The sequence below is a fragment of the Chroococcidiopsis cubana SAG 39.79 genome (assembly GCF_003991895.1).
Lineage (GTDB): Bacteria > Cyanobacteriota > Cyanobacteriia > Cyanobacteriales > Chroococcidiopsidaceae > Chroococcidiopsis > Chroococcidiopsis thermalis.
Map to the genome: position 1 here is coordinate 91,533 of NZ_RSCK01000002.1, position 56,512 is coordinate 148,044.

The following is a 56,512-nucleotide window of genomic DNA, read 5'->3' on the forward strand; positions in this document are numbered from 1 at the left end:
GTATTAAATATCTTCCTCAACGTTCTACTAGATTTTATCCTCATCAAACCTTTTGGTGCCCCTGGAATTACACTGGCAACAGTAGGAGTCAATACGATCTCGATGCTGCTGTTTTTGGGTATCTTGCATCGTAAACTCCACGGTTTACCATTGCGACAATGGAGTTTACCAATTTTAGGTTTAATTGTCAGTGGTTTTACCGCAGGAGTCTCTAGCTGGGGGACTCTTTGGAGTTTGCAACATTTCTTCGGTAGTCAGGGATTAGTTTTACTACTGCTGCAAACGATCGCTTCCGGGTTAGTAGGCATGGGAGTTTTTGCCCTCCTTGCCACTCGGATGAAATTGCCAGAAATCGATTTTTTAGTGGCTCGGTTGACTAAAAGGGGAGCCGGGAGCCAGTAGGGGCGGGTTTCTAAACCCGCCCGTACGGGAGGGAAAGAGAGCTGAGGGGGCTGAGGAGGAAAAGGAGGACAAGGGGGACAAGGGGGACAAGGGAGCAACTACCAACTACCAACTACCCATTACCCATTACCCATTACATTTCATCTTGATACTTCTGCAAAATCTCCATTAAGTCAGCTTGACCTCGGGCTGGTATCAAGTCAATTAGGGGGATTTCTTTTTTCCCGCCCCCAAGTTTAACGGGAATATTTTGTAAAACTTGCTGGACTCGATCTTCTGAGAGCGATCGCGCCGTCAAAATGGGATAGAGTTGTTCGGCAAGCAGGGTATGAAGTTTGGCATCGGCAAGATAAAGATGCCATTTGGCAATATCTATATATACGTTTTCGCCGATTTCAGCTGCGATCGCTTCAATAACTTCTGAAGTACTTTGTTTAGCCATAAAACTGAACTTCCTTCTATTTGAAAAGGGTAATGGATAAGTCGCAAGTCAAAAGCCTGTTGCAAGAAAGCCTCTTTGCCTCACTCACCAATTACCCATTACCCATTACCACTCTTCACTGATAGCTGATAACTGACAACTGATAACTGACTCTCTAGGTAGATTTGGGCGGTGTATCTGGCGCAGCTGACTCAGAATAGTTGGCGATCGCGGCAATGTAAATTAAATGTCCTAATAATACAGTTGCCCATCCCCCTGTTAACCAAGGCAACCACTCCCAAGCTGTGGTTTTGAGAATGTGGACGAACCACAGACCGGAATTCATGGCAGCGAAAATCGCTACGTGGGTAGCAAAGTTCATGCGATCGTCTAAACGTCGATAGGCAGGATCGCGGCGGTCTGGTTTACGGGGCCAACGAGGAGGCATGTGTTTGCTGTTCACCGATTGAGTTGTCTATATTTTATCGACTTCTTGCTGCGGATAGTAAGTATCGATGCCAAACTGGGCAAACTAGACCTGAAGTAAGAAACTCTCTCAAAACCAAATTTAAGTTTTATGGAGACAGTCATTTATATAAAAATGCTCGTTTGCCGCTATTGACAATGAGCCAAATAGAAATTTGTTGAATTTAGACAATTTAGGCATGACCTATGAAAAAGATCTTAGTTATAGAAGACGAGCGTTTGGTTAGAGACAACATCCTAGACTGTTTGGAAGATGGCGGCTATGAGGTTGTTGGAGTTGATAACGGTCAAGTTGGTTTGGACTGGGCAAGCGAACACAAACCCGATCTGATTTTGTGCGATGTGATGCTGCCGGAGTTAGATGGCTACGAAGTATTGCGATCGCTGCGTCAAGAACCAACCACGGCACTGCTGCCGTTTGTTTTTCTCTCCGCCAAGGTGGAAAAAGCTGAGATCCGTCATGGCATGAACTTGGGAGCTGACGATTACATTACAAAACCCTTTACTCCCGACGAACTATTAGATACGGTGGCGGCGCGGCTGAAAAGACGGGATGCGATCGTCCAATATGCAGAACTTTTGCAGGCTTCCCTATTCAACAGCGATCGCATTTCGCTCGCACCTCAACCCATAATTAACGCGCCTTCCACGCCTGCACCAGCTCAATATCAAGACTTCAACGCATTTGCTCAGGAACTAGCAGCACTCCAATCGGCTCAATTTACTGGCAAATTAAATGTTAAAAGCGCCACGGATCAGTCTTGGGACTTTTACTTGCATCAGGGGCGCTTGTTGTACGCTACAGGAGGGATGCATTTAGCGCGGCGCTGGCAGCGGCATGTCTCGACTTACTGCCCCCAAATTCAACTGACTCAATTAAATTTACCAACCGAGCTTTTTACTCGACCTGCTTGGGAATATCAATTACTCGGCTTGTTACTGAAACAACAACAGATCGGTCGCGAACACATTGCCCCAATAGTGCGCGATTGTGTTGTCGAAGTCCTGTTTGACATGATGCAGGCAGGGCAAATCAATTACCAAAAATCGGAGCAAGCCTTGCCTTTACAACTTCTTGCTTTAGAGTGGGAGCAAGTCTTCACCCCAGCCCAAAAACTATGGCAAGCTTGGCAATCGAGCAATCTAACTTCGCTTCTACCCAACTATGCCCCCCTAGTCAAACAGCCAGAAGCTTTACAACAACAAACTTCACCAGCTGTCTACCGTCAACTGACAGCAGTACTCGATGGCAAGCGAGCGCTGCGCGAACTGGCAGTATTGATGAAGCGTCAAGCTGCCGAAGTTGCTGTGTCTCTCTTACCCTACTTCCAATCCAAGATCGTCGAACTCGTCCAACTCCCTGACCTACCACTACCGCACGCAGCCACCGCACAACCTGCAACACCACCGACATCAGCTACACCCGCCACATCAACAGCAGCCAAATCGCTACTGATTGCTTGTATCGATGACAGCCCTCTCGTCTGTCAAACTATGGATCAAATGCTGTCCAACGCAGGCTATCAGGTATTGACAATTCAAGATCCTCTACGAGCAATCTCAACTTTGTTGACGCGCAAGCCAGATTTAATTTTCTTAGATCTGGTTATGCCCAACTTGAATGGCTATGAAATTAGCTCGCGACTGCGTAAGATTGCAGCTTTCCGCGATACACCGATTGTCATTCTTAGTGGTAATGCGATCGACCGCGCCCAAGCGCAAGCAGCAGGAGTCTCGGATTACCTAGAAAAACCCGTACAAACAGAAAAGTTATTGCAAATGATTGGCAAACACATTTCTGTAGGAAGCTGAAGAGAAAAGTCGTAAGTCGGGAGTTGGAGACAAGGGAGAGGGGGGAGACAAGGGAGACAAGGGAGAGGGGGGAGACAAGGGAGAGGGGGGAGACAAGGGAGACAAGGGAGAGGGGGGAGACAAGGGAGAGGAGGGAGACAAGGGAGAAAACGACCAACTACCAACTACCAACTACCAATTCCCCACACCCTACACCCCACACCCTGTTCGCTGATAACTGATAACTGATAACTGATAACTGATAACTGAGACTGGCATGAGATCCGCAGGTAGAGCGAAATGACAAAGATTCTGGTCATCGAAGACGAGCAGGCAGTTAGAGAAAATATTACCGAGCTGCTAGCGACGGAGGGATACGAAATCGTTGCCGCAGAGAACGGTCACGTTGGCATTAACTGGGCTTGGGAACATAAACCCGATCTGATTTTGTGCGATGTGATGATGCCGGAATTAGATGGCTATGAAGTGTTGAAGTTGCTGCGCGAAGAACCAACTACAGCGCTGATGCCTTTCATTTTTCTCTCAGCCAAAGCAGATAAAACTCATTTGCGCCAAGGAATGGAATTAGGTGCTGATGATTACCTAACTAAACCGTTCTCAAAAAAAGATTTATTAGGGGCGATCGCCGCGCGGTTAAAAAAGCAAACAGCGTTACGCCAACCGGAACCATCCCACGACGAACATCATGGCGATCGCGACAACGCAAATATTTTTGTTGCCGAGTTTCTTTCGCTCAAGTCAGCTCAAGTGACTGGCAGACTATCTGTCACCAGTGCTTCGGGGCAAGAGTGGACTTTTTATCTGTACTCCGGTCGAGTTTTATATGCTACTGGAGGGATGCATCCCATCCGCAGGTGGCAAAGGCTTATAGTCACGCACTGCCCGCAAATTTCAATCGATCGACTGAAATTACCAACCGATCTAGCTGGCTCGGCATGGGAGTATCAAGTTCTGAGTTTATGGCTCAAACAGGAGCAAATTACCAGCAGGCAAGTCACGCAAATCGTGCGCGGTAGTATCACGGAAGTGCTATTTGATATTTTGCAAACTGGGCAAGTTATCAAATATCAGGTGCAGATCGAAAATTCTTCTGGGTTGCAATTATTACTCATGGACATCGAGCAAGCACTTGCGTCAGCTTATCAAATGTGGCGTAACTGGCAACACGCTAACTTAACAAATGTTTGTCCCAATCAAGCTCCGATCCTCAAAAATCCAGAATTATTGCAACGAAAAACTTCTCCTAATACTTACCGCCAGTTGACTACACTTCTAGACGGACGGCGGACGCTACGCGATTTAGCCGTACTGATGAAACGTCAGGTTTTAGAGCTATCCTACACTTTGTCACCCTACCTTCAAGACGACATGGTGGAACTAACAGACATTCCCGATCTGGCTATGCCCACGGCTGGAGAGGTTGCATTAGAACCACCAGTTACGCCAATAGCACTGAAACCAACGATCGCCTGCATTGATGATAGTCCATTAGTGTGCGAGGTGATGCGGAACATTATTACGGATGCAGGATATCAGTTTATAGACATTCAAGATCCTTTGCGGGCGCTCGCAATTTTGTTAAGTCAAAAACCAGACATGATCTTTTTAGATCTCATCATGCCAAAACTAAATGGCTATGAAATTTGCACGCGCATCCGTAAGATTAATGCGTTCCGCGATACACCGATCGTCATTTTTAGCGGCAATTTGATCGATCGCGTGCGGGCGATGGTTGTGGGTGCATCCGATTGTCTGGACAAACCCGTGCAAGCTGATGCAGTCGTGAAATTGATTCACAAGCATCTATCCGCGTCAGAGCGATCGACCTAGCTCGACTTTTGCTAGAATTTTGACAATTTAGGGTGAAATAACTTCTGCAACTTCGTCTTCTGCTAAACTCCAGTCTTCAAAATATTCGTAAACTTCAGACAAACTTTCCAAACCATCAACCGCGCTTTCCAAAGCTTGAAAATAAGCTGCTGTAGCTTCTGCGGATTCAGTTGAAGTATTCCAGCTCAAAATTTCATCAGTTTTGGTTTGCAGCTTGGTAATTAAATGAAGTTGTTGAATCAGGATTTGCTCTAATCGGTCATTCATAAATTCGATCTAACGCGAGCAGTGAATAGCAATTTCAATCTTACAAGTATGGAATTAATACAAAGTTAAGAACAGGCAATCCCGAATATATTACTGATTTAGATATAACCGCTTTCAAAAAGTATATATAGTAGCAGGGGCGCACGCTGTACGCCCCTACGATTGAAATGTATTGCAATTCTAATCAAAAGAAATGCTATGTTTTCTAAACGGTTGCTAACTCAGGTGCGGGACGCTTACTGTTACGAATGCCTGCGATCGCCTCAGCGTAATCTTTAGCTTTAAATACTGCCGAACCAGCAACGATCGCATTTGCGCCTGCTTCTAGCACCTGCCAGGTGTTGTTACCTTTTAAGCCACCATCAACCTCAATCCAAGGATCTAAACCGCGATCGTCGCACATTTGGCGCAGTTTGCGGATTTTGGGTACGACAGATGGAATAAAGCTTTGACCACCAAAACCTGGGTTAACGCTCATGATTAGCACTAAGTCGCAAAGTTCTAGTACGTACTCGATCAGTTCTAATGGTGTAGAAGGATTGAGTACGACCCCTGCTTGTTTCCCTAATTCTCTAATTTGACCGAGCGTGCGGTGGAGGTGAGGGGAAGCATTATGCTCGGCATGAACGGAGATAATATCGGCTCCTGCTTTGGCAAAATCTTCAACGTACTTCTCTGGCTCTACGATCATCAAGTGGACATCCAGAGGTTTTTGAGTCACTGGGCGAATTGCTTCGACAATCAGCGGACCAATAGTGATGTTAGGCACGAATCGACCGTCCATGACATCAACGTGAATCCAGTCAGCTCCAGCCTCATCGATCGCTTGAATCTCAGCTCCTAGACGGCTAAAATCTGCTGATAGTATGGATGGAGCAATAACAGTTTGCTTTTTGGATGGCGTTTGGGTCATGGTTGGAGATTCTCCTGCTTCCTCTGTTGTCAGCATTTTAACAAAATGTTTAGTTTTCCCCCAAGTGTCAATAAGAAAAAATTACTAGAAGAGTGGTGCGTGGCGTTTGCAAGTAGTAGGGTGGGCATTGCCCACCCTACTTGAATTTGACGAACTCGCGATCGCCAGCCAGGAAAGCCGTACTTCACCCCTCAACCTTTTACCGGATCGCCAACATAGAATAAATAGAGTAGCTTTCGTAAAGAATTGTAAGGTTTTCTCATGGCAGATCGGTTAATTCGTGCCACAGCCGCCGATGGGGGAATTCGCGCTGTCGGCGTTATCACCACCAAGCTGACTGAAGAGGCAAGAAAACGGCATGAACTTTCCTACGTGGCGACGGCAGCGCTAGGACGCACTATGTCCGCTGGGTTGTTATTTGCTTCTAGCATGAAACGCCCTGATTCGCGAGTCAATATTCGGGTCAAAGGTAATGGTCCGTTAGAGGGAATTTTAGTCGATGCAGGTTTAGACGGTACTGTAAGAGGTTACGTCGGCAATCCCGCGATCGAACTACCACCAAACGATCGCGGTAAATTGGATGTTGGCGGTGCTGTGGGTTCAGAGGGTTATCTCTACGTCGTACGCGATGTTGGCTATGGCTATCCCTACTCCAGCACGGTAGAGCTAATATCGGGAGAGATTGGCGACGACTTGTCTCACTACCTAGCTACGTCAGAACAAACACCGTCAGCGTTAGTATTAGGCGTATTTGTCGGCGCTACAGGAGTGACAGCAGCAGGAGGATTGCTGATTCAAGTTTTGCCCAAAGCAGCCCGCGATGAAGCTTTAGTACAAACATTAGAATCAAGAATTGCTCAGCTAGCAGGATTCACGCCCTTACTCCAAGCTGGAAAGACCTTACCGCAAATCTTCGAGCAACTGTTAGGAGATATGAATTTGGAGATTTTTCCAGAATCCCAGTTAGTGCGCTTTTACTGTGGTTGCTCTTTTGAGCGCGTTCTAGGAGCGCTGAAAATTCTAGGCGAAGCAGAATTACAAGACATGATTGCCAAAGATGACGGAGCCGAAGCCACATGTCATTTTTGCGGACAAGTTTACAAAGCCAGCAGCAATCAGTTAGAGCAGTTGATTTTGGATTTACGGGCAGAGTCTTAATCAGTGACCAGTGACCAGTGACCAGTGATCAGTAGAGAGCGATCGATTAATCTGAATTGCGTGCATGGCGCGAATTGCCCATTACCAATTACCCATTACCAATTACCCATTACCAACTACCAATGACAAATGACCAATGACCAATATAGGATGACAATGAATGTGCTTAGCAGGCAAAATCAAGCATAGTACTTAAGATATTGGGGCGAGTCATGAGCGATCGGAGTATGCCAGAGGATTGGTCTGTGAGTCAGCCGCCAGCAAAGGGGGACAATGGCAATCAGCCTCATACCCAACATTCTGTAGACTCTGCTTCTCAATATCCAACGGATCGCGAGCTGTCTCAATACCTGTCCCAGCAAAGGCACAATTCAGAAGTCATGCCACAATCACCATCGAACTCGTCCCAATCTGGTAGCGTTTCCCCTTCATCAGCTACAGACGGTAAGTTGTGGTCTAGCGTACCTCCGTCGGGAGAGCCGCCTAGTGTCGGACGCAAGCGGTGGTGGAAACACTGGATGCTTTGGGCAGCTCTGGCAGCGTTGGGGGCTAATGGAGTGGCGATCGTCGCCATGACGATGTTATTTAAGTTACCATCTGCACCTAATTGTCCGGCAATTTTTTGGCCTCTGGCTTCAGGGACGGTGCGGTTGCATTGCGCTCAAGTTGCAGCGGCAAAACGAACTGTACCAGATTTAATGGCAGCGATCGCCTTAGTAAAGCCTCTACCACAAAATCATCCTTTAAGTCAAGAAATCGAACGGGGTTTAGCAGAGTGGTCGCAAGATTTACTCGCCTTAGCAGAAGAAAAGTTTCAAGCCGGACAGCTATCGGAGGCGATCGCGATCGCCTCCGATATTCCGTCAGATGTCTCTACAGCCTCCACCGTCCCAACGCAAATTGAAAAGTGGAAATCGATTTGGGCGGAAGCAGAAAAAATTTATGCTGAAGCCGAGTCCCAGATCCCGAAAGAAAACTGGTATCGGGCTTCGATGGCAGCGGTACGTTTGCTCAATGTCGGTAACAACTATTGGGCAAATACCAAATACGAAGAATTAAAATATGCGATCGCCACCGCCAGAGAAGATGGCGGAAGATTGGAGAAAATTCAAAATTTGGTCAATCGAGGCAGAGCCGACGATTTTCTAGCTGCCATACAGCAAATTCAAGCAATTGAAGCAGGTAGCTATTTTTATCAGAAAGCTCAAGCAATGATTCCCGATATCGGGCGCAAAATGCTCGATTTAGCCCAGGAAACTTTAGATAAAAGAGATGTAGACAAAGCTGTCGAGATTGCCAATCAAATTCCTGCTGTTGCCAAATTAGAAACAGAAGTTCAAGATTTTACCGTCCTAGCTGAGGCACATCGGAGTGCTTTTGTCGGTACTGTTTCTAGCATAGAAGCGGCAATTGCCGAAGCGCAAAAAATTGGACTAGACCGACCGCTTTACTATAAAGCTCAAGATACGATCGCCCGTTGGCAACTAGAAATTGAAGACGTACAGCATCTAGCCAAAGCACGCAGCTTAGCTCAACCAGGGGCAGTTGCCGATTTAAATGCAGCGATCGCTGAAGCTTTGATGATTCCAGACTCGAATCCCCGTGCTGCTGAAGCCAAGCGAGAAATTGACGGCTGGCGGCGACGGATACAAACATTTGAAGACCAACCTTACCTTAACCGTGCCGACGAGATAGTGGTTGAAGGCGATGTCGTCGCTTTACAAGCAGCAGTTGATGAAGCGAGTAAAATTGGTGAAGGACGCGCGCTTTATGGCGAAGCCCGTAAGCGAATTCGCAACTGGACGCGCCAGATCCAAACGATTGAAGACCAGCCATTCTTAGACCAAGCGCGAGACTTGGCAAATAATGGCAATCTACCAGCGGCGATCGCTGCTGCTGGGCAAATTGGTGCGGGACGGGCGCTACATGCCACAGCGCAGGCAGAAGTTAAGGAATGGCAAACTCAACTTCAGGCGGAACAAGATTGGCGCGAAGCCCAGCAAGTTGCTTTGCAGAATACTCCCGATGCATTGGCACAAGCAATTCGGCTGGCGGATCGGGTTCCTAACAGCAATTCCTTACGATTGGATGTGAATCCAGCCATTAATAACTGGGGCGATCGCTTGTTGCGGTTGGCACAAGACCAAGGGACGTACAACCCACAAGCAGGGATCGATATAGCCCGCAAAATTCCGCGCAGCAGCAGCGCCTACGGAGCCGCTCAAGCGCAGATAGGCGAGTGGCAGAGGATTTTGAACCCTCCTCCTCCCGAACCGCTTCCCAGCCTCGATAACACCGCACCGAGTCCGATAAATTCCGAGCCTATTCCTAGTGCTAGTCCTGATGATAACTAATCCTGACGATTGTAAACTTTAACGGTTTTGATTAGGCATCATAAACATAGCAGCAAAACATTATTATCGCTCTTATGGATTACCCACAAAACCAAATAATTTAGCCAAACCACCAAGAATAGCTAAAATCAAACCGACTAAAAATCCTCGATTGATAAAATCTTGACTCTTGACTCGTTCATCTAGTCCATTTATTCTCTCACCCAGAGCTTTAATTTCTCCTTTAATTTCGGTTTGTCCTACTTTTAGATCGACAACATCTTTTTGTAGACCATCTAATTTCTGGTCAAGCTTAGCTAAAATTTCCTTTAAGTCTTGCTCTATTGTGACTGACATAGGTAAAATTCCTATTTGGGAGAAATTAGTATAGATTCTTTTAGCATAGTTGCGATCGCATTTCCCCTGGAATGTTAAAAGCGATTCCCTACAATCAAGTTTTTCTTACCTGATAAGGTATAGTTTATACCCTGTAATATATACCTGTAATATATAAATGGTGACTCAGCACAGAAGACAGTAGGGAAACTCAAGAGTCAACGCGATTCGTACTTTTTTCACCTAAAAATAGCTATGTCTCATTTGACAAACAAAGCACCCATTTCTACTAATGGTATAGTCACAACCCCTCACTACCTAGCTTCCCAAGCGGGTTTAGAAATACTTCAGCAAGGGGGAAATGCCGTTGATGCTGCGATCGCTGCTGCTGCTACCTTGACGGTGGTTTATCCCCATATGAATAGTTTGGGTGGCGATAATTTTTGGTTGATTTATAATATCAAAAAACGAGAATTAAAAGGTTTGAATGCTAGCGGTCGAGCGGGGGAAAAGGCAACAATCGATCTCTATCAATCTCAAGGTTATGACAGAATTCCTTTTAGAGGTTATTTAGCTGCAAATACCGTACCTGGAGCAGTATCCGGCTGGGATTTAGCATATAAATACGCTCAAGCAAGCATAAATAATTCTTTGCCTTGGCAGCAACTTTTTGCTTCTGCAATTAAGTTTTCTGAGAATGGTTTCCCAACTTCTCAAAATCAAGCAAGCTGGACTCAAATAAGTATTGATGTAGATAAAGAATTTTTTAATTTACAAAGATTTTCTGGTTTTCGTCAAATCTATTTGAAACCTGATGGAACAATTTATCAAACAGGTGAAATATTTAAACAATCGCACTTAGCTCAAAGTTTAGCAGCGATCGCCTCTCAAGGTGCAGCCGAGTTTTATCAAGGGGAAATTGCCCAAAATATCGTTGCAGATTTACAAGAGAACGGGGGAATTTTAACTCTGCGAGATTTTGCAGAACATACTGCTAACTGGGTAGAACCAATTTCAGTCAATTATCGCGATTATATTGCTTATAACTTACCACCCAACACTCAAGGAATTGCCTCTTTATCGATTTTAAATATCTTAAATAATTTCGATTTACGCAAACTCGGAGAAGGAACGGCAGATTACTATCATTTGATTGTAGAAGCAACCAAACAAGCATTTAGCGATCGCGATAAATATGTGAGCGATCCTGACTTTGTAAATATGCCTTTAGATTGGCTATTATCTTCAGAACGTGGTAAAGAACTAGCAGCACAGATTAACTTGCAGCAAGCCGCTAACCAAGTACAACCTCTCGATCCAAAAGGCGATACAATTTGGCTGGGAGTTGTAGATAAAGATGGTAACGCTGTCTCTTTAATTCAAAGTATTTACTACGAATTTGGTTCGGGTATAGTTGCAGGTGATACGGGGATTCTATTACAAAATCGAGGGTGTTTTTTCTCCTTAGATCCGCAACATGTAAATTGTTTGCAACCTAAAAAACGTACTTTTCACACGTTAAACCCTGCCATGTTATTTCAAAACGGCAAACCGTATTTAGTCTACGGTACGATGGGAGGAGAAGGACAACCTCAAACTCAAGCTGCGATCGCAACTCGAATTGTCGATTTTGGTTTTAATGTCGAAGATGCAATTTCTGCACCGCGATGGTTGCAAGGACGTACTTGGGGAGTCGCTACCAACGAACTTAAAATTGAAGGCAGAGTTTCAGCAGATATTGTTCGAGAATTAAGCGATCGCGGTCACTCTGTTAAAGTTGTTGAAGATTATACAGATGTGATGGGACACGCTGGGGCGATTTTAATCGACGCTGAAACTAATATAAAATACGGTGCTGCCGATCCAAGAAGTGATGGCGCTGCTGTAGGGTATTAATAAGTTGCCTGCAAGCGGCTAATCAAGTAATCTTTGGCAGAAATAGAAGGATACATTGCTACTCGATCCGTACAACAACCAGGAAGACAAGCAACCTCAGTATCATCGTTAGGATGGCAGAAAAAAGCTATTGAATAACGCGATCGCTTCATTTTTTCATCTGTTGGAATCGCTACCCGATGTTTGGTAGAACAAAAAACATGATTTGTCCATCGTTGCATTAAATCTCCAGTATTTACAATTATCGTATCAGGAATCGCTGGAGCTGCGATCCATTCTCCATTTTTCGTTTGTACTTCTAATCCGCCAATATCATCTTGAAATAACAAAGTAATACTACCGTAGTCGGAATGTTCCCCCGCCCTTACCTGTCCTTGTTTTGGAGGTTGTTCTAATGGGGGGTAGTGTAGTAATCTCAGAGTATGAGCTTGTGCATTATGATTGGCAATAAAAAAGTCTTCTGGAATTTGTAATGCCATCGCAAAAGTTTGTAGAATTATATCCGTTATTTGTACACAAGCTTCCCAGAAATTCAATACACAACTATGAAATTCAGTACTAAAGTCTGGGTTTTGAGCAATGGATTTTAAATTTAGATTTAATGCTTCTTTTAAATCTCCTGGCTGTTTTGGATCGAGGCGTTCCCTTTCTATACCTACATAACCACTGTTGTGAGATTCATTTAACCAAGCCATTTGGTTTTTTGCTTCCAACGGAAGATTAAAAAATTGCTGAGAGTGTGCAAATAGCTGTTGGATTAAATGAGAAGAAATACCTGAATTTTTGATATAAAAAAATCCAATTTCATGACAAGCTTGATAAACTTGCTCAACTAGAGTTTGTCTTTGTGAGTCATCTCCTGTTGCAAATGTTTGCAAATCAATAATTGGAATTTGCAATACTGGGTTAGTCATAGTTAGATTTGCACGTAAATGTTGGTAATTGATAATAAATAATTAGTATTAATCAACAACAGATGCAGCAATAACACCCTCAGCCTCCAACATTGCAGCCACCTGTAAAATTTTCCCCTCATTGTAAGGTGCGGCAATCAACTGCACCCCCAAAGGTAAACCATTCGATCGCGCGATTGGCACGGATAAAACAGGTAAACCAATAAAAGATAGCGGCTGAGTAAACAATCCCAAATGGGGACGAACTAAAATTTCCCGCCCATCTAACTGAATCGTTTGTTGTCCGATGAATGGTGCAACACATGGTGTTGTAGGGGCTAGAATCAAATCGACGTGTTGAAAAATTGCGCGGACGCGATCGCGAAACCACCGTCTAAATCTCTGCGCCTGAATATACCAACTCGCAGGAATCATCGCCCCAGCCAAAAAACGATCGCGGGTAGCCGGATCGAAGTCTTCAAGACGCGATCGCAAGTTTGCTAAATGCAGATTTGCCCCTTCACACGCTGTAATTATAAAAGCCGCTGCCCTAGCACGGTGCGCTTCTGGGATAGTAACGTATTGCGTCGCGCCTAAAACTTGGGCGACTCGTTCCACAACAGCTAAAGCTTCCGGTTCTGCACCTGTCCGAAAATAATCTTCAGCAATGGCAATGCGTAACCCATCAATATTGTCCGGTTGTAGAGACGTTACATGTAACGTCTCTACAGGGGAACGTTGCGTGCAAACCGGATCGCGACTGTCCCATCCTTGCAGCACGTCAAAGGCGATCGCTACATCTCTTACAGAACGGGTAAACGTGCCAATGTGGTCGAAACTACTGGCAAATAAAAACGCTCCCGCCCGCGATAATCTCCCATAGGTGGGTTTGAGTCCGTAGACACCGCATAAAGCCGCAGGGACGCGAATAGAACCGTTGGTATCGGAACCCAGCGTCAGGGGAACCATTCCCCCAGCTACCGCCGCCGCCGATCCTCCAGAAGAACCGCCAGCAATGCGATTTGTGTCATGCGGGTTGTGGGTTGCACCGTAGTGAGCATTTTCCGTGACAAAACCATAGGCGTATTCATCCATATTGAGCGCCCCGACTAAAATTGCTCCGGCTTGTTTCAGTTTGGCGATCGCCGTAGCATCTCGGCTAGCGGGAGGATTTTCCGCATTGATTTTCGAGCCAGCTAGGGTCGTTATCCCAGCAATATCAAATAAATTTTTGACCGCAAAGGGAACGCCAGCTAGAACGCCTGGATCTTGCCCAGAGGCGATCGCCCGGTCGATCTTCGCTGCATCTGCTAAGGCTGTTTCAGTTGTAACGGTGGTGAAACAATTCAGTGCTGGATTCCGTGCGGTAATTCTGTCGAGGGTGGCGATCGCCACTTCTACTGCGCTTACCTGTTGCGCGCGCACGGCTGTTGCTATGGTTACGGCATCAGCAAGGTTTAAATTCATGCTTTCATCTTAAGGCAGGATAATCTAACGCGATCGCCCTTGTTCGAGCCTCGTCTACTAATGAGTGCTTTTGTCAACTACCTCCATCTATAGACTTGTTTAGATAGTTGACTGGGATAAAAATTTATTCATAAACCTTTACAAAGTTTAGTAAAATGATTTGTAAGAAATAAGTATTTATTCTTAACGTCATGATGACGGAACAATTTCCCTGGCTAACCGCGATTGTCCTGCTACCCCTTGTTGCTTCCCTACTCATCCCCGTACTGCCTGATAAAGACGGCAAGCGCGTGCGGTGGTATGCCTCAGGCGTGGCGATCGCGGACTTGATTCTGATGTGCTACGTTTTTTGGCAACACTACGATGCAGGCATCGCAACTTTTCAATTAGCGGAAAAGTATGCCTGGGTTCCCCAGTTGGGTCTAAATTGGGCTGTCTCAGTTGATGGTTTATCTGTCCCGCTCGTACTGCTAGCAGGATTGGTGACGACACTTTCAATATTTGCGGCGTGGCAAGTCGATCGCAAGCCCCGCTTATTCTATTTCCTGATGCTGGTGCTGTATTCTGCCCAGATTGGGGTGTTTGTCGCCCAAGATATATTGCTGCTATTCATTATGTGGGAGATCGAGCTAGTCCCCGTTTACTTGCTCGTCTCGATTTGGGGTGGACCGAAACGACGCTACGCAGCGACAAAGTTTCTCCTCTATACCGCACTGGCTTCTATATTTATTCTCGTTGCAGGGCTAGCATTGGGTTTCTACGGTGGCAACCCTACCTTCGATATGGCAGCTCTGGCTGTGAAAAACTATCCGCTAGCGCTTGAATTGCCGATTTACGCCGGATTGCTGATTGCTTTTGGCGTGAAGCTAGCGATTTTCCCCATGCATACTTGGTTACCTGATGCCCACGGTGAAGCTTCTGCTCCCGTATCGATGGTTTTGGCGGGTGTACTGCTGAAAATGGGCGGATACGGGTTGATTCGCTTGAATTTGGAAATGTTACCTCACGCACACGTTTACTTTGCCCCAGTGCTGGCAACTGTAGGCGTGGTTAATATTATTTACGGTGCGTTGGCTTCCTTCGCTCAGTCCAACATGAAGCGCCGCCTTGCCTATTCATCTGTTTCCCACATGGGATTCGTCCTACTAGGTATTGCCTCTTTTACGGATGTTGGCATCAGCGGCGCACTCCTGCAAATGCTGTCTCACGGTTTGATTGCCGCAGTCCTGTTCTTCCTCGCAGGCGTAACTTACGATCGCACTCATACGTTATCAATGGAAGAAATGGGCGGTATCGCTCAGGTTATGCCCAAAGTCTTTGCTCTATTTACCATAGGTGCAATGGCATCGCTGGCACTTCCTGGGATGAGCGGCTTTGTCAGCGAGATTTCGGTCTTCGTTGGTGTGACTACCAGCGATATTTACAGCTCAACCTTCCGCACGGTGACGGTATTTTTAGCCGCCGTAGGGCTGATGCTCACTCCAGTCTATTTACTTTCGATGCTACGTCAGGTCTTCTACGGTTCTGGTATCGCCCCTGCGTGTGTTTTAACGAGTACTCAGTTGCGGACGGATTACCAGGATAGTCAAGAAGCTGTCTGCTTCGGGACTGATTGCGTGTTACCTGGCGAGGCAAGGTTTGGCGATGCTAGACCGCGTGAAGTGTTCATTGCTGTCTCGTTCCTGGTGCTGATTATTGGTATTGGGTTATATCCCAAGCTGGCGACGCAGATGTATGATGTCAAGACGGTTGCGGTTAACGCCCAGATCCGCGAATCTTACGTCCAAATTGCTCAGAGCAATCCTCGCATTTATGCTAGCGGCTTCTTAGCTCCTCGGATCGATAAGCCTGAACTCGCGACTGTGCCGACGGGTGTTTTAAAGTGATTTGATTTTGTACTCCTGTTTATAAGCGATCGCTTGTGAGGCGATCGCTTTTTCGTGTTGAGTTGTAGTTTATGATTATGTCACGCATCAGCCGTAGGCGAAGCGTAGCGTTAGACGCGAAGGCGCGAAGAAGAAAGGGCGCTAAGGGTTTTCCCGATTTTATTTGTGTTTGTCTGCGTTTCGATCGCTCATCCCGTAAACACCGATTTTACAGCTGACTGAATTGAGTTTTTGGCATCCTTGAGAGTCTCGGCGATGGGATGCTGTTCGTGTAAGAAAATTCTGGCGCAGTTGCGTCCCGGTAGTCCTGAGATGGAGCCGCCTGGATGGGTTCCTGCTCCTGTGAGATATAAGCCTTGAATTGGAGTTTTGTAGTTAGCTATTTCTGGTAAGGGACGGAAGCAAAGCATTTGTTCTAAGGTCATGTCTATGTGGTAGTAGTTGCCTTTGTAGCTTCCTAGCCGTTCTGCTAACTCGGCTGGGCTTTCGACGTGACGGGCAATAATTGAGTGCTTGAGATTGGGTGAGTATTGGGTTAGTTTATTGAGGACGCGATCGGCTACTTTATTTTTTAGTTCGTCTGTCCATCCCGTACCTTTTAAGCCTGTACCCTCTGCACCAGCAATTTGATAGGGGGCAAAAAATTCAATCCAGAGTGTATGTTTGCCTTCAGGAGCCATTGAAGGGTCGAGTCCTGTTGGCATGACTAGATACATTGAAGGGTCTGCATCGGGAATTTTGCCCAGAGTAATCTCGCTATGGGCTTGTTCTACATGGTTGACGGAATCGGCAATTAAGACCGAACCCATGAGATATTCGTCTCGGTGGTCGTGGTTTTCAAAGCGCAAGGGTTCTGATAAGGCGCAGTCAATTTTGAGAATTGTTTCGTTGTTGTTGACAATGCGGCGGTCTAGTCTTTCGCGTAAGTTAGGATCGGCACTATCGACATCGCTAGCATCCATCAGTTGCAGAAATAGCCGTTTGGCATCAATGCTAGAGATAACAGCTTGATGGGCGCGATATTCTTTGCTACCGCGAACCCGCACGCCCACAGCGCGATCGCGATCGATTAAAATTCGTTCTACACTTTGTTTTGTAAGGATTACGCCGCCTAAACTTTTGACCAACTTAACTAAAGCTTCGGTTAGCGCCCCCGTACCACCTCGCGGACGCGCCATTCCAGGTTCGTGACGCAACACTGCCATCATCGCTCCAAAAGACATGGCTTTTTGAGAGGGAGGCGAACTTAATTCTGCTGAGAGTCTAGCGAGGGGCGCTTTGACAAATTCAGCGTCAAAATATTCGTTAAGATTATCTACTGGACTTGTGAATAGGGTACGTAGAAGGTCTAAAGTCTCGTTGGGACCACCCAGCACTGAGAACAACTCTTGCAGGTTTTTCAAGTCGTAGTTACCGGAGATATCTACTAAAGATTTGGGTGGAGCGTTGAAAAATGGTGTGACACCACGCACAAAGCGCAGCCAGAAATCTGCATATTCAGCATATTTTTCTGCGTCGCGTTGGCTAAAACGGGCAATTTCCGCACAAGTTTTTTCTACCGATTTATGGGCGAGAAAGTATTTTCCGTCAGGATGGGGACAAAAGGCAACTGGATCGCACGTTAGATATTCTAAGCCGTATTTTTCTAGTTCTAATTCCTGAATCACCGATCCGAGGAAAATAAATAGGTGATTAATAGCACAGGGGTTAAACTTAAATCCAGGTGCTTCTTGGGGCATGAGTTCTTCTGTTGTAGCTCCACCCCCTGGAATTGGCTGTTTTTCTAGAAGCAAGACGCTATAGCCTGCTTTCAGTAAGTAAGCCGCACAGACTAGTCCGTTATGACCAGCACCAATAATAACAACATCGTAAGCTTGCATGGAAGAGAATTCGGAAACACGCTATCTTCTTTGATGCTAGAGAGCAGTTAACAATTCTCAATCTCTCAACGGTTATACCTTACGCATATTTTGACTGTTCGGATCGAAACCACGGGAAAAGCGGGTGCTATTGTCGTAGCAAGCGCCACTTAAGTTCGCTCCGTACAGTTTGGCGTAGTTGAGTTTAGCTTTGCGTAAATTTGCTTCAGTGAGTTTTGCACCGCAGAGGTTTGTGCGCGTCAGGTTAGCATTAATCAGGTTTGCGCCAGTTAAGTTTGCTCCCCACAATTTCGCTTTGGCTAAATTTGCTCCTTCTAAGTTGGCTCCCCACAGGTTAACTCCTACCAAATGAGCGTTAATCAGCTTAACGTTGGCTAAGTCAGCTTTAGTAAAGTCTCTTTCCCCTGCTGCATAGCGTTTCAGCAGTTCTTCAGCATTCATATTTCTTTACACTTATAGGCGATCGCATCCTACTTTAATCTTGCCTCATAACCAAAATTGGCGATCGCCTTCTAGCAAACCTGGATAAATGCCTTGCAACCGTCGATAAGCCATACGGTCAGAACCAAAAAGCGGTATTGGTAAGCGCGGCTCGTTCAGCGAACCATGATGTAGTAAGGTAAGTTTCAAAGTCGCCTCTACTAAACTTTCTAACGATATCTGATGTCCTGCTTCATGAATTCTCAAGCGTAGAGGCAGAGGCAAACCGATTTTCGCCGAATTTAGTTCTGTCGTGACTAAAATAACTTCCCGCGCCGATAAACGCAGTGCTAATCCTGGCGTTGGTGCTTTAATAACTTCTGCTTCCCAGTTGTAGAGCCGAGGAATCCCAGACTTGTAGCACTCGACTAGAATAAATTCCGAACCAATCGCTTTCGCTCGTTCTTTTAAATGTTGCACTTCATCACCACAAAAGCGTCCATCGCGGTAAATTAGTACGACTTTACCTTTCAGTTGAGCTGCGGGAAGAAAGCTTTCTAAAATTCTTTGGGGAATTTCTTCTCCTTCAATTAAAGCATCTTCTAATCGATAGCGAATAAATTCTCCTTTGCGACCGTATAGACGCACGCTAGCGCAAGCATTCATAGTTCCAGAACCTCTCTTCTTGGCGCTTCTGGAAATATCTAAGCCGATGAAATAGTCGGCAATTCCTAATGGTTCAGCTAACACAAAAGGCAAGTTGCCTAGCTTGGCTAGAATACCTGGAATTACCTGATTTAATAAATATTTAGCTTCAACGCTTTTCAAAGTATCTTCGTAAATAACTTGGCTGGCAATTCCACGTCTGAGCAAGCGCGAGTAAATCCAAGAATATAAGCTACCTCCTTCTGTATTATCGCTGTGGCGATCGCTGGTTGGTAAAAATGTCAAAACTATATCGGGATGATTTACCATCAATTCATCGACAGCTTCTTCAGCTTTGGCTCTCGCTTCAACTCCAGATAAATTATCTACCAATAATGCCTTTTTATTTTCAACAGGAAGAAGAGTTTCAAAACCATAGCGTTTGAGTCTCTGTCGCGTTTCTTGCAGAAAAGAATTTGCTGGATAATCGCAAAGTTTCAATGCAGCAATCCGAATTGGTCTTGACAAATCGCTAAAATCTTCATGACGGCGATACACGCCACCTTTGGATAAACCAGATAAAATTTGACCTTGAACGCCAATTTGATTTTTTCCAAATACCAGTTTTGTTTCTGATAATTTAACTGACGGAGAGAAGAATAATTCAGGATGTCTGCGGCTATTTATACTAATCTTCAGTTGAAATCCATAAGTAGCTAAACTTTGTCCAGCTTCTTTTTTGTACAATGCTAAAAGTTCTTTTCGCTCTACATAAGGAATTTTAGTTGCAGACAGTAATTTTCCATAATCTACATCGAATTTTTTAGCAGTTTCCGCTGTTATGCAAGGACGTAAAGCTGCCATTGCATAATAAAAAGGTTGTTGATTTTTACCAAACTGTACGGCAACGACTGGCTGTTCTTCCGGTGCTTCTATCAATGCTTGTTTACTAATTGCGCCAGTTGCATCCTCAAGTAGTTTTTGTCTGTGGTCGGCAATAGTACCTACAATATCAGTTATTGTTGCAAAGCTATTACGTTCGATATCTCGTACTTTTAAGCCAATTAACAGTTGCTCTGGATTCTGCCGATAGGGATGATTATTGTAAAATTCTTCTAGATGCCTTTGATAGAGGAAACTACTATGGACGGTAATTGTCAAAGCTGGCTGAATCTGAGTTTGAATTTCAATCGTTTCTGCCCAAAAATCAATCTCTCGTTTGACTTCTACTTGATTTACTGATATTACAGATGGAGATGAAAAACGGCAATTTATTTTTAATACTCTCACTGCTAACTGTGAAAGAATCTCAGGTGTAATCTGTGGCTGGCTTACCCATTGTATTGCATAAGTGCGATCGCCAATATCTTTATTTAATTCTTCGCAAATTTCTAGCAGTTTCTCTCGCCACTGTTCTTGACTTGGCACTTGTCGATTAGGTTTGGCTAAAACCCAGAAAAATTTATTGTGCCAAATAACAACTACATCAGGAAACTTTTGACTGAATCGCCAACTAAAGCTATTACCAATTTTTCGGTCAATTTCAGGAGTTAATCGAAAACAAATGAAATTTTTCGGAGTAATATCTAGAAGTGAAACTTCACTTAAAAAAGTTGGAACTGAAGCAACTGGAAATTCTTGCATAACATTATTCATGCAGCCGCCTCAGTCATGGCAAATTTACAAATAGAGTTAAAAGCACAATAGCGGCAACTTACGCCTGGATTAGGTGGAAAAATTCGATTAAAATCGTCAAAATTTCGACGATAGCGATACAAATCTTTTTGATGTCGTTGAGAGAGCGAAGATAGTTCTACTTGAAACGATTTGAGTATGCTAGATGACGCAGTAATTCGCTCTGACTGTTGGCAAGTTTCCAAGTTATAAAATGAAGCAACAGCTTTTTGCTGCGGATAGATATAGCTAGCGGCTAGTAAATAAATATATGCTTGTCGGCGATCGAAGCCAGATTTTCCAGTTTTAAAGTCTACTATATGTAATGTTCCGTCTTCTTCTTGTAAAACGCAGTCCATCGCGGCATATAGGTTAAACGTGTTATTTCCTTGCTGGATTAAAATCGGTTCTGGAAACCCCTCGTCGCCTCGACTGAGTTTAATAACTTTCTTACCAGCTAGAAACTGATTGTGATGATAATTTTCTAGGATTTGAAGAACTTTTATCCGAACTGAATCTACTTCTTGACTCAACTGCAAAATTTCTGCTGTTTGAGCGATCGCATCTTTTCCGTCTGCGATTAAAGAGGTTTGATAAAACTCATAAATTCCTCTTTGTGCCAAAATCCCAATTCGCTGATGTATATTATCTTTTTGTAATAGTTCTGCAACTTGCGGCTCCCACTTTCTTGCTTTAGTAAAACCCCTTTTCATATCGCAGTGTAGATGCTCTAAACCGACTGCTGGCGAAAATAAAGACAGCAGATTATAACTAGCAAATTTCCAAATTTTTGGCATAGTTTAATTCCTCATATTGCCATGAATAAGAGACACGCTTTTATATAGCTGAAATACTGTATACTGAAAGAAATTGATTGATATGACCATATTGACCATTTTAATCAACTTTGTCAAGATATATATATAAGGGAAGAAAAAAATGAGTCAAAGTTTTGGTAAAGTTATTCGTCAAGCTCGTAAGGCAAGAGAGTTTAGTCAGCGCGAGTTAGCCAAGTTAATCGGGGTAGATTACACTTACTTATCGAAACTAGAGAACGACCATGCTGGCTATCCTCCTAGCGAAGATGTCATTCACAAACTATCTTTGCATTTGGACTTGCCAGAAGCAGAACTGAGACATTTAGCTGGTCGCATTACACCAGATGACACAAAAGTTTTTGAAGAACTAGTTAGAAAGTACAAACAAATGCCTGTCTTGTTACGCCGAATGCGAGACGAACCTGAATTTGCTCAGAAACTATTGAGAAATACAACCAACCGAGATTAGGAGAAATCAAGTTGAAGGTTATTAAACCCTATCAGTCCATGTCCAAAAAGGAAATCGAGCATCGAGCATTGGATGTACTTCAGCGCGTGCAAGCAAAGCGTAAACGTCCTTTAAAATTTCCACTCGATGCAGGACACTTAGCTGAATCTCTTGGTTTAGACATGGATTGTGGGAAAATAGCACCAGATGAGCAAGGTACGATCGCGGCTATGATTTTACCTACAGAACGTAAAATTATAATGAATGAAAGTAGTCTAAATTTGCCTAAAGGATTTGAAGAATCTTCAATTGCTCACGAAATTGGACATTGGGAACTTCACATTGACAAAAATGCAATTTCTAAATTTGTAGAACTGCAAAATTCTGGTTTGGAAACCGCTGTTGAGCCTTTTCTCTGCCGTAATGTTAACGCGCAGCAAGGAATTGAAAAGCAAGCACAGTATTTTGCTAGTTGCTTGTTAATGCCTCAATTTAAGATAGAAGACGTAAAACGGGGACGCGATTTAACTAAATGGAAACATCTTTATGCGATGAAAGATGAGCTTGGTGTCACAATTTCTAATTTGACACATCGCCTACAAGACCTTGGTTTAATTTATATTCCCAAAGATTCCAAGCAAATTTATCTTGGTAAAGCTGGATCGTAATTTATTATTCATTTATTTTTATTAAAAAGCGAACTATTCTTGCTTATACTTAAGTTAAAGAATATGCTAGTTATTTCGTACATTGCTATTAATATCACGCGACTTGTTTAATCCAAATTGCTAATCCACCACCGCGACCGCGAGCTGCGATATAATCTTCAGTTATTAAGAAAAAGGCAAAAAAGGGCAGTTTAGAAATAGGTTGTTCCTCAAAAGTTCCGGCTCTTTTACCACTATTAAACTTGCCCTGATAAACTGTACGATTAAATAAACGCAGTTGCATTTGGGCGAAGTCAAAAGCAAGTAAATTTTTCTTACCTAAATACCGCGCTGGACCAGTCAGTTTAAATAGTAACGAACCGAATTGGACTTGATTGCCAATTTCTAGCCGTTCTCTTGAGTGAAAGGAAATCTGTGCTGGCGCAATTTGAGGAATGTAAAAGCCATTTCCTTGAGCCACACCATTTTGTAATTTGGCATTACGTGGTGCTGTGAAGTAAAGTCGCCAATCGCCCAAGAGAGATTCGAGGGGGTATACTAAGCGTTGCTGTTTGGCTGCTCTTTCTGCTTGTAATAGGGCGCTAACAACCACTTTAGCAGTAGGGCGATGGTTGCGAAGCAAACCGCCTTCGGCATCGCGATTTCCCGATCGAGCAGCGATCGCCACTTTTGACAGGATCTCAAGATAATCGGGTACAGTTGTAGAGAGTTCGCCCATCATGTGTTTTAAGCTTAGCTCTATTGGCTTGAAGATTACAATATACAATTTGAAAAATTATATCAATATTTATGAAAAATATTAAATGTAGGCGATCGCAAATGAAGATCAAATTTTACCAAAAGTCTCAAATATTAAAAACTTGTCTGTTATTGTCATTTCTTGGAATTGCGATCGATCTTTCTAATGGCGGAGTATATGCTAATAACTTGTCTGGCAATTTAACTGTAGAAATCAATGGTTTTAGAAACCGTGAAGGGCAAGCTTGCGTCAGTCTGTTTGCCAGCAGTCAAGGTTTTCCTAATAATAGAAAAAATGTCGTACAGCGTCAGTGTAATAAGATTACTTCTGTTCCCCTGATAGTCAATTTTAGGAATCTCAAAGCTGGAAATTACGCTGTTGCTATTATTCACGATACTAATGGAGATGGTACGCTCAACCGCAACGATTTAGGAATGCCAATTGAGGGATATGGATTTTCAAGAAATCCAGAAATTCGTACAGCCGCACCTAAGTTTAATGATGCAGCTGTTTTAATTGCTGGTCCAAATACAAGCGTGCAGGTTCAGTTGAAGTATTTGGATTGAACTAAATTGAATTATGCGATCGCAGCGACTCGTTCCAACAATCCCTGAAACAATTTCAAACCATCCGTTCCGCCTAAAATTGGGTCGGAAGCGCGTTCGGGATGCGGCATCATACCTAAGACGTTACCCTGACGGTTACAAATTCCCGCAATGTTGTTAACGGAGCCGTTAGGATTGTCGCCGGCATAGCGAAATAGGACTTGATTATTTGCCTCAATTTCCGCTAAAGTCTTTTTATCAGCATAGAATCGACCTTCTCCGTGCGCGATGGGAATAGTCACAACTTCCCCAACTGAGTAGGCTTGCGTCCAGGGTAAATCGGTACGCTCTACTTTTAATTCCACGCGATCGCAAATGAAATGTAAATCGCGGTTTCGGACTAAAGCACCAGGTAACAAACCCGCTTCAGTCAAAATCTGAAATCCATTACAAATTCCCAATACAAATTTACCTTGTTGAGCGCAATCGACCACTTGCTGCATGACAGGAGAAAACCTGGCGATCGCACCACAACGCAAATAATCCCCGTAGCTGAAACCTCCAGGTACGACGACAACATCGAGATCCGTTAAATGGGTGTCTTCATGCCAAACCATGCGCGTCGGCTGCTTGAGGATGTCGCGAGTCACGTAGGCAACATCGCGATCGCAATTCGAGCCAGGAAAAACTACAATCCCAAACTTCACATCGATGCTCCCATCTCTACAGCAACTTCTTTCAAATCGAAGCGATAATTTTCAATTGTCGGATTAGCCAGGAGGCGATCGCACATCCGATTCAGCTGTTCTGTGGCTGTTTTTTCATCTACTGCCGTCAGTTGCAACTCGATATACTTACCAATTCTGACATGTTCCACGTTATCGTAACCCATATGACTCAAACCAGACTGGACGGCTGTTCCTGCTGGGTCGAGGACAGAGGGTCGCAGGGTGACATATATGCGAGCTAAATACTTTCGTAACACTTGACTTGATTCCCAATCCCACAAAGGCTATAATAACTCCTTCTGGAGACAGCTTGACGGAATAAACAGTATTCGCTTTGAGCTAGTTTAGAAAGCAAGGGAAGTGCGATCGCCGCTTCAGTCATCAAACTCAGATACTGTCTATGAAAGCCGAGAAAGCTGAACGTACTCGCAGTCAAGAACGAATCTTGCATTTACTAAAAAACTCCAATAAAGCAATATCTGCCCAAGATATTTACGTAGAACTTCGCAATCGCAATCAAAGCATCGGTCTAGCTACAGTTTACCGTGCCTTAGAAGCATTGAAACTCGAAGGAGTCGTGCAGGTTAGAACGCTAGCTTCTGGCGAATCCCTCTACAGTTGCGTTCAGCAAGATAAACATCACCTAACATGCCTGCAATGTGGTAAATCGATTCCGATCCATCAATGTCCGGTCCACGAGTTAGAAAATCAGCTGAATAAATCGCACAAATTCAAAATTTTCTACCACACCCTAGAGTTTTTCGGCTTGTGCGATCGGTGTCAGGTTAGTTTGTAGAGACGTGACATGTAACGTTACCCCGTGTGCGACTTTTTGTTCCCCCCTTTCATAAGGGGGGCTAGGGGGGATCTTCCGATGAGGTAACTTGTTTTGTAGATCCCCCAACCCCCTTAAAAAGGGGGCAATAGATAAGTCGTACATCGCGTATATCTTTACAAAGTTTCACTCCCTATTCCCATCCGAGATCATAGAACGCATACCCTCGATCGTCCCAGGAATGCTACGCGGGTCCATGAACATGACTTTGCTGCTGTCGCTGCTGCCAATTTGCTTGCCCATGTCTAAATAATGTTGAGCAATTAAAAATTGTAAAGCTTCAGCGGCATGAGGTTCTGTTTGCAAAATTTTGGCAATAATTTGCAATGCTTCAGAGGTAGCTTGTGCCTGCAAAATTTGTTGTTGGCGTTCGGCTTGCGCCTGCATGATAATCGTCTTCTGTTGCGCCTCGGCTTGCAGAATTGTGGCTTTTTGTTGGGCTTCAGCTTCGAGTACCTGCGCTTCCGCTTTCCCTTTAGCACTGTTAACTGCCGATTCGCGATCGCCTTCAGAAGTCAAAATTGATGCCCGTTTGCGTCGTTCTGCTGCCATTTGCAGTTCCATCGACTCTTGCACCGCTTTGGAAGGAATGATGTCCCTCAATTCCACCCGCGTTACTTTCACGCCCCAAGGATCGGTAGCAATATCTAAATCCTGGAGCAAAATTTCGTTGATTTGCGTTCGCGCCGTAAAGGTTTGATCCAACTCCAGTTGTCCCATTTCCGCCCGAATTTGCGTCAGTACCAAATTCACCATTGCCGATTGGAGATTTTCTACCTTGTACCAGGCTTTTTCCATATCGACAATGCGCCAGTAAACCACAGCATCGACTTCAATTCCCACGTTGTCACGGGTGATGCATTTTTGCGGTGGAATATCTAAAACTTTTTCCCGAATTGTTTCGCGAAAGACAATGCGATCGAGAACGGGAACGACAATATTTAGCCCTGGTTGCAGTTTTTTATGATAACTACCAAATCTCTCTACCAAAGCTTCATTGCCTTGATTGATGATTTTGACGGAGCTAGCTAGGGTAGAACCACCACCTAGCGCTAGTACTATCAGTAAAAATAATTGTTCCATAGCAGTGAGTAGTGAGTAGTGAGTAGTGAGTAGTAGGGGCGCACAGCTGTGCGCCCGTACAAAAATTCAGATAGCGCGTCCGTACAAAAATTCAGATAGCGCGCCCGTACAAAAATTCAGATAGCGCGCCCGTACAAGCAGTATTGGTCTTAATGATGAATCAGGCTTTCTGGCATCACGATCAACGTAGTTCCCTCTCGACTGACAACATAGACTTTTTGTTGTGGCAGTATGCTGAGCTTTTCGTCAGCACATTTTGCCCGCCAAGAATTCCCTTCATATAACACCCGTCCCTCTTTACCCGCAGTAATTTCGGTTAAAGTCTCCGCTACTGTAGCATCTCGAATTTTTGAATGTCGTTGTGGTGCTGGGATTAAGCGTCGCGACAGAAAGACAAAAGCTGTAGATAAGGCAAGCCATACGACGACTTGCAAGCCTAGATGAGGCAAAATTGGCACTGCTATAGCTACGACAACGGCACTAACTCCCATTGCGAAGCTCACAAAGGCTGTAGGTAGCACGAGTTCGATCGCACAAAGAGCGATACCGATAAGCAACCACAGCCAGACAAGATTGATTGACATTTTTTACATTTTGCGCTTTCTATTTTAATTCTTACTCTTTTCTACCACTGACTGTCACTTAGAAGTCGTAAGTCGTAAGTCAGAATTAACTGGTCACTGGTTACTGGTTACTGGTCACTGCTCCCTACTCCCTGCTCCCTAATAACTGATAACTGACAACTGAAACTTAGGGGACGAAATTATGCAAAGATAAAAGATTGTGACAAGTAAGTACTGATATAGAGGACGAGCAGTGGTGCAAGTCTGTGGAGAGGAAACACTAGGTTCAAAGGTTATGAAAGTTGGCGATCGCGTTCGTGTTAAAGAATCCGTTATCGTATACCATCACCCAGAACACCGCAACCAACCCTTTGACATTAAAGGTTTGGAAGGAGATGTGCTGGGTATTGTCAATGAGTGGCATGGCAGACCTGTAAGTGCCAACTTACCTGTTTACGTGCAGTTTAGTAAAAAGTTCAAAGCACATTTACGGGAGAATGAAGTCGAACCTATATCGTAGAAAAGCACCAAATTGGTGCTTTTCTACAAATAATGGCTGCGGCGAAACCAACTTCTGAATGTTGAGTTCGCCCTGCATTTGTGAAAATTTTTGGCAATGTCTCGATATGACAGTGTTTGCGTCTTAAACGCTCGTGACTCCTCAGCTATTACTCATTCCTCTTTCAAAAATCAAAACAGCTATTCTTAAAAGGTTTTGGCTTTCCTGATAAGGCTGAGTTAGCAGCTTGTTCGGCGGCTTTGGCTAAAGCTGCTGCAACTTGTTCGGCGCGGTGACGAGTCAACGACCAAATCAGCGGAGATAGCCAGCCATCTAAAGTAACGGAATAAGAGACGCACGTACCGCAAACGGTAGATTCGACTTTGTAGGTAATATGTTCTTCTACTCCTGGGATAGCAAGCACGCGCACGCGCAATAATTCTCTAGGGCATACGCTTTCAACAAAGATCCGAATTGGGAAGGGTCCCATCCGGGTGACGGCTTCAAAGATTAATCCCGGCTTCGGAACTAAGCCGTAGGGTACGTTAGTTTTGGTCAGTAATGGGTGCCATGAAACGTCTGCTAAGTCAACTACCTTTTGCCATAATTCATCTACCGAAGCCGAACTAATTTGTCTATAAGTACGTACTAAAGAACACTGAACGCGACGACCCTTGCGCTGAATTAATTTTGATATGTAGCGTCGCATTTTCTTCTTCCTCCTTTTGCCTGTTGAGCTTAGCAGGCATTCTGACTTCGGCGGCAACCAAGGCAAGTATTGATGATTATTTTGGGCAAACTTTCTCTAGAATACTCAATTAGAGTTTAGTATTTCACTGAAGATTTTCGCTTCGCTGTATTATGGGGTGTTAATTTGAGGGACAATATGTTCAGTGGTCTATTATCTGTATTGACTCAACGGATAATGTTAAGTCATTTGCAATTGATGCGATCGCAGTTTGAAATATGACTCGATTGTGACTGAGTGATGTAAAGCATTTTTAAGTTTTGCCAGTTAAGTATTGCTTTCGCTGCTTAAAGCTTTCAGACTTACACAAAATTGTAGATGTTCCTTGCCACAAAATAAAAATTTAACAGAATTTTATTGACAACATGACGACTGCTTCTACAGCTCAACCAACTTCCTCCCAACCCCTACCCCCAACTGACGCGAAAGAACGAGTCAGCCAGTGGATGAAACAGATACAAGATAAGATTTGTCAAGCTCTCGAATCCGCTGATGGTGCGGGTAAATTTCAGCAAGACGAGTGGGAACGGGAAGAAGGCGGCGGCGGGCGATCGCGTGTCCTGCGCGAAGGTAATGTATTAGAACAAGGAGGAGTCAATTTCTCCGAGGTATGGGGTTCTCATTTACCGCCGTCGATTTTAACTCAACGCCCAGAGGCAGCAGGACATAAATTTTACGCCACGGGTACTTCAATGGTGTTACATCCCCGTAACCCTTACATCCCGACAGTTCACCTGAATTACCGCTATTTTGAGGCTGGTCCCGTTTGGTGGTTTGGAGGTGGGATAGATTTAACCCCCTATTATCCATTTGCTGAAGACGCAGCTCATTTACATAAAACACTGAAGCAGGCTTGCGATAATCATCATCCAGAATACTACCCAGTGTTTAAGCGCTGGTGCGACGAGTATTTCTATTTGAAACACCGTCAAGAGACTCGCGGTGTCGGCGGAATCTTTTTTGACTACCAAGATGGTAGGGAGGGACAGTTATATCGCGGACCCCATTCTAATAGTCCGGCGGCTGTTTATAGCAACCAACTAGGTAATCAACCCCCTCGTAATTGGGAAGAAATCTTTGCTTTCGTGTGCGACTGCGGCGAGGCATTTTTACCATCCTATTTACCCATTGTCGATCGCCGTAAGAATATAGAATATGGCGATCGCGAACGCAATTTTCAACTCTATCGACGCGGACGTTACGTAGAATTTAACTTAGTCTACGACCGAGGCACGATTTTCGGATTACAGACCAACGGACGCACGGAATCAATTTTGATGTCTCTCCCTCCCTTGGTACGTTGGGAATACGGTTACACGCCAGAACCCAACACCCCCGAAGCCGAGTTGTACGACACATTCCTCAAACCTCAAGATTGGGCGAATTGGAATCCTTAAGCAAATATGAGTTGTAGAGACATTACATGTAACGTCTCTACAACTCATCAAACATTTAGCAGAAAGCTTATGTCTGAGTCATTGCAATACATCACGAACCAAGAGGGCGAACAAGTCGGTGTACTTCTAGATATGGAAACTTACCGTAGACTAGTTTCTCTTCCATCTGATGCAGAAATTTTATCAGGATTAAGTCTAGATGAACTACCAGCCTTAGCAGATAGTATGCTAGCTCCTACTGCTCAAACTCAACTAAGTGAATTACTGGCTCGAAATGCCGAAAATCAGCTTTGTACTGAGGAAATAGCAGTTCTAAATCGTTTGTTAACGCAGGTTGACCAGCTTAACATTCTCAAAACACGAGCTAGATACACTCTAAATTTACATTCATAGTCAGGACAGAAAACTCTAAAAATTTACTTTTTGCGGAAACGATACGCACCCATAATCGCGCCCCACTTAGCCGCACCTGTATTCATATCTATGCCTTTGTCATAACTTAAAAACTCTTCTGGGGCGGCTTCAAAACCAAGATTGACTTGTTGAGTATTACCTTGATAAGTAAAGCAGCACTTTGCATCTGGTGGGATTGCGGCTTTGAAGTGATAACTATTGGAATCTAGTTGTTGCCAAGTCACAATTAATAAACAACCAGGTAATAACTCAAAATCGTCAGGAGTAAATTGTTGCAATCTCTCAGAATTTGCCCCAGCACCACGCACGGCAGTAAAGTCTTTAGGTATGTAGTACTGTACTTGAATTTGTCCATCCTCACGCGCCTGCATTCGCATCAATCGCGGACGATAGGGTTTATCTAAATACAAAGCATTGGCTTGTTCGGCAAATAGGGTAATACTGTCTTCTTGAAATAGGGGGACGGGTTTTTGCCACAGTCGTAAGTGAACGAACCAAGCAGGATCGGCGATCGCCTGGGCTTTATTCTCAAATTCACCTGCCATATAATCGGCGAGGGCAATTAATTCGGTTGGTATCATAAGAAATTCAAAAGTTAAAAGTCAAAAGTTAAAAATTACCAGATTGTTGAAAGTATTCCTGCTCCAAAATCGACATTACCACTTGAGAAGCATACTTATCTTGCTGCTTCACGACTTCTCTTAGCAATCCTTCCTCGCGAAAACCTACCGATTGATATACGTGTCTGGCGCGGTGGTTATCCTCAAACACATCTAACCAGAACCGATGAGCTTTGTATTCCTGAAAAACCCAATCTAAAAGCAAACGTAGTGCCTGCTTACCATAGCCTTGTCCTGGCTTTGCCATAACGATGCGTACCAAGCAAATATTGCCATGAAGTGATGTAAGACCAGATAAAATTGCGTACCCGATTGCATCTTCAATTTCATCATTTTGGAAGATGAAATATTGACAATCTTGTGAACTTATGTATTGCTGGTGTTGCTCTCGACTAGAGGAAAAAATAAAGTTTTGAAATTCTGCTCTAGCTTCCTGAGCCAGAAAAAAATCAATATCTTCAGAACGTGCAGTTCGCGATCGCATTATTCAGTTATCAAGTGACTAGTGGAACCAGTGGCTGGTGTAGAATGCTCCCTCTGCTCCTAGAACTTCCTTGTCTCTGTTGTCTTCCTTATCCCCATTGTTTCCATACCTTACATCCTATTTTCCCAGTAACTAAAGATTGTAAATCGTTGAGACCGATCGGCTTTGGCTTGGCAAAAGTCACGTTAAAGCGAGACAATAATCTAATAAGTCTTCCCGCTATGTTTAATTGTGAATAACCTGCGTACTGTCTCCGATACCAAGCGAAATTTCTACAATCAACACACCCGCCCGATTAACACGATCTATCGGCGGGTGGTAGAAGAACTAATGGTAGAAATGCATTTACTCTCAGTCAATGCTGATTTTCGCTATGACCCCATCTACGCTCTAGGTGTCGTTACGGCATTTGAGCGGTTTATGCAGGGCTACCAGCCAGAACGGGATAAAGAACCGATTTTTGAGGCGCTGTGTCAGTCCATCGAAGATAATCCCCAGAGATATCGCCAAGATGCCGATCGCCTGCGTCAACTCCTTCAAAACGTCTCGGCGCAACAACTGTTCGACTGGATCGACGGTAAAGCTTCCCTGCAAGGTGCAGAGGATTTGCAAGCACAAATGCAGGCGATCGCCCAGAACTCTAAGTTCAAATACAGTCGCCTATTTGCGATTGGTGTCTTTACCCTGTTAGAACTAGCAGATGCGGAACTTGTCAAAGATGAGAAGCAGCGAGTGGAAGCGCTCAAGCAAGTCGCAACTGCTCTGCACGTACCGGAAGATAAGCTGAACAAAGATTTAGAGCTATACCGCTCTAACCTCGATAAAATCGAGCAAGCGCTGATTACAATGGCAGATATCCTTTCAGCCGATCGCCGAAAGCGCCAACAACGCCTGCAAGAAAAAGAAGCTGGTGTTGCTACCAGCAACGGTGATAGCGGTTCTGCTTCTGGCTCGTCCCAGGATAAAACTCCGTCTGGTTCCTAGTCATGTAGTACAAACGTCTGTAGGGGCGCACGGACGTGCGCCCCTACAAATCAAATATGCAAACAAGGTCAATTCTAATAAGCTGGAGCTACAAAGGCATAAATCAGATGGCTGACAACGGAAAGCGCCAGCGCCCCCAGCAGAACGCTCCAAATTCCTGCTCGGAGGCGGAAACCTTGGACTACAGAAGCTGCAATCCCAAGGGCGATCGCCGAAATCGCAAAGGTGACAAATCCCGATAATAAACCGAACGTGAGCAAATTAGGGATAAAAAATAGCGCTCTTAAAATTGGATTAACAACAGCAGCGACTACCCCTAGTACAGCTGCCGAAAGATATGCTTTAGCGGGGCTATCTACTTCCACACCAACTGGAAGTTTGCTGACAATCAAAAGACTGGAAGCACTTACTAACCAAGCAATTAATAAGTCGATTAGCATACCTACAACTCCTTGAGTTTGAGATTGAGAATAACTCGCTTATAGGAGTAGGCTAGCGAATCGAACTACTAGAATTCATCTATAAATTGACAGAAAACAAGCTGTATCCTACTGCTTTTCTGTCTCCTTTGCGATCTACCGTTAGGAAATTGTCTTCGTACTACTTGGAGTTCATGGCGATTAGGGTGCGATCGGCGCAGTAGAATTCAAACGGGGGTCGGTGTTAGGATTAATTGGAGCCAAGGGCGTAAGATCTGGCGATGATAGATTAGAACCAGATGGTAAATCGGGGGAGCCAGGAGTCGTGGCTAAAGCAACGCGATCGCCTCCAATTTGCCGCATGACATCTAATAGCTGAATCACATCGTTGTAGCTCGACGATCGCGAAGCATTTAAAATAATTGTCCCGAGGGGATTAGCTTGAGTGTAAGCTTTGAGAGTTTGTGTCAGCTTATCTATTTGTACTGGCTCTTTCTCGACATAAAGCTGTCCGTCTTTGAGAGTTACAATCAACCGCGATTGGAACATTGGCGCTGTACCAGTACTCGCCTTGGGTAACTGAATTTCAATCGCCTGCTGGCGGGTAAATTGCAGTGCTGCCAAGAGAAAAAACGTCAAAATGCAAAAAATGACATCAATTAAAGGAATAATTTGAACTTGAACTTCTTCAATTGGTGAGTGCAGGTTGATTTTCATGAGATTACTAGCTTTAACAGATGAAAATTACGACACGAATTACTCTTGCTTTTGACTTTTGACTTTTCACTTTTGACTTCCTAGACTTCTGGTGCAGCAGAATCTTCTCGCTGACTGGGAGATTGCGGCGGAACGCCGTAACCAGGATTTATGTTTGTTTGCGGATTTATTGGTGGTTCGGGATTAACAGCCCTTCTATTACCTAAGTCAAAGCTAAAACGCCGATCGGAACCGCGTCCAGGGATAACTTCTGGTGTTGTCATGGCAGAAGCAGGAGGAGCAGTGGGAGAATCTTGCAGGTTAACCCAATACTGACGGTATAGTAATTCTAATTCGCTACCTGCACGGCGAAATACTTTAATTTGGTTTACAGCAAATCCTTGAAACAGGCGATAAAAAACCAAACTGACGATCGCCACAATCAATCCTGTTGCCGTACTGATCAAAGATTCACCAATACCTGTGGTCACGCCAGCAGAAGCAGCCGAACTGATTTGTCCTAACGTAATCGAACCCAACGATTGAATCAGTCCCAGTACTGTTCCCAACAATCCTAGCAGGGGCGAAAGCGCGATCGCTGCTTCTAAAATCTTTTCCCCTTGGCGCATGGAGGCAATTTCATCTTCTGCGGTTGACTCTAATGCCAGCCGAAATACTTCCGGATCGGGTGTAGACAAACGTAACGGTGCGTATAAGAACCTACCCGCAGGCTGATAGGAAAATTTTCTAGCTAATTCTGTAGCACTTTGCCAATTTTGTTGAGCCGCATCTAGAACGCGCTCGACAATTTCCCGTTCTTGAGAAAAAATCTTAAACCAAAACCCCAGCCGCTCGACGATCACGCTCAAAGCTAAAATAGACAGTGCTAGAAGGGGCCACATGGCGGGTCCGCCTTTGCGGAAAATATCTATAACATCCACTGTTGTTCCATTCCTCCTTTGATTCTTTCGGCACAGCATACCACTGGATCGGATTGCTGCCCACTGATAAGCAATTTAATTTTAAGCGTTTTAACTGTTAATCTCGTGTTTTGTCACCCATCGCGAGAGCGAAAAGATCGCGATCGCTTTATCGTATCTTCCCAACTTTTGAGCGACGGTTTTTCCCACCTCTATAAGCTAAGTTATTTGTCAAGATAAAAGAGAGCTGGAGGTACATAAATGAACTTTTCAATCCAATCTGTTTACGGCTGGTATCGTAACACTCTCCGCAATCCTAAATACCGTTGGTGGATAATTCTCGGTACGGCATTGTATTTCCTGATGCCATTTGATATTGCTCCCGACTTCTTGCCGATTGTTGGACAATTGGATGATGTCTTTTTATTGACGCTATTGGTATCAGAAGTTTCCCAAATGGCGATCGAAGGCTACAAAACCCGTAAAGGTAAAAGCACGGCTAACGCCACCGATACCACTGGTAGTACAGTCGATGTAGATGCAGTATCTGTAAAGTAACAGTAACAAAAATTTAATATAATCTAACCAATTGTCCTTCCTCTGTCGTACCTGACGGCTCTTTGAGGAAGGATATATTTTTGCTTGTTTAAAAAAGAAATATGCGATCGCCAAAGCCGAACATTAGCTTGATACCATAAAAAGAAAAACTTTCTATAAAGCTTTCTATGCAGGAGTTTTGGCACAATTTTTTTGGTTCGAGTTCATTTATCCCCCACGGACATTGTTATCTTTGGCAACCAGGGTTAGTTTGGCTGCACATCTTATCTGATGCGTGTATCGCATTTGCCTATTATTCAATTCCATTTACATTAGTTTATTTCGTCCAAAAGCGAAAAGACTTGCCATTTAACTGGATTTTTTGGCTATTTGGGGCTTTTATTATCGCTTGCGGCACGACTCACCTAATGGAGATATGGACTTTATGGCATCCTACCTATTGGCTCTCAGGCACGCTTAAAGCTATCACAGCATTAATTTCTCTCTATACTGCTCTAGAGCTAATGCCATTAGTGCCGCAGCTACTGGCTCTACCCAGCCCCGCACAGCTAGAAGTAGCAAACCAAGAATTACGCAGTCAAATTATCGAACGAGAACGCGCAGAATCACAAATTCGGGTTTTAAACGCCCAACTCGAACAACGAGTCACAGAGCGGACGGCAGAACTAGAAATAGCAAATAAATTAAAAGATGAATTGCTCGTCCGCGCTCAAACAGCACGGGCTGAGGCTGAGACAGCAAACCGGATGAAGGACAATTTTCTTGCTATCATTTCTCACGAGTTACGCACGCCACTCAATCCGATTCTCGGTTGGTGCAACTTGCTGATGAGCCGCAAATTCGATCGAAGTCGCATTGATAGCGCGATCGCCACGATCGATCGCAACGCTAGGCTCCAGGTACAACTCATTGACGATTTGCTAGATGTCTCCTCGATTCTGCAAGGGAAATTAAGCTTGAATGTCTCTCCAGTCAATTTAGCTTCCGTTATTACAGCAGCATTAGAAACTGTCCGCCTAGCAGCTGAAGCAAAATCAATTCAGGTGGAAACTCGGCTTGATGCGAATGTAGGAGAAGTCGAAGGCGATCCGACACGCTTGCAGCAAGTGATGTGGAATTTACTGTCTAACGCTATTAAGTTTACTCCTCAGGGAGGACGGGTAGAAATTTCGCTGCAACGAGTGGAAGAGGAAGCAACTACCAATTCAAAATTCAAAATTCAAAATTCAAAATTAGATCGCGCACCACGCACTAACTATGCCCAAATTCAGATCGCTGACACGGGAAAAGGTATTAGTGCCGATTTTATTCCTTACATATTCGATTACTTTCGACAGGAAAGCAGTGCCACAACCAGAAAGTTCGGTGGGTTGGGATTGGGATTGGCGATCGTGCGTAATATTGTCGAAATGCATGGTGGTAACGTCGCGGTAGCTAGTCTTGGTGAAGGACGGGGTTCTACATTTACTGTCAAGATTCCGCTGCTAGGAAAAACTGAGGAAACTGCCACGCCTGTAGCAGCTACAAGAGAATTTCCGGTTCTCGACTCCGGTGTAACGGCGTACTGCCGATCGCCCCTACCGGCTCCCCTCGCTGGCGTACAGGTTTTAGTCGTTGACGACGATGCTGATTCGCGAGATTTTGTGACTTTCTTGTTGGCAGAGGCAGGAGCTACTGTTACCGCAGTTAGCTCAGCTGTTGCTGCTTTAGAAGTGTTTACATCGCAGATAGATATCTTAATCAGCGATATTGGAATGCCTGGTATGGATGGTTACATGCTGATGCAGCAAATTAGAGCTTTGTCACTAGGGCAAGGAGGCAAGATTCCAGCAATCGCGCTAACTGCCTACGCGGGAGAATGCGATCGGCAAAAAGCGTTATCAGCAGGCTTTCAAAAGCATATTGCTAAGCCCATCGAACCAGAGCAATTAATAGAAGCTGTTACCCTTGCACTCCAGGGAGTAAATTCTATGAATAGAGTATAGTTATGCGCGATCGCGATCGATGCTTTCAATCAAAATTTACCATCAGGGCAAAATTTGCCATCAGGGCGAACGATGGGACTCGAACCCACGAGTGGAGGAACCACAATCCTCTGCCTTAACCACTTGGCTACGCTCGCCATTGTATATACCAGTATACTATCTTATCAGCTATTTCTCAATATTGATCGGCACTGGAACCGAGCTAACCTACATTTAGTCCAGCAACAGAGTCAGAAGTAACATAAGATATGCAGCATGAAGCGATCGACAAGTATTAGTTATATAGGATTAGCAGTTCTTGGCGGGCTGGGAGTGGTAATGGCATTGACTAATCCCGATCGCTCTGCCTACGAGATTTATGCTGGCGAACGGTTAGGAACTTACATCAAGGATGAAGTTTGCCCGCAAGCGCCGAACATCTTCGGTCTGGCTTTGCAGCAAAATTGTAGTGACTTAGTTGATTCTAGTTCTCCTGTTATCCAACGTATTGTAGCTAACAACACTAAGCGACAAAACTTTCTTTTATTCAGCATCTATACTACCGATCTTGCCGTTGGTGGCGTAATTCCGTCATATCGGTTTCAAACGGTCGGTGCAATGCAAAACTTTTTTACCTACTCTGCCCAGAAGCAGTAGTTAATCAAAAGTCAAAAGTCGTAGGGGCGAGTTTTGACCGAAAAATTACGGGTTTTGGCTGTCAGTTTATTGGCTAAACTCGCCCGTACAAAAGCCACATTAGTAGGGTGGGCATCGCCCACATGACTATCAAAATGAAATTCTAACTAGTCATGCGTGACTTTATTAATTATGGGGTACGACTTACGACTTACGACTTATAAAAACTCTTTCCTCAGACGCACTCGCCACTGTGGTTGCTGGGTTTAAACTGGTTTTGGTGGATGTAACACCAGTAATTTTAGCCTGTAGTCATGGCGATCGCAGATTTTACAAAAAACTAAATCAAATCTCAGTTGTTATGAATTTTTTGTGACAAGGAGATTTCGTCACCGAGAGAGCCAAGTTTTTTCAGGAAGAGCGATCGCTAATTGTGAAAATCTGAGAGAGGAGAATTTGCATGTTTTTTCATAAAAAAGAACCAATTCACGTTGTAAACATTAAAGAACCAAATCCTCGCTTTGCTCAACTTTTGCTAGAACAATTTGGTGGTGCAACAGGCGAACTTTCTGCGGCTCTACAATACTGGGTACAGTCTTTTCATGTAGAAAACGCCGGGATTCGCGATATGCTGCAAGATATCGCGATCGAGGAATTCGGTCACTTAGAAATGGTGGGCAAAATGATTGAAGCTCACACTAAAAATGTAGACCAAACCGATGCATATAAAAGTACTTTGTTTGCCGTGCGTGGGATGGGTCCTCACTTTTTAGACAGCCAGGGGAATGCTTGGACGGCTAGTTATCTCAATGAAGGTGGCGATGTCGTGCGGGACTTGCGGGCTAATATTGCTGCGGAAGCTGGAGCAAGACAAACCTACGAAGAATTAATTAAGCTGTCAACTGATGAGGGGACAAAGAATGCTTTAGTGCATTTGCTAACACGGGAAATTTCCCATACGCAGATGTTCATGAAAGCTCTAGATTCTATGGGCAAGCTGACCGAACCTTTCTTTGGTAATATTCAGCCTGACGAGACAGTTGATATCTATTACAATCTATCCACTAACGGTACGCAGGACGAACGCGGTCCTTGGAACGCAGAACCATCATTCCGCTATATTGCTGACCCAGTGAACCAAGTGACTAAAGGCTAGGAATTCAGGTTAGAGACAACGTAGGTTCGTAACTTTTAGTTTGATAATACAATCAATGCAATATAAGTTAGTGGATGTTAAATCTACTAACTTATTTTTATCGCAAGACTTCACGAGCGATCGAACTTTTCGTTATAACTGCCATTAGTCATTGGTCATCGCTCGTTTGTTCCACGACAAGCAGGCTAGAAATGTTTTCTGATTATAGGTCTTAAGACTCAAGCAGAAATGCTATATTTGTAAAATTGTAAAGACGCAAAAAGTAGGTAGGGTTCGTTAGAAGGCGATCGCGGCGAAAATCAAAAAACGTCTTGCGATCTGTTCGTAACTGAAATAATAGCAGCAATTGATACAGAAAATCTTATCTTAAAGCCATTTGCTAGATAAATCACACAATCGAGTCACGCTCAAATTCTCAAATTGTCAAACTCCTAATCTATCGATGCGCTCCGCCTATCTACTGGTATCTCACGGCAGTCGAGATCCGCGCCCACAAGTGGCGCTGGAACGCTTGGCATGGCTTTTGCAAGGGAGCAGGGGGGAGAAGAGAGCTGAGGGAGCCCAGGGAGCCCAAGAGGCTGAGGGAGCAACTATAAGTCACAAGTTACAAGTCTCTTGCCTCTCGCAAGAGCGCAAGAGAGCCTCTTCTCACGCACCACGCACCCCACACTCCACACCCTTGCCTAACTCCCGACTCCCGACTCCCGACTCCCGACTCCCTCTAATAGGTACTGCTTGTTTAGAGCTAAGCCAGAAGCCACTGCACCAGCAAATTGCAGAGTTTAGCGATCGCGCCTTGTCTTGCGGATATCAGCAAGTGCAGATCGTGCCTCTGTTTCTCTTGCCGGGAGTCCATGTTATGGAAGATATTCCAGCAGAAGTGGAGCAGGCGCGACAAGCCTTGAAAGTTAAGGTAAAGCTGGAATTACGCCCTCATTTAGGTTCCCATACTGGCTTAGCAAGGCTGTTGCAACAGCAGCTAGACCGGACGCAGGCAGAGCAAACAATCTTGCTCGCACATGGAAGTCGGCGTAAGGGTTCTGAGCATCCTGTAGAAGCGATCGCCCAACAAATAAGTGCTGTAACGGCATATTGGTCGGTTGCTCCCAGTTTAGACGCACGAGTGCAAGAGTTGGTACTCGCAGGATGGCGACGAATTGCGATCCTCCCGTATTTCTTGTTTGCCGGAGGGATTACCGATGCGATCGCGGAAGTTGTAGGACAATTACAACAACAGTTTCCCGCGATCGAATTTTGTCTGATGCAGCCACTAGGGGCAACTCAGGAATTAGCGGATCTAATTTGGGATGCGATCGAGACGTAGATTTATTGACATATCAACTGCCAAAACGCCAAGGAAGAGAATGAACGAGTTCGTGGGTAAAGTCTACTTAGTGGGTGCGGGTCCAGGTGACCCTGGTTTATTTACACTCAAAGGTAAGGCATTGTTGGAATGTGCCGATGTTGTGGTTTACGATGCCCTCGTAAGTCCGGCAATTCTAGGCATGATTAACCCCTTGGCAGAAAAAATCAATGCAGGAAAGCGGCGGGGAAAGCATTCGTTGGTGCAGGAAGATACGACCCAGTTATTGATCGAAAAGGCACGAGATAATGCAGTGGTGGTGCGATTAAAAGGGGGCGATCCATTTATCTTCGGGCGTGGCGGCGAAGAGATGGAAGATTTGGTAGCAGCTGGGGTGTCAGTGGAAGTCGTGCCTGGTATTACTTCCGGTATTGCAGCTCCAGCTTATGCAGGTATCCCATTAACCCATAGAGATTATAGTTCTTCAGTCACGTTTGTTACGGGTCACGAAGCAGCAGGCAAGTATCGCCCCAAAGTCAATTGGGCAGCTGTAGCCCAAGGTTCGGAAACGATCGCAATTTATATGGGAGTCCACAATTTACCTTATATTATCGAGCAGCTATGCGAGGCAGGGTTAAGTGCAGATACACCAGTAGCTCTAGTACGTTGGGGAACTCGACCGGAACAAGAGGAATTGATCGGTACTTTAGCAACAATTGTGGCGCAAGTAGAAACTACCGGTTTTAGCGCCCCTGCGATCGCCGTTATCGGTAAAGTCGTCAACTTGCACGGTGTATTGGCAGGCTGTCGCCCTGTTTTAGTATCAAGCTAGACATGCCCCGCGATAGAAAGACAAGGGAGACAAGGGAGACAAGGAGGACAAGGGAGAAATTACCACGCGCTCCTCTGTTTGCCAATGTACGACTTATGACTTACGACTTACGACTACTCTATAGTCTTGCCAAGCTTGGACGAGATTGCCTTGCATCAGAGCAGCAATTCCATGTAGGGCATGTAATTCTGGAATGTTGGAGTTGAGTGCTAAAGCAGGTTTGAGGGCAGTTTGGGCGGCGGCTCCATTCCAGTTATATAAATGGACAAAGGCAAGGTAGGCATAGGCATAGGGATTTTGCGCATCTAGCTGCGTCACTCGTTCCAAAGCCGCGATCGCGCCTTGTACTTTTTGCTGTAATATTTGAGCTAACGTCAGAGCGTAAGCCCAATCTAAATTTTGTGGTTCCTGTTTCAGCCTGTACTCCATTGCCAATTGTACCTGTACTAAATAGTCTTGGATCGGGTCGTATTGATTAATCCGTCCGACTTCCGCAAAGACACGATCTAATGCCTTAATTCCTTGAGGTAAGGTTGCTGCTAAAAGTCGTTCTTGCGTAACTAAATCTAATTCCGGTGCAGGTGTGGCTGTAGCCCCAGGGTCAATTTGTAAAGCTACTGGTGGTACGGTGATGGGATAAGTTTCACCTGTATTGCGGTTGAGATATGTCGCCTCCAAAGTGTAAATTCCCGCAGATAGATCGGATGGAGGCATCATTGCTGAATGTTCTGTTACAAAATTGGTAATTGGTAATTGGTAATTGGTAATTGGTAATTGGTAGTTGGTAGTTGGTAGTTGCTCTGTTGCTACTAAAAGACCAAGACCAAGACCGCGATCGTGGATCCAGCGATCGCTTTGTTTGTCACTATCCTGATTTTTCCATGTGAGTAACACAATACCCGGTTGCAACTGCTCCCATGTCCCAGACCACTCATAAGTCACCGGAATCGGCTTTCCGGGCGGTGCTACTGACGGTACTGTAACTCTTGATAGTGTTATGTGAGTGGTTGGTTGTTGGTTGTTGGTTGTTGGTGACAGAGTGGTGTGTGGTGTGTGGTGCGTGGTGCGTGTTTTTTCTCCCTTGTCCCCCTTGTTCCCCTTGTCTCCCCCCTCTCCCTTGTCTCCCTTGTCTCCCCCCTCTCCCTTGTCTCCCTTGTCTCCCTTGTCTCCCTTGTCCCCTTGTTCCCTCTTCCTTCGACTCCCGACTTCTACCTGCGGTACGCGGCGATGATACAGTTTCAAGCTGCTACTGTCGGGTAAAGCCCAAGTTTTTTGTAAATTGAAATCGGGAGACTGTTCCACGTACTGTACCATAGCACTTTGAGCATCTGGAACCGAACCTTGTTCGCCTGTTTTCGTGACAAACCAATCGAGCGATCGCCCGTCTTGGACAATTTGCTGTTGGCGCGTCCCTACTTGCCGTCCATAAACCTGAAAATTTCGTAATGCTCCAAAATAATTTAAGTTGTGTTGATTGACTTCTAACGTTGAAGGCAATACACCCAAATTGGATCTAATATAAGGCGCAGTTTGGACGATCTCTTCAATGACTCGCTCGTGAGGATATTCTGACCCCATATAAGCATAATGTTTGGCATTAGGACTGAGAATTGAAGCAACACGGCTACCTAATAGTCCTCCTATAGGAAACAAATTTAACCCCGTGACTAACACTGCTAAACCCACCGTAGCCCAGCGAATTTGCTGACCCCAGCGCCCGCGCCAGCACGTCATACCATAGGCAAGAAACAGCGCGACTCCAGGTAAATAAGGCACGACATAGCGACTGTCTTTATTAATGTTGAGCGAACAGAGCAGATACGCACCGATGAGGAAGATTGCAAGCCATATGAGTGAGTCGGGCTTCAGGTGAGGTTCTCTGCGCATCGGAGCCGCGTAGCCGGCAGTCGAATTCTTCTTTTGACTTTTGACTTTTAACTTTTGACTTTTATAAAGTAATAGTCCTACGATTGGTACGAGCAAAAGTACCCAAGAAATATGCTCGGGGAGTAGTTTCCAGTAGTAAGTCCAAGCATCAAGGGTATTGAGGGCTGGATCGCCTTCAGCTAGGGCAGAATCTATTGTTGCTCGTTTTCCCCCAGTTAGAATCAGCAACCAGTTTGTCTGATACCACGGCATAAACACGATCGCCGATAGCAGTAGAGCGATCGCAAATTGGCAGATCCGCCCAATATGAGGTTTGCGAATCGTTTCAACCCCAGTCCAGACGATCGGCACGAACAGAAAAAACAACGCTGTCTGCTTGACTAACAATGCTAAACCTAGAGAAATGCCAAATGCGATCGCCCAAAACCAATTGGGGATTATTGAGGGTGTAGGGGCGCACAGCTGTGCGCCCCTACGATATTGCATTTTCCCTTGTCCCCTCATCCTCCACACTGTCAGACACCAAAAACACAGCGTCACGACAGCCGTAAGGGGATAATCGAGTAAAAAGTCTAGGCGTAACTTATATAATCCTGGGATGAGTTGACATATGCCAGCTGCCCATAATCCGACTTCGGCGCTAAATAGTTGTATCCCTAGTCCGTAGATGGAAACCAGCAGGATGGCACTGAAAAATGAATTTACCAACGTAGCGCGATCGCCGCCAGTGCCAAAAATCAGTTGGGTAATAGCCGCAGCAATCTGCGTTAAGGGAGGGACTTTTGTGGAAAGCTGCCAAAAGTCAGTCCACCAATCGCTACTGAACCACTGAGGCTGTTGTAGTGCTTGCCAGTAATTCAACGAACTCGTAAGATATTCCGCCCGATCCCAATCTGGAACAGAACGATCGCAAGCAAACCAGATGCGATCGATCGCTACTCCCGCTAACCATATCAGCAGGAGAATGAGTAAATGGTGCTGTTTGAATTTAGCTAACACGAAATCAATAGGTTGAGCCTAATTTCTTCCTCATTTTGACATGGGGAATGCCAGCTTCTTCAAATACTGCTCCTTCTGGCTCAAAACCTAATTTTTGATGCAATCCCTGGATGTATTCTTGGGAGTGGATGACGACTTCTTGCATCTTTTTTTGGGCTGCCAGCTCGATCGCTTTTTCCATGATTAATTTACCAATGCCTTTCCCTCTAACAATTGGCAAGACGGCTAGCCTCTCAATTTTTGCCGTGCGATCGTCTAAATATCTAATTCTAGCAGTGCCGATTGGTTGGTCATTGATGTATGCAACGAGCTGATCTGAGGTTTCATCTTTGCCATCAAAATCTAATTCTGGCTCTATTCTCTGTTCTAATTGAAAAACTGCCGCTCTCACCGATCGCATGGCTGAAAAATCTTCAGGTAATTCAGCAACTTTAATTGTTAAAGTAATATCAAAATTGCTTGACATTTGCTCTAGAACATTTCGGCTTTTAACACAGATTACCTTATACAACTTTGTGTCTTTGCGACTTTGCGCGATCGATTTATTTTAAGCAAATAACGATGCGATCGCACAGGTAAAACCAGGTAATAAAGGTGAATTTAACTCATCTCCACTCATCAAAGTGGCAACTAAATTTAAAACCGCTTGTTCGCGCCGATAAACTTCAACCTGTTGCTTGCGCCAATCTACAATCCAATACTCTCTATTGGAAATTACAATTTGGGACAGGGCGGGTTTAGCAATATTGTTGAATGGAAACAGAAATTTTTGGTGAACCCGCCCATACATTATTTGGGTAAATTACCTATGTCGATTTATTCTGCACCTTCGATGGGGGCAAAACCCTGACGCTGAACGTTTTCCGTAACTGTACGCGGCTCCAAAAATTGTAATAAATAATCGGGACCACCAGCTTTGGAACCAACTCCAGACATTTTAAAGCCGCCAAAGGGTTGTCTGGCAACGATCGCACCCGTAATCGTGCGGTTGATATACAAGTTACCAACTTCAAATTGTTCCTGTGCCATCTGGATATGAGATGGGGTACGAGAATACAGTCCCCCTGTCAAGGCGTAGTCAGTACCGTTAGCCACTGCGATCGCCTCTTCAAAGTTCTTCACTCGAATTACTGCTACCACGGGACCAAAAATCTCTTCTTGGGCGATCGTGGCTGTGGGAGGCACTTCGGTAAAAATCGTAGGGTTGACAAAATAGCCGTTATCTGGAGCAGAAATTTCTACAGCAACTTTTGCTTCTTGTCGTCCTTGCTCGATATACTCGCGGATACGTGCTTGAGCATTACCGTCAATCACGGGACCAACTTGAGTGCTGGGTAATTCCGTTGCACCGATGTTGAGCGATCGCGTCGCTTCTACTAAGCGGTGAATGAAAGTATCGTAGACTGAATCTAAAACAATGACTCTTGATGCAGCCGAACACTTTTGTCCGCTGTAACCGAAAGCCGATTGCACCACACCCACCACGGCTTGGTCTAAGTCGGCACTTTCATCGACAATCATCCCATTCTTACCACCCATCTCAGCGATGACGCGCTTCAGATGCTTTTGTCCTGATTGAACTTTTGCCGCTTCCGCATAAATCCGACAACCCACTTCGCGGGAACCTGTAAATGCAATTAAGTGCGTGTCAGGATGGTTTACCAAGTGCGCCCCCACTTTAGAACCTTTGCCAGGTACAAATTGATAGACACCTTTGGGAAATCCGGCTTCAACCAAAATTTCAGTTAATTTCGCCGCAATGACTGAAGATGTTTCCGCAGGCTTGAGGAGAGTACAGTTTCCTGCTACCAAGGCTGCTACAGTCATACCAGTGGCGATCGCTAAAGGAAAATTCCAAGGAGAAATCACCACCGCAATTCCCCTCGGTTGGTAAAGGTAACGGTTTGTTTCCCCTGCCACGTCGTAGTTATAACCCGCATCCAATCTTTCCATTTCCGCCGCATAATAACGACAGAAATCGATCGCCTCCGATACTTCTGCATCGGCTTCTTTGACTGGTTTTCCGACTTCCAAGACAATCCAAGCTGATAACTCAGCACGACGGAGTTCCATCAAATCGCCAGCTTTACGCAAAATACTTGCCCGTTGTTTGGCTGGGGTATTTTTCCACCCAGGAAACGCCGCCTTCGCCGCTTGCATTGCCTGTTCTGCTTGTTCGACGCTTAGGAGTCCGACTTTTCCCACCACCTCGCTGAAATTTGATGGGTTTACAGAATCAATAATTTCTTCTGTAGAAACGTACTCGCCATTTACTAGAGGCAAATAGGTTTTACCAAATAACTGTCGCACTTGTTGAAAAGCCTGTTGTGACTGTTCTCTCGCCTCGACTGCGGCGTAGTCTGTATCTGCTGCTGGATGAAATGGTTTTTGTAAAGACGTTACATGTAATGTCTCTACATTTTTAACCATCGGTGGCGCGATCAATTCCTCAATCGGACGTTCTTCCAAATTTTGCCGCAGGAAGGAACTATTGGCGGTGTTTTCCAACAAACGACGAATTAGATAAGCCATTCCGGGTAAAAGTTCGCCGTAGGGACAATATACCCGGACTCGATAACCGCGATCGCTCAACGCTTTTGCCAGTTTATCGCCCATGCCGTACAGCACTTGCATTTCAAAGCGACGACGAGGAATCTTGAGAGTTTCAGCGATCGCAATTGCATGAGCTTGCGATCGCACGTTATGACTACCTATTGCCGAATAGACGTATTCGTGATTTTCTAACAACAACTGGGTAATTTTTTCAAAGTTAAGATCTGTAGCTGCTTTGTCATTAAATACGGGTTGCTGCCAGTGCTTTTGTTCGGCTTTAATTGTTTCCTGATCCCAGTAAGCACCTTTAACCAGTCTTACAGTTAAGGGATAGCCTCGCTGTTTTACCCAAGCGATTAGATCTTGCGTATCTCGTTCGCTATCGCGCAAATATGCTTGAACTGTGACACCAACATCCGTACGACTGCGAAATTCTTCTTCTTGAAGGACTTGTTTTAAAATAGAAAAAATCAGGTCTTTATAAGCGTATTGTTCCATATCAAAATGGATCGATACGCCTAATTCTTGGGCTTTTCTTAATACAGTTCGGATGCGATCGCTAACTCTTGCCGCACTACCCGCCGCATCCAACGGATCGAACTGAGAGTAAAACGCCGTCAGCTTTACTGAAACTTGTACCTGTGGCAAAGCTTCCCCATCAGCTGCATCAATTTGGGCAACTGGTTTCCAATTCTTGCTAGCTGCTGCTAGCTGTGCCATTAAATCTAAATAACGTTCTAAATATGACTGCGCTTCTGCTTCGGTAATGACTGCTTCACCCAAAATATCGATGGTGAACGCCATTTTTTCCTTGCGCAGCCGTTCGATTGTCTTTAATGTCTGCTGAATATTTTCTCCAGCAATATATTTATGCGCTAATGTTTCTACAGCTGTAGATACAGTCGTCGCTGCTACCTGTGCCGGCATAGAATCTGGGTTAGCAAAATTGAGCATTCCTTTCAAAGCAGTCGGAAGTTCTACCGACTCATCGCCAAGGTATTCTTGCAAATGGCGGGCAATTTCTGGCTTACTCCGTAAAGCAGGCAAACAGTCAATAAAACGAAATAGCTGCACCCGCAACCCAGGATTACTCATTGCCCAGGCGAGTAACTTGTCATCCCAGCGCATTTGGTCGCGAATTGAGGCAAAAAACGAACGATTTTCTCGCGTCGCCGCTAAGAGTTGTTTGGCGATTTCTTGTGTCTTTGGTTCGTAAGTGGTTGGTTGTGCTTGTAGTACCACAGATGGCAGACTCCCTGTTTAAGGCATTGAGGCAATTCGATTGCAATCTAGGTGCGATAACTTGAGTGCGATCGCTCCCCTATTGAAAGGTTTTCACTCCCTCTTAACTTGATTTGTAGCATAAATAACCGTTTGCAGTTGTGAGTCATTATGTTCGGTCTATTAACCAGACATTTACATTTGTAGCCCTTGATAAGTTACGTTTTAATAACTATATTTTGACAACAAATAAATTCTGACTGTCTTAAGGGTAAGCAACTGAAAACTAAAAATAAAAAGTAGGAGCTAAGAAGATGGGAAACCGTCCAAATGGAACAGCGCAACAAATATTTATTCTTGTCAGAATGGGAGTTGAAACTCATTAAGGGAAAATGCTATGACTGCTACGCTGTCTGCACCCCAAGCGATTGAGTCTTGGTTGGGTCAAGAAGCAGAAGACCTCCTCACGTACAAAGCTAAGGTTCCCAAAGATTTGTTACATCTGCCAAGCCCAGACATGGTGGACCGAATTTTCAGCATTAGCGATCGCAATCCGCAAGTATTGCGCAGCCTTCAACAACTCTACTCACACGGGCGATTGGCAAATACGGGTTATCTTTCAATTTTGCCAGTAGACCAAGGAATCGAACACTCCGCAGGGGCTTCGTTTGCACCCAATCCGATGTATTTCGATCCAGAGAATATCGTTAAATTGGCAATGGCAGCCGAGTGTAACGCTGTTGCTACCACGTTGGGCGTTTTGGGTATAGTGTCTCGCAAGTACGCCCACAAAATCCCCTTCATTGTCAAAATCAATCACAACGAGTTACTCACTTTTCCCAATCAATTCGATCAAGTTTTGTTCGGTTCGGTCGAGCAAGCTTGGAATTTAGGAGCTGTGGCAGTTGGGGCTACAATATACTTCGGTTCGGAAAACTCTACGCGCCAAATTCAAGAAATTAGCCGTGCTTTTGCCCGCGCCCACGAATTAGGAATGGCAACTATTTTGTGGTGCTATTTGCGTAACAACGCCTTTAAACAAGACAAAGATTATCACCTAGCAGGCGACCTCACCGGACAGGCAAACCACCTGGGTGTCACGATTGAAGCCGATATTATCAAACAAAAACTGCCAGAACTCGATCGCGGTTACGAAGCTGTTGCTAAAGCTAGCGGCAAAAGCTACGGCAAAACCAACGAAAGAATCTATACCGATTTAACGAGCGATCATCCAATCGATCTCACCCGCTACCAAGTTCTCAATTGCTACAGCGGACGAGTGGGATTAATTAACTCTGGTGGTGCTTCTGGTAAAAATGATTTTGCTGAAGCTATTCGTACGGCTGTAATTAACAAACGGGCTGGCGGTTCTGGCTTAATCTCCGGTCGCAAAACCTTCCAACGCCCCTTTGAAGAAGGAGTCAAGTTATTCCACGCGATTCAAGATGTTTACCTCTCATCAGAAGTAACGATCGCTTGATGCTTTAAAAGTAGGACTTTGGACAATCGCGTCCAAAGTCCCAATCTTCATGTATTACCCTGTTTTTGCGGGTCTTCTTCATCCATAACCTGAGCCAGCATCCAAGGAACTGGCAAAGTTTCCCAGCGCGATTGAGAACGCTTGGGTAAAGCTAGCTGGCGATCGCGATTTCGCTTGGTCAAACGAGGACTTTTCATACTCTCATCCTCCAATTTTACAAATCGTAAAATTTACTGAGTTTAAGGAGAAATTAAGTTGCTCCTACTGCCCAGCATGACAAACCTGCATGAAAATCATTTAAATTCTGCATGAGAATCTTCTCATTAAATCGGCGCAGCGTTATTTGTTGTACGGCGGTTTTGACTCGCTCGAAAGGTAGCTTGGTAGTTAGGCGAGATGCCGGAGATTGCAGAAGTTCAACCATTCGAATGAAGTGAGTATCTTTACTAGAGCCAGTGTATGAGGAAGCACTTCTATTTCATCATCCAACCACAGGCAGAATTCGTTCGAGAAAGTAGCAGAAAGGAGTCGTAGGGGCGGGTTTTGTCCCCAGATTCCTTGCCCAAGTCGGGAATCTTTAGCTAAACGCGCCCGTACACAAATTAGCCGTCGCAAATCTGACGCTAAACGCGCCCGTACACAAATCAAAATTCTTAGCAGTAAAAGACACAAATTCAGACGTTTACTTTAAGATATGCTTAACTGAATTGGAGTTTTGCAATCGGTAGTGACAATGAAACTGGCAGCACGAGTGGGTAAGGTAACGCCTTCTTTGACCTTGGCAATTTCCGCCAAAGCCAAAGCCATGAAAGCTGAAGGAATAGATGTTTGTAGCTTCAGCGCCGGAGAACCAGACTTTGATACTCCAGAACACATCAAAGCAGCCGCAAAAAAAGCCTTAGATGAAGGTAAGACGAGATATGGTGCGGCGGCTGGGGAACCCAAGTTAAGACAGGCGATCGCCCACAAGCTGAAAGCAGATAATGGTCTAAACTACCAAGCTGAAAATATCATCGTCACTAACGGTGGCAAACACGGTTTATATAACTTGATGATGGCGCTGATTGAGGTGGGAGACGAGGTAATTATTCCCGCCCCCTACTGGCTGAGCTATCCTGAAATGGTTATTCTTGCTGGCGGAACACCAGTAATCGTTCAGACGGATGCTAGCTGTAAAATAACTCCCGACCAATTGCGTGCTAGCATTACGCCAAAAACTAAGCTATTTGTCCTCAACTCTCCTTCTAACCCTACGGGTGTTGTCTATACGCCAGAAGAACTGAAGGCACTCGCGGAGGTTGTGGTTGAGAAGGATATTTTAGTTGTATCGGATGAAATTTACGAGAAATTACTATATACAGATGTAAAACACGTCAGTATCGGTTCTCTAGGTAAAGAAATCTTTGACCGTACCATTATCAGTCATGGCTTTGCTAAAGCTTACTCAATGACGGGTTGGCGTGTCGGCTATTTAGCGGGTGCAGTAGAGTTAATCAAAGCTGCGAGTACGATTCAAGGTCATAGTACGTCTAACGTGTGTACCTTCGCTCAATTTGGCGCGATCGCGGCTTTAGAGAGTTCTCAAGAATGCGTCGAACAAATGCGTCAAGCTTTTGCCAAAAGGCGAGAAGTCATGATGCAAAGATTAGATGCAATTCCAGAAGTGACTTATGCCAAACCCGATGGAGCATTTTACATTTTTGTCGAGATCGGTAAAACTGGCAAGACATCAATGGATTTTTGTCAAGAACTTTTAGAGTCGTACCAAGTTGCGGCAATCCCTGGAATTGCATTTGGATCGGGCGATCGCATTCGTCTTTCCTATGCTACCGATATGACATCGATTGAGAAGGGCATGGATCGCTTAGACAAATACATCCGCTCTTTGTTTTAGCCACTACTTTTAGGCACGTACCAAAGTTTATCTTGGCACTAAATTAGATTGCCTTCAGCCCCCCTTTTTAAGGGGGGTTGGGGGGATCGAGATCTGAGACTTTCTCGTACATAACTCTTATCAAGTATTTCATCCTCATTACCCAACTGGAGCCGGTGAGGAATTTTTACTAACACCTGCCAACGGGGGTTATAGATACTAGGCAGACAACCACCTAATACTATCTCCCCTCTTCTTGCTGCCTCACTATCTTTTGGACTCGGCATTCCATAAATTATTGGCAAAACTTTGACTTTTATACCGCTGCTATTTTCAGGGTGAAAAGCTACTGAAACGTGCGTAAAAAATAGCATAGTTCCAAATACTAGCAAACCCATATTAACTACTTTATTTCTCACTATCAAAATTTCTGAATAAGTATTATAAATAACAATTTGTAGTAGGGGGCGTTAGCTTTTGGCGTAACGCACCCTACCAATACTATAAAACTATAGACTTGGCTTGGATTTATGCCACTCTGTAGCTTGTTCGTAAGCGTGAGCGACTTGAAATAATTGGTCTTCCCGCAACACATTTCCAATCAATTGCATCCCAATCGGCATTCCTTTCTCGTCAAAACCGCAGGGAATACTCAATCCTGGCAAACCTGCCAAATTTACCGTAATTGTCATCAAATCGGTTAAATACATACTTAGCGGATCGTCAGTTTTTTCCCCTGCTTTAAATGCTGTCATGGGAACTGTGGGGGTAACTAACACATCCACCTGCCCAAAAGCAGTTTCAAAGTCTTGTTTAATTAAAGTACGGACTTTTTGTGCTTTTAAGTAGTAAGCATCGTAGTAACCAGCAGATAAGGCATACGTTCCTACCATAATCCGACGCTTGACTTCCTTTCCAAAACCCATTGCCCTAGTCCGAGCGTACATATCAATTAGATTCTCAGCATCAGGAACGCGCAAACCATATTTTACGCCATCGTAACGTGCCAAATTAGCCGAAGCTTCGCTGGGAGCAATGATGTAATAAGTTGGCAAACCATAGCGGAAACGCGGACAGGAAACTTCTTTAATTTCCGCACCGAGTTGCTTTAACTGTTCGATCGCCTTATTAACAGCTTGTTCTACAGCCGGATCTAAACCCTCAGCAAAAGTTTCTCTCACGATCCCAATTCGCATCGATTTGAGATCGGGTTTGAGAAATTGGGTGTAGTCAGGGATTTCGACCTTCAAACTCGTAGAATCTTTCGGATCGTAACCCGCGATCGCGCCTAATAAAATTGCTGCATCTTCTACCGTGCGTCCAAAGGGTCCAATTTGATCCAAAGAGGAAGCAAAAGCCACCAAACCATAACGCGACACTAATCCATAAGTTGGCTTCATGCCCACAACACCGCAAAAAGATGCAGGTTGGCGGATCGAACCACCTGTATCGGAACCCAGGGAAACGACGCACTCATGCGCCGCTACAGCCGCCGCCGAACCCCCAGAAGAACCGCCAGGAACCCGTTCCAAATCCCAAGGATTAGCCGTGAGTTGAAATGCGGAGTTTTCGGTGGAACTCCCCATCGCAAACTCGTCTAAGTTGGTTTTTCCCACTGTCACTGCCCCAGCATCCGCTAATTTTTGCGTTACCGTTGATTCGTAGGGTGGGACGAAGTTTTCTAAAATCTTGGAGGCGCAAGTCGTGGGAATTCCCTTGGTACACATATTGTCCTTCACACCCACGGGAATCCCAGCCAATAACCCAATCTCTTCTCCAGCCGCAATTTTGGCATCCACGGCTTTCGCTTGTTCCAGTGCTTTATCCGCTGTCACGCACAAAAAGCTGTGGATCTTTGGTTCTAGTGCTTGAATCCGATCCAGCACCTCTTGCGTAATTTCCACCGCTGAGCGTTCTTTCTTCACTAGTTGTCCGTGCAACTCGCGGATGATGGATGCCATCTCTCGCTTCCTCTTTGCTTCACAGTCCAAACTATAAGTATAGAGCGTCTGAGCGGAAACTAGGGGCTAATTTTATAGAGACGCGATCGCGTCTCTATAACTCTTTCACCGAGTCCGAAATATGTCCTGGGAAGAAATCTATGCCGACTGCTGATTTCAATAAGTAAGCAAATAATAAAATTACGCCGCTAATGACTAAATTTGCTCCCAAAAGGAGCATAACAACCGCGATCGCATTACCGATTCTGGCAAGTCTTTCAGGTATATATTGCCGATTGCGTTTTCGACGATCTTTACCAACAAATAGAACTAAATAAAATCGAGAAAATATCAGATCGATATTAAATCTAAAATCTACAATTTTGGGTGAGGGTTGAGGGATTGCTTGAGTTAAAATATTTATTATAACTTGGAGCTGCTCTGTATTAAAACTTGCCAAAATATTTGGTTCGATCTGCTGTAAATAGTATTCTGGAGTTCTAGTTCGATAATTAGGCAAATTCACTTGCTCTTTAATAGGTGAGTCTTTCACAAATACCTCTAAATATGGATTGAAATATATTCTTAAAATTGAGAAATCAAATAAAAATCCAGAGATTTATTGTTTCGATTAATTCTCATTCGCTTAATTTAGGAATAATCCTTCGGCTAATATTCTGCCTATGCCTAGACCTACCGAAGTAAAGATTGCCAAAAACCAAAAGGCGAAATGTTTATTTAACCCCGCAGATAGTAACGCATGTTTTACTTGAGCTAAGGTCAAAATTAATCCTAATGCCATAATCCAAGTCATAGCTAAACCAAATGCCCAAGGCGGAATTCCTGCCCAAGGAATGCTTTGAGGCCAAGTCATAGCAAAAGCTCCAACCCAAACCAGTAAAACAATCCAAGCTACAGCCAAAGCAACAGCATCAAAACCAACCCAAGCTAAATGCACGGTAATGACTTGCGTGCCTGTCCAAGTAAACCAGTTCGCATTACAATCGGATAATAGCCAACCAGTGCCTATGTATCCAAGCAATAATACTAGTAAATAGAGCCTTGAAATTCCATTTAACCGCGATACTTTTACGTTCATTTCAAATTAAATTCAAAGGTTTTACGCGCTTACTTGTTCTGATAAATGAAAAATGACAAATGACAGCCATAACGGTAGATATAATGAACCATTTAGAATCTGCGATATTATAAGTATTCCTATAGTTGTAGCGATCGCAAATCAGAAAAATTACTGATAAATAGGCGATCGCAATAAAGAGACGATAAAGTAGTAAAACTAAAAAGTATTGATGACAGCTTCTGTTGTGAATTTGCATGTTTACGTCCAAGGCAAAGGTTTACCGATCCTCTGCTTGCACGGTCATCCTGGTTCTGGTTTGAGTATGTCCGTGTTTACTCAACACCTATGCCAACGCTTTCAAACAATAGCCCCCGACTTACGAGGATACGGCAATAGTCGCACGCAGACTGATTTCGCCATGACCGATCACCTGTGTGACTTGGAAGCACTCCTCGATCGCTATCAAATTAGTGAATGTCTGGTTTTAGGTTGGTCTTTGGGTGGAATCTTAGCGATGGAATTGGCTTTAAGGCTACCAGAACGAGTTAAAGGACTCATTTTAATCGCTACAGCTGCTCGTCCTCGCGGCAGTCATCCAGCAATTAGCTGGCAAGATAATTTGTATACTGGCTTAGCGGCGATCTCAAATGCTTTACAACCCGGCGATCGGTGGCATATAGATACTTTTGGTAAGCGATCTCTCTTTCGCTATTTAATTCAACAGCACACTCCCGCTACTTACGAATACATAGCTAAATATGCTGTGTCAGCGTATTTGCAAACTTCTTCTCCTGCCCAACGCGCTCTCTTTACGGCGCTTAAATCTGGTTACAATCGCCTTCAGGATTTATCGCAGATTCAGTGTCCTAGTTTAATTATGGCGGGAGCAGCCGACCGTCATATTACTCCAGAATCGAGTCAAGAAACTGCACAACATTTACCCAACTCTGAATGGATTTGTTACCCGAATACCGCACATTTGTTTCCTTGGGAAATTCCCGATCGCGTTTTGAGCGATATTGATAAGTGGTTGGTATTACATTCATTGATTTAATTCATGTAGAGATACAAAAATCCCCATCTCTCGAACTATAAAAATCTTTTTAACACCTCAACTGTAGCTAGTCCTGTTTTTCCCCAACTAAATTGACTGGCTCTGGTTAAACTTAAATTAGACAGCTGCGATCGCAGTTGACGATCGGTAACTATACTTTCCATAGCAGCAGCAATCTCCTCAATGTTGTAGGGATTCACTAATAAAGCCGCATCGCCTGTTACTTCTGGTAAAGAGGAAAGATTGGATGTAATTACAGGAGTACCGCAAGCCATCGCTTCGAGTACGGGTAAGCCAAATCCTTCCCACAAACTGGGAAAAACTAATGCGATCGCCCGATTGAGTAAAATTGGTAGTTGTTCGTAGGGAATGTAATCTAGAAACTTGACGCGATCGGCAATTCCTAATTCTATACTTTGTGCTTCTAGCTTTGGAGTATAGCGGCGATCGCCCGTTCCAGCTAGTAGTAAATCGCAATTTTGACAACTCGACATTTTTGCAAAAGCTGCAATTAATCGATGTAAGTTTTTGTGCGGATCGTGACGACCAATATAAATAAAGTAAGGACGTGTTTCATTCTGCTGAGCTAAGTTGAGCCAGCGGAAATGGTTGGCATCATATGCTAGGGGTATGGGAGTAATTTTAGCGGCTGGGATGTGGAAAAAGTTAATAATGTCTGAGGCTGTCGCAGTGGAGTTACAAATAACGTGCTGTGCTTGGCTGAGAACTTGGGGGATGTAATAGCGGTGATAGGGAGTTAAGGGTGAAAGTCTGGGAAAGCGCAAGGGGATGAGATCGTGAACTGTGACGATGTAGTGACAGCGCGTGTAAAGGGGTGCTTCTGGAACGGGAGAGAATAATAATTGCGATCGCAATTGGCGATAAATTTGCGGTAGTTGCAATTGCGTCCAGAATAAACGCCGCAAATGTCCGACTGTCCCTTGTTCTGGGGTTAAGTTAGCAGGAATGGGATAATATGTGTCTTGAGTCTGCGGTGTGGGTAGAAGACGAGCAGCAACAGGTGAAATTAGGAAGGTAGGATCGAGCGATCGCAAGTACGGAATTAAATTCAGAGCGTAAGTTGTAATTCCTGTCGGTTTATTGATGAGAAAAGATAAGTTAATTAGCATTCGCTGACAATACACTTGCTCAGACTTGCTCTACCCAAATCGGATTGCTCAGATACCATTGAATTGTCTTTAACAACCCACTATCAAAGTTCTCTTTTGGTTGCCAGCCTAATTCCCTAGAGATTTTGCTGCAATCTATAGCATACCTTCTGTCGTGTCCGAGACGGTCTTTGACAAAGGTAATTAAAGAAGAGTGACGAAAATTAGGTTTGGGAGCCAAATCGTCAAGAATAGCGCAAATTTTCTCAACGACTGCGATGTTAGGTTGTTCGTTTTTCCCCCCAATATTATAAGTTTCTCCTACGCGACTATGTTGTAAAACTAAATAGAGAGCTTCGCAGTGATCTGTAACATACAACCAATCTCGAATATTTTGCCCATCTCCATATATTGGTAAAGGTTGACCGTGTAAAGCGTTGAGAATTAGTAAGGGGATTAGTTTTTCGGGAAACTGACGTGGACCGTAGTTATTCGAGCAATTAGTAATTAGAGTGGGAAAACCATAGGTATGACAGTAA

Annotated in this window: 57 protein-coding genes, 1 tRNA gene and 1 pseudogene (1 of these 59 running past the window's edge); 25 read left to right on the top strand and 34 right to left on the bottom strand. The window is 44.5% G+C overall.

Annotated elements, in window-relative coordinates:
- On the top strand, positions 1–402 hold a 402-nt coding region (locus tag DSM107010_RS41045; protein ID WP_241994086.1), incomplete at its 5' end, for a lipid II flippase MurJ.
- Positions 403–535: 133 nt separating this feature from the next.
- Here DSM107010_RS41045 and DSM107010_RS01755 read toward each other — a convergent pair.
- Entirely contained in the window at positions 536–844 is a 309-nt protein-coding gene (locus tag DSM107010_RS01755) for a DUF3181 family protein (RefSeq protein WP_015157091.1), read from the bottom strand.
- A gap of 154 nt (positions 845–998) precedes the next feature.
- The gene (locus DSM107010_RS01760; protein ID WP_015157092.1) at positions 999–1,271 is read right to left on the bottom strand and encodes a 2TM domain-containing protein; all 273 of its coding nucleotides are present in this window, start codon (positions 1,269–1,271) and stop codon (positions 999–1,001) included.
- 224 nt (positions 1,272–1,495) lie between these two features.
- On the opposite strand from DSM107010_RS01760, the gene DSM107010_RS01765 reads away from it, so the two are divergent.
- The 3 genes from DSM107010_RS01765 to DSM107010_RS01775 are packed head-to-tail and all read left to right on the top strand — an operon-like array spanning position 1,496 to position 4,951.
- A complete protein-coding gene (locus DSM107010_RS01765) occupies positions 1,496–3,121 on the top strand; it encodes a response regulator transcription factor (RefSeq protein WP_106171427.1) in 1,626 nt (541 codons plus the stop codon).
- Positions 3,122–3,144: 23 nt separating this feature from the next.
- A complete protein-coding gene (locus DSM107010_RS01770; protein ID WP_127022209.1) occupies positions 3,145–3,342 on the top strand; it encodes a hypothetical protein in 198 nt (65 codons plus the stop codon).
- 58 nt (positions 3,343–3,400) lie between these two features.
- The gene (locus tag DSM107010_RS01775; RefSeq protein WP_106169869.1) at positions 3,401–4,951 is read left to right on the top strand and encodes a response regulator transcription factor; all 1,551 of its coding nucleotides are present in this window, start codon (positions 3,401–3,403) and stop codon (positions 4,949–4,951) included.
- Between the two features lie 27 nt (positions 4,952–4,978).
- On the opposite strand, the gene DSM107010_RS01780 is transcribed toward DSM107010_RS01775, so the two are convergent.
- Positions 4,979–5,218, bottom strand: coding sequence for a hypothetical protein (locus tag DSM107010_RS01780; RefSeq protein ID WP_015157096.1), 240 nt, complete (start codon positions 5,216–5,218; stop codon positions 4,979–4,981).
- 205 nt (positions 5,219–5,423) lie between these two features.
- The gene (gene rpe / locus DSM107010_RS01785; protein WP_041463527.1) at positions 5,424–6,131 is read right to left on the bottom strand and encodes a ribulose-phosphate 3-epimerase; all 708 of its coding nucleotides are present in this window, start codon (positions 6,129–6,131) and stop codon (positions 5,424–5,426) included.
- A 261-nt stretch (positions 6,132–6,392) separates the two neighbouring features.
- Between rpe and hslO the strand changes: the two genes are divergently transcribed.
- Complete coding sequence (gene hslO / locus DSM107010_RS01790; RefSeq protein ID WP_015157098.1) at positions 6,393–7,289, top strand: Hsp33 family molecular chaperone HslO; 897 nt, start codon at positions 6,393–6,395, stop codon at positions 7,287–7,289.
- A gap of 212 nt (positions 7,290–7,501) precedes the next feature.
- Positions 7,502–9,643, top strand: coding sequence for a hypothetical protein (locus tag DSM107010_RS01795; protein WP_041462637.1), 2,142 nt, complete (start codon positions 7,502–7,504; stop codon positions 9,641–9,643).
- A gap of 72 nt (positions 9,644–9,715) precedes the next feature.
- Here DSM107010_RS01795 and DSM107010_RS01800 read toward each other — a convergent pair whose 3' ends face one another.
- Positions 9,716–9,979: a hypothetical protein gene (locus DSM107010_RS01800; protein WP_106167718.1), complete on the bottom strand. Its 264-nt coding sequence runs from the start codon at positions 9,977–9,979 to the stop codon at positions 9,716–9,718.
- Between the two features lie 234 nt (positions 9,980–10,213).
- Here DSM107010_RS01800 and ggt point away from each other — a divergent pair, with 234 nt between their 5' ends.
- Positions 10,214–11,854: a gamma-glutamyltransferase gene (gene ggt / locus DSM107010_RS01805; RefSeq protein ID WP_106167717.1), complete on the top strand. Its 1,641-nt coding sequence runs from the start codon at positions 10,214–10,216 to the stop codon at positions 11,852–11,854.
- On the opposite strand, the gene DSM107010_RS01810 is transcribed toward ggt, so the two are convergent.
- Both DSM107010_RS01810 and DSM107010_RS01815 read right to left on the bottom strand, forming a co-directional pair.
- Complete coding sequence (locus tag DSM107010_RS01810; protein ID WP_106167716.1) at positions 11,851–12,768, bottom strand: isopenicillin N synthase family dioxygenase; 918 nt, start codon at positions 12,766–12,768, stop codon at positions 11,851–11,853. The two genes, ggt and DSM107010_RS01810, sit on opposite strands and share 4 nt — an antisense overlap.
- Positions 12,769–12,816: 48 nt before the next feature.
- Positions 12,817–14,214 carry an AtzE family amidohydrolase gene (locus DSM107010_RS01815; RefSeq protein WP_106167715.1) on the bottom strand — a complete coding sequence of 466 codons (1,398 nt, stop codon included), beginning with the start codon at positions 14,212–14,214 and terminating at the stop codon, positions 12,817–12,819.
- A 191-nt stretch (positions 14,215–14,405) separates the two neighbouring features.
- On the opposite strand from DSM107010_RS01815, the gene DSM107010_RS01820 reads away from it, so the two are divergent.
- On the top strand, positions 14,406–16,100 hold the full coding sequence (locus DSM107010_RS01820) for an NAD(P)H-quinone oxidoreductase subunit 4 (protein WP_015157104.1): 1,695 nt from the start codon (positions 14,406–14,408) through the stop codon (positions 16,098–16,100).
- Between the two features lie 188 nt (positions 16,101–16,288).
- Here the strand turns inward: DSM107010_RS01820 and crtO are convergent, their stop codons facing one another.
- The 4 genes from crtO to DSM107010_RS01840 form a co-directional block, all read right to left on the bottom strand.
- On the bottom strand, positions 16,289–17,980 hold the full coding sequence (crtO, locus tag DSM107010_RS01825) for a beta-carotene ketolase CrtO (protein ID WP_106167714.1): 1,692 nt from the start codon (positions 17,978–17,980) through the stop codon (positions 16,289–16,291).
- Between the two features lie 72 nt (positions 17,981–18,052).
- Positions 18,053–18,421, bottom strand: a complete 369-nt coding sequence (locus DSM107010_RS01830) for a pentapeptide repeat-containing protein (protein ID WP_106167713.1) — start codon at positions 18,419–18,421, stop codon at positions 18,053–18,055.
- A gap of 45 nt (positions 18,422–18,466) precedes the next feature.
- Entirely contained in the window at positions 18,467–20,701 is a 2,235-nt protein-coding gene (locus DSM107010_RS01835) for a Piwi domain-containing protein (RefSeq protein WP_106167712.1), read from the bottom strand.
- On the bottom strand, positions 20,698–21,516 hold the full coding sequence (locus DSM107010_RS01840) for a PD-(D/E)XK nuclease family protein (protein WP_106167711.1): 819 nt from the start codon (positions 21,514–21,516) through the stop codon (positions 20,698–20,700). Before DSM107010_RS01840 ends, DSM107010_RS01835 begins: the two co-directional genes overlap by 4 nt.
- 142 nt (positions 21,517–21,658) lie before the next feature.
- Between DSM107010_RS01840 and DSM107010_RS01845 the strand changes: the two genes are divergently transcribed.
- Together DSM107010_RS01845 and DSM107010_RS01850 are read left to right on the top strand one after the other, a co-directional pair.
- Entirely contained in the window at positions 21,659–22,006 is a 348-nt protein-coding gene (locus DSM107010_RS01845) for a helix-turn-helix domain-containing protein (RefSeq protein WP_106166723.1), read from the top strand.
- Between the two features lie 11 nt (positions 22,007–22,017).
- A complete protein-coding gene (locus tag DSM107010_RS01850) occupies positions 22,018–22,653 on the top strand; it encodes an ImmA/IrrE family metallo-endopeptidase (protein WP_106166722.1) in 636 nt (211 codons plus the stop codon).
- Between the two features lie 94 nt (positions 22,654–22,747).
- Here the strand turns inward: DSM107010_RS01850 and DSM107010_RS01855 are convergent, their stop codons facing one another.
- Positions 22,748–23,374 (bottom strand): hypothetical protein, encoded by a 627-nt coding sequence (locus DSM107010_RS01855; RefSeq protein ID WP_106166721.1) that lies wholly within the window; start codon positions 23,372–23,374, stop codon positions 22,748–22,750.
- A gap of 98 nt (positions 23,375–23,472) precedes the next feature.
- Here DSM107010_RS01855 and DSM107010_RS01860 point away from each other — a divergent pair, with 98 nt between their 5' ends.
- Positions 23,473–23,958, top strand: a complete 486-nt coding sequence (locus DSM107010_RS01860; protein ID WP_106166720.1) for a DUF2141 domain-containing protein — start codon at positions 23,473–23,475, stop codon at positions 23,956–23,958.
- An 11-nt stretch (positions 23,959–23,969) separates the two neighbouring features.
- Here the strand turns inward: DSM107010_RS01860 and purQ are convergent, their stop codons facing one another.
- Both purQ and purS read right to left on the bottom strand, forming a co-directional pair.
- Entirely contained in the window at positions 23,970–24,644 is a 675-nt protein-coding gene (gene purQ / locus DSM107010_RS01865) for a phosphoribosylformylglycinamidine synthase subunit PurQ (RefSeq protein WP_106166719.1), read from the bottom strand.
- A complete protein-coding gene (purS, locus tag DSM107010_RS01870; protein ID WP_041463528.1) occupies positions 24,641–24,922 on the bottom strand; it encodes a phosphoribosylformylglycinamidine synthase subunit PurS in 282 nt (93 codons plus the stop codon). Before purS ends, purQ begins: the two co-directional genes overlap by 4 nt.
- A gap of 143 nt (positions 24,923–25,065) precedes the next feature.
- Between purS and DSM107010_RS01875 the strand changes: the two genes are divergently transcribed.
- Positions 25,066–25,461 (top strand): Fur family transcriptional regulator, encoded by a 396-nt coding sequence (locus DSM107010_RS01875; RefSeq protein ID WP_015157115.1) that lies wholly within the window; start codon positions 25,066–25,068, stop codon positions 25,459–25,461.
- Positions 25,462–25,626: 165 nt separating this feature from the next.
- Here the strand turns inward: DSM107010_RS01875 and DSM107010_RS01880 are convergent, their stop codons facing one another.
- Positions 25,627–26,583 carry an SPFH domain-containing protein gene (locus DSM107010_RS01880; RefSeq protein ID WP_106166718.1) on the bottom strand — a complete coding sequence of 319 codons (957 nt, stop codon included), beginning with the start codon at positions 26,581–26,583 and terminating at the stop codon, positions 25,627–25,629.
- A 149-nt stretch (positions 26,584–26,732) separates the two neighbouring features.
- Complete coding sequence (locus tag DSM107010_RS01885) at positions 26,733–27,167, bottom strand: NfeD family protein (RefSeq protein WP_106166717.1); 435 nt, start codon at positions 27,165–27,167, stop codon at positions 26,733–26,735.
- Positions 27,168–27,441: 274 nt separating this feature from the next.
- Between DSM107010_RS01885 and DSM107010_RS01890 the strand changes: the two genes are divergently transcribed.
- Complete coding sequence (locus DSM107010_RS01890; RefSeq protein WP_039715191.1) at positions 27,442–27,666, top strand: ferredoxin-thioredoxin reductase variable chain; 225 nt, start codon at positions 27,442–27,444, stop codon at positions 27,664–27,666.
- A gap of 163 nt (positions 27,667–27,829) precedes the next feature.
- On the opposite strand, the gene DSM107010_RS01895 is transcribed toward DSM107010_RS01890, so the two are convergent.
- Positions 27,830–28,354, bottom strand: a complete 525-nt coding sequence (locus DSM107010_RS01895) for a hypothetical protein (protein ID WP_015157119.1) — start codon at positions 28,352–28,354, stop codon at positions 27,830–27,832.
- A gap of 404 nt (positions 28,355–28,758) precedes the next feature.
- Between DSM107010_RS01895 and hemF the strand changes: the two genes are divergently transcribed.
- Positions 28,759–29,790 carry an oxygen-dependent coproporphyrinogen oxidase gene (gene hemF, locus DSM107010_RS01900; protein WP_106166716.1) on the top strand — a complete coding sequence of 344 codons (1,032 nt, stop codon included), beginning with the start codon at positions 28,759–28,761 and terminating at the stop codon, positions 29,788–29,790.
- A gap of 69 nt (positions 29,791–29,859) precedes the next feature.
- A complete protein-coding gene (locus DSM107010_RS01905; RefSeq protein WP_015157121.1) occupies positions 29,860–30,183 on the top strand; it encodes a hypothetical protein in 324 nt (107 codons plus the stop codon).
- Positions 30,184–30,206: 23 nt separating this feature from the next.
- Here DSM107010_RS01905 and DSM107010_RS01910 read toward each other — a convergent pair whose 3' ends face one another.
- Both DSM107010_RS01910 and DSM107010_RS01915 read right to left on the bottom strand, forming a co-directional pair.
- Positions 30,207–30,785 (bottom strand): chromophore lyase CpcT/CpeT, encoded by a 579-nt coding sequence (locus DSM107010_RS01910; protein WP_106166715.1) that lies wholly within the window; start codon positions 30,783–30,785, stop codon positions 30,207–30,209.
- 28 nt (positions 30,786–30,813) lie between these two features.
- On the bottom strand, positions 30,814–31,308 hold the full coding sequence (locus DSM107010_RS01915) for a GNAT family N-acetyltransferase (protein WP_106166714.1): 495 nt from the start codon (positions 31,306–31,308) through the stop codon (positions 30,814–30,816).
- 231 nt (positions 31,309–31,539) lie between these two features.
- Between DSM107010_RS01915 and psb29 the strand changes: the two genes are divergently transcribed.
- A complete protein-coding gene (gene psb29, locus DSM107010_RS01920; RefSeq protein WP_015157124.1) occupies positions 31,540–32,292 on the top strand; it encodes a photosystem II biogenesis protein Psp29 in 753 nt (250 codons plus the stop codon).
- Positions 32,293–32,366: 74 nt separating this feature from the next.
- Here psb29 and DSM107010_RS01925 read toward each other — a convergent pair whose 3' ends face one another.
- The 3 genes from DSM107010_RS01925 to DSM107010_RS01935 form a co-directional block, all read right to left on the bottom strand.
- Complete coding sequence (locus DSM107010_RS01925; RefSeq protein ID WP_015157125.1) at positions 32,367–32,732, bottom strand: phage holin family protein; 366 nt, start codon at positions 32,730–32,732, stop codon at positions 32,367–32,369.
- Positions 32,733–32,912: 180 nt separating this feature from the next.
- Positions 32,913–33,428 carry an ExbD/TolR family protein gene (locus DSM107010_RS01930; protein ID WP_015157126.1) on the bottom strand — a complete coding sequence of 172 codons (516 nt, stop codon included), beginning with the start codon at positions 33,426–33,428 and terminating at the stop codon, positions 32,913–32,915.
- 80 nt (positions 33,429–33,508) lie between these two features.
- Positions 33,509–34,348, bottom strand: a complete 840-nt coding sequence (locus DSM107010_RS01935) for a MotA/TolQ/ExbB proton channel family protein (RefSeq protein WP_015157127.1) — start codon at positions 34,346–34,348, stop codon at positions 33,509–33,511.
- 240 nt (positions 34,349–34,588) lie between these two features.
- Between DSM107010_RS01935 and DSM107010_RS01940 the strand changes: the two genes are divergently transcribed.
- The gene (locus tag DSM107010_RS01940) at positions 34,589–34,885 is read left to right on the top strand and encodes a YkvA family protein (protein WP_015157128.1); all 297 of its coding nucleotides are present in this window, start codon (positions 34,589–34,591) and stop codon (positions 34,883–34,885) included.
- A gap of 167 nt (positions 34,886–35,052) precedes the next feature.
- Positions 35,053–36,870: a hybrid sensor histidine kinase/response regulator gene (locus DSM107010_RS01945; RefSeq protein ID WP_106166713.1), complete on the top strand. Its 1,818-nt coding sequence runs from the start codon at positions 35,053–35,055 to the stop codon at positions 36,868–36,870.
- Positions 36,871–36,934: 64 nt separating this feature from the next.
- On the opposite strand, the gene DSM107010_RS01950 is transcribed toward DSM107010_RS01945, so the two are convergent.
- Positions 36,935–37,007 (bottom strand) — tRNA-His (locus DSM107010_RS01950).
- A gap of 118 nt (positions 37,008–37,125) precedes the next feature.
- On the opposite strand from DSM107010_RS01950, the gene DSM107010_RS01955 reads away from it, so the two are divergent.
- The 4 genes from DSM107010_RS01955 (at position 37,126) to cobA (ending at position 40,776) form a co-directional block, all read left to right on the top strand.
- Positions 37,126–37,506: a DUF4359 domain-containing protein gene (locus DSM107010_RS01955; protein WP_015157130.1), complete on the top strand. Its 381-nt coding sequence runs from the start codon at positions 37,126–37,128 to the stop codon at positions 37,504–37,506.
- A 439-nt stretch (positions 37,507–37,945) separates the two neighbouring features.
- Positions 37,946–38,641 (top strand): manganese catalase family protein, encoded by a 696-nt coding sequence (locus DSM107010_RS01960; protein ID WP_106166712.1) that lies wholly within the window; start codon positions 37,946–37,948, stop codon positions 38,639–38,641.
- A 442-nt stretch (positions 38,642–39,083) separates the two neighbouring features.
- Positions 39,084–39,965, top strand: a complete 882-nt coding sequence (locus tag DSM107010_RS01965; RefSeq protein ID WP_106166711.1) for a sirohydrochlorin chelatase — start codon at positions 39,084–39,086, stop codon at positions 39,963–39,965.
- Positions 39,966–40,005: 40 nt separating this feature from the next.
- Complete coding sequence (gene cobA, locus DSM107010_RS01970; protein ID WP_015157133.1) at positions 40,006–40,776, top strand: uroporphyrinogen-III C-methyltransferase; 771 nt, start codon at positions 40,006–40,008, stop codon at positions 40,774–40,776.
- 93 nt (positions 40,777–40,869) lie between these two features.
- On the opposite strand, the gene DSM107010_RS01975 is transcribed toward cobA, so the two are convergent.
- From DSM107010_RS01975 to pruA, 4 genes and pseudogenes are all read right to left on the bottom strand, one after another.
- Entirely contained in the window at positions 40,870–43,662 is a 2,793-nt protein-coding gene (locus tag DSM107010_RS01975) for a phospholipid carrier-dependent glycosyltransferase (protein ID WP_127022212.1), read from the bottom strand.
- Between the two features lie 4 nt (positions 43,663–43,666).
- Positions 43,667–44,128, bottom strand: a complete 462-nt coding sequence (locus tag DSM107010_RS01980; protein WP_015157135.1) for a GNAT family N-acetyltransferase — start codon at positions 44,126–44,128, stop codon at positions 43,667–43,669.
- A gap of 81 nt (positions 44,129–44,209) precedes the next feature.
- Positions 44,210–44,368: pseudogene (locus DSM107010_RS01985) on the bottom strand (Uma2 family endonuclease); the annotation flags it as partial.
- A gap of 110 nt (positions 44,369–44,478) precedes the next feature.
- Entirely contained in the window at positions 44,479–47,457 is a 2,979-nt protein-coding gene (gene pruA / locus DSM107010_RS01990; RefSeq protein ID WP_106169122.1) for an L-glutamate gamma-semialdehyde dehydrogenase, read from the bottom strand.
- 376 nt (positions 47,458–47,833) lie between these two features.
- Here pruA and DSM107010_RS01995 point away from each other — a divergent pair, with 376 nt between their 5' ends.
- On the top strand, positions 47,834–48,916 hold the full coding sequence (locus DSM107010_RS01995) for a class I fructose-bisphosphate aldolase (RefSeq protein WP_127022215.1): 1,083 nt from the start codon (positions 47,834–47,836) through the stop codon (positions 48,914–48,916).
- Positions 48,917–48,963: 47 nt separating this feature from the next.
- On the opposite strand, the gene DSM107010_RS38115 is transcribed toward DSM107010_RS01995, so the two are convergent.
- Positions 48,964–49,113, bottom strand: coding sequence for a hypothetical protein (locus tag DSM107010_RS38115; RefSeq protein WP_015157138.1), 150 nt, complete (start codon positions 49,111–49,113; stop codon positions 48,964–48,966).
- A gap of 53 nt (positions 49,114–49,166) precedes the next feature.
- A complete protein-coding gene (locus tag DSM107010_RS38120) occupies positions 49,167–49,340 on the bottom strand; it encodes a hypothetical protein (protein WP_015157139.1) in 174 nt (57 codons plus the stop codon).
- A gap of 309 nt (positions 49,341–49,649) precedes the next feature.
- Here DSM107010_RS38120 and DSM107010_RS02000 point away from each other — a divergent pair, with 309 nt between their 5' ends.
- Entirely contained in the window at positions 49,650–50,810 is a 1,161-nt protein-coding gene (locus DSM107010_RS02000) for a pyridoxal phosphate-dependent aminotransferase (protein WP_015157140.1), read from the top strand.
- 488 nt (positions 50,811–51,298) lie between these two features.
- Here the strand turns inward: DSM107010_RS02000 and gatA are convergent, their stop codons facing one another.
- The 3 genes from gatA to DSM107010_RS02015 form a co-directional block, all read right to left on the bottom strand.
- A complete protein-coding gene (gene gatA / locus DSM107010_RS02005; protein ID WP_106168108.1) occupies positions 51,299–52,750 on the bottom strand; it encodes an Asp-tRNA(Asn)/Glu-tRNA(Gln) amidotransferase subunit GatA in 1,452 nt (483 codons plus the stop codon).
- Positions 52,751–52,844: 94 nt separating this feature from the next.
- Positions 52,845–53,282 carry a hypothetical protein gene (locus DSM107010_RS02010; RefSeq protein WP_106168107.1) on the bottom strand — a complete coding sequence of 146 codons (438 nt, stop codon included), beginning with the start codon at positions 53,280–53,282 and terminating at the stop codon, positions 52,845–52,847.
- Positions 53,283–53,375: 93 nt separating this feature from the next.
- Complete coding sequence (locus tag DSM107010_RS02015) at positions 53,376–53,828, bottom strand: hypothetical protein (RefSeq protein WP_106168106.1); 453 nt, start codon at positions 53,826–53,828, stop codon at positions 53,376–53,378.
- 211 nt (positions 53,829–54,039) lie between these two features.
- Between DSM107010_RS02015 and DSM107010_RS02020 the strand changes: the two genes are divergently transcribed.
- Entirely contained in the window at positions 54,040–54,864 is an 825-nt protein-coding gene (locus DSM107010_RS02020; protein WP_106168105.1) for an alpha/beta fold hydrolase, read from the top strand.
- A 35-nt stretch (positions 54,865–54,899) separates the two neighbouring features.
- On the opposite strand, the gene DSM107010_RS02025 is transcribed toward DSM107010_RS02020, so the two are convergent.
- Entirely contained in the window at positions 54,900–55,994 is a 1,095-nt protein-coding gene (locus tag DSM107010_RS02025; protein WP_106168104.1) for a glycosyltransferase family 4 protein, read from the bottom strand.
- A gap of 19 nt (positions 55,995–56,013) precedes the next feature.
- A protein-coding gene (gene rfbB / locus DSM107010_RS02030) for a dTDP-glucose 4,6-dehydratase (RefSeq protein WP_106168111.1) crosses the window boundary here: on the bottom strand, positions 56,014–56,512 show its end. 518 nt of this gene lie beyond the right edge of the window; only the last 499 of its 1,017 coding nucleotides appear in the window; its start codon lies off the right edge, out of view; the stop codon is at positions 56,014–56,016.

Bases quoted from the DNA above. Each gene is read 5' to 3' on its own strand.
- DSM107010_RS01755 (WP_015157091.1), bottom strand. From the start codon at position 844: ATGGCTAAACAAAGTACTTCAGAAGTTATTGAAGCGATCGCAGCTGAA.
- DSM107010_RS01760 (WP_015157092.1), bottom strand. From the start codon at position 1,271: ATGCCTCCTCGTTGGCCCCGTAAACCAGACCGCCGCGATCCTGCCTAT.
- DSM107010_RS01765 (WP_106171427.1), top strand. From the start codon at position 1,496: ATGAAAAAGATCTTAGTTATAGAAGACGAGCGTTTGGTTAGAGACAAC.
- DSM107010_RS01775 (WP_106169869.1), top strand. From the start codon at position 3,401: ATGACAAAGATTCTGGTCATCGAAGACGAGCAGGCAGTTAGAGAAAAT.
- DSM107010_RS01780 (WP_015157096.1), bottom strand. From the start codon at position 5,218: ATGAATGACCGATTAGAGCAAATCCTGATTCAACAACTTCATTTAATT.
- rpe (WP_041463527.1), bottom strand. From the start codon at position 6,131: ATGACCCAAACGCCATCCAAAAAGCAAACTGTTATTGCTCCATCCATA.
- hslO (WP_015157098.1), top strand. From the start codon at position 6,393: ATGGCAGATCGGTTAATTCGTGCCACAGCCGCCGATGGGGGAATTCGC.
- DSM107010_RS01795 (WP_041462637.1), top strand. From the start codon at position 7,502: ATGAGCGATCGGAGTATGCCAGAGGATTGGTCTGTGAGTCAGCCGCCA.
- DSM107010_RS01800 (WP_106167718.1), bottom strand. From the start codon at position 9,979: ATGTCAGTCACAATAGAGCAAGACTTAAAGGAAATTTTAGCTAAGCTT.
- ggt (WP_106167717.1), top strand. From the start codon at position 10,214: ATGTCTCATTTGACAAACAAAGCACCCATTTCTACTAATGGTATAGTC.
- DSM107010_RS01810 (WP_106167716.1), bottom strand. From the start codon at position 12,768: ATGACTAACCCAGTATTGCAAATTCCAATTATTGATTTGCAAACATTT.
- DSM107010_RS01815 (WP_106167715.1), bottom strand. From the start codon at position 14,214: ATGAATTTAAACCTTGCTGATGCCGTAACCATAGCAACAGCCGTGCGC.
- DSM107010_RS01820 (WP_015157104.1), top strand. From the start codon at position 14,406: ATGATGACGGAACAATTTCCCTGGCTAACCGCGATTGTCCTGCTACCC.
- crtO (WP_106167714.1), bottom strand. From the start codon at position 17,980: ATGCAAGCTTACGATGTTGTTATTATTGGTGCTGGTCATAACGGACTA.
- DSM107010_RS01830 (WP_106167713.1), bottom strand. From the start codon at position 18,421: ATGAATGCTGAAGAACTGCTGAAACGCTATGCAGCAGGGGAAAGAGAC.
- DSM107010_RS01835 (WP_106167712.1), bottom strand. From the start codon at position 20,701: ATGAATAATGTTATGCAAGAATTTCCAGTTGCTTCAGTTCCAACTTTT.
- DSM107010_RS01840 (WP_106167711.1), bottom strand. From the start codon at position 21,516: ATGCCAAAAATTTGGAAATTTGCTAGTTATAATCTGCTGTCTTTATTT.
- DSM107010_RS01845 (WP_106166723.1), top strand. From the start codon at position 21,659: ATGAGTCAAAGTTTTGGTAAAGTTATTCGTCAAGCTCGTAAGGCAAGA.
- DSM107010_RS01855 (WP_106166721.1), bottom strand. From the start codon at position 23,374: ATGATGGGCGAACTCTCTACAACTGTACCCGATTATCTTGAGATCCTG.
- DSM107010_RS01860 (WP_106166720.1), top strand. From the start codon at position 23,473: ATGAAGATCAAATTTTACCAAAAGTCTCAAATATTAAAAACTTGTCTG.
- DSM107010_RS01875 (WP_015157115.1), top strand. From the start codon at position 25,066: ATGAAAGCCGAGAAAGCTGAACGTACTCGCAGTCAAGAACGAATCTTG.
- DSM107010_RS01880 (WP_106166718.1), bottom strand. From the start codon at position 26,583: ATGGAACAATTATTTTTACTGATAGTACTAGCGCTAGGTGGTGGTTCT.
- DSM107010_RS01885 (WP_106166717.1), bottom strand. From the start codon at position 27,167: ATGTCAATCAATCTTGTCTGGCTGTGGTTGCTTATCGGTATCGCTCTT.
- DSM107010_RS01890 (WP_039715191.1), top strand. From the start codon at position 27,442: ATGAAAGTTGGCGATCGCGTTCGTGTTAAAGAATCCGTTATCGTATAC.
- DSM107010_RS01895 (WP_015157119.1), bottom strand. From the start codon at position 28,354: ATGCGACGCTACATATCAAAATTAATTCAGCGCAAGGGTCGTCGCGTT.
- hemF (WP_106166716.1), top strand. From the start codon at position 28,759: ATGACGACTGCTTCTACAGCTCAACCAACTTCCTCCCAACCCCTACCC.
- DSM107010_RS01905 (WP_015157121.1), top strand. From the start codon at position 29,860: ATGTCTGAGTCATTGCAATACATCACGAACCAAGAGGGCGAACAAGTC.
- DSM107010_RS01910 (WP_106166715.1), bottom strand. From the start codon at position 30,785: ATGATACCAACCGAATTAATTGCCCTCGCCGATTATATGGCAGGTGAA.
- DSM107010_RS01915 (WP_106166714.1), bottom strand. From the start codon at position 31,308: ATGCGATCGCGAACTGCACGTTCTGAAGATATTGATTTTTTTCTGGCT.
- DSM107010_RS01925 (WP_015157125.1), bottom strand. From the start codon at position 32,732: ATGCTAATCGACTTATTAATTGCTTGGTTAGTAAGTGCTTCCAGTCTT.
- DSM107010_RS01930 (WP_015157126.1), bottom strand. From the start codon at position 33,428: ATGAAAATCAACCTGCACTCACCAATTGAAGAAGTTCAAGTTCAAATT.
- DSM107010_RS01940 (WP_015157128.1), top strand. From the start codon at position 34,589: ATGAACTTTTCAATCCAATCTGTTTACGGCTGGTATCGTAACACTCTC.
- DSM107010_RS01945 (WP_106166713.1), top strand. From the start codon at position 35,053: ATGCAGGAGTTTTGGCACAATTTTTTTGGTTCGAGTTCATTTATCCCC.
- DSM107010_RS01955 (WP_015157130.1), top strand. From the start codon at position 37,126: ATGAAGCGATCGACAAGTATTAGTTATATAGGATTAGCAGTTCTTGGC.
- DSM107010_RS01960 (WP_106166712.1), top strand. From the start codon at position 37,946: ATGTTTTTTCATAAAAAAGAACCAATTCACGTTGTAAACATTAAAGAA.
- DSM107010_RS01965 (WP_106166711.1), top strand. From the start codon at position 39,084: ATGCGCTCCGCCTATCTACTGGTATCTCACGGCAGTCGAGATCCGCGC.
- cobA (WP_015157133.1), top strand. From the start codon at position 40,006: ATGAACGAGTTCGTGGGTAAAGTCTACTTAGTGGGTGCGGGTCCAGGT.
- DSM107010_RS01980 (WP_015157135.1), bottom strand. From the start codon at position 44,128: ATGTCAAGCAATTTTGATATTACTTTAACAATTAAAGTTGCTGAATTA.
- DSM107010_RS01995 (WP_127022215.1), top strand. From the start codon at position 47,834: ATGACTGCTACGCTGTCTGCACCCCAAGCGATTGAGTCTTGGTTGGGT.
- DSM107010_RS38115 (WP_015157138.1), bottom strand. From the start codon at position 49,113: ATGAAAAGTCCTCGTTTGACCAAGCGAAATCGCGATCGCCAGCTAGCT.
- DSM107010_RS38120 (WP_015157139.1), bottom strand. From the start codon at position 49,340: ATGGTTGAACTTCTGCAATCTCCGGCATCTCGCCTAACTACCAAGCTA.
- DSM107010_RS02000 (WP_015157140.1), top strand. From the start codon at position 49,650: ATGAAACTGGCAGCACGAGTGGGTAAGGTAACGCCTTCTTTGACCTTG.
- gatA (WP_106168108.1), bottom strand. From the start codon at position 52,750: ATGGCATCCATCATCCGCGAGTTGCACGGACAACTAGTGAAGAAAGAA.
- DSM107010_RS02015 (WP_106168106.1), bottom strand. From the start codon at position 53,828: ATGAACGTAAAAGTATCGCGGTTAAATGGAATTTCAAGGCTCTATTTA.
- DSM107010_RS02020 (WP_106168105.1), top strand. From the start codon at position 54,040: ATGACAGCTTCTGTTGTGAATTTGCATGTTTACGTCCAAGGCAAAGGT.
- DSM107010_RS02025 (WP_106168104.1), bottom strand. From the start codon at position 55,994: ATGCTAATTAACTTATCTTTTCTCATCAATAAACCGACAGGAATTACA.